The sequence below is a fragment of the Kitasatospora sp. NPDC028961 genome, assembly GCF_055564815.1.
Window position 1 is genome coordinate 1 of record NZ_JBVHVO010000036.1, and the last position, 57671, is coordinate 57671.

Genomic DNA, 57671 nt, shown 5'->3' on the forward strand with positions numbered 1-57671 from the left:
TGCAGGGGGGACCCTGTGGGAGAGTAGGACGCCGCCGAACAATCATTCCAAAGAACCCCCCGATCCTTACGGATCGGGGGGTTCTTTGCGTTTCCGGCGGCATTCGCGGTGGGTGGCTGCGGCTCGCCGGCGATCGCCAGGCCCGGCGGGAGGGAGTGCCGCTCCGGGGTGGTGCTAGGTCCACCCCGGAATCGGGGTGCGACAGCCAGTGCCCCGCCCCTTGCCACCCGGCGACACTGGGTGGACGACGACCGGTACCGGCCCCAGGAGCATCCGTGACAGCAGCGAACCGATCGAGCGGCGCGGGCGTACGCGCTCAGACGGAGGCGGCCTTCCTGGCGGGCGGCCGCGGTCTGGTGCGGCTGGCTCTGGTGGCGCTGGGGGCGGTACCCACCGTCGCCCTGCCGATCGTGGCGGCGTCCTTCGCCGGTGGTGCGGTGAACTCGATGCTGGACCTCTATGACCTGGGCACCGTGTTCACCCTGCTCGCGGCGGCCCTCGCGGGCGCGGCCACCGCCGGCCTCCTGGTGCGCCGGGTCGCGAACCGGACGCGCGGTCAACTCGCCCGCTGGTACGGGATGCGGCTGCCGGTCGAGTACGACCCCCGGCCGGCGCTGGAGCGGGACGAGCGCGGCCACTGGTGGACGGGGTACTCGTACCACCGCTCCCACGGCGTCGCGAAGCTCGCCCACCTGCTGCACTGGGCCGCCCGGGACCGGGCCACCCGGTCGGAGATCGCCTGGTTGGTGATCAGCCCGGCAGCTGCGGCCGTACTCGCCCTGCCGGTGGCCGGTCTGCTGGTGGGCGGGGCGGGCTACGCGGTGACCGCTCCGGTGGAATACCGGGAGTACGGGCCGATCGATCCGGCCGGCGCCTCCCCGCTGGTCTCGGTCGTCCTGGGGCTGCTGCTGATGGCACTCGGCGTGGTGTTGGCGCCGTACGCGGTGCGGGGCTACGTAGAACTGGCCCGGCGCGTGCTGGACCAGGACGGCCGCGCCTCGCACGCCCAGCTGACCAAGCGGGTCGCCCAGCTGACGGAGACCCGGGCGGACGCGGTCGGCAACCAGGCGGCCGAACTGCGCCGGATCGAGCGGGACCTGCACGACGGCGCCCAGGCACGGCTGGTCGCGATCGGGATGACCCTCGGCACGATCGAACACCTGCTGGAGACCGACCCGGTGGCCGCCCGCGAACTCCTCTCCGAGGCCCGGCAGTCCTCGGCCCGGGCGCTCCAGGAGCTGCGCGACCTCGTGCGCGGCATCCACCCGCCGGTCCTCGCCGAGCGCGGACTGGGCGACGCGGTGCAGTTGCTGGCGCTGGACAGCGCCCTGCCGACCGAGGTGTGCGTGAGCCTCCCGGACCGGCTGCCGGCGCCGGTCGAGGCCGCCGTCTACTTCAGCATCTGCGAGCTGTTGGCCAACGCGGCCAAGCACTCGGGCGCGGAGCAGGTCTGGGTGGACATCCTCTACCGGGCCGGCAACCTGCGGGTCACGGTGACGGACGACGGCGTCGGTGTGGCGGATCCCAGCCGGGGCACCGGCCTGCGCGGGATCGAGCGGCGATTGGGTACCTTCGACGGTGTCCTGGCCATCGACAGCACGTCGGGCGGTCCGACCACCATCACCTTGGAGCTGCCGTGCGAGTTGTCCTCGCCGAGGACCTCTACCTCCTTCGCGAAGGCCTGATCCGGCTGCTGGAAGCGCACGGCTTCACCATCGCGGCGGCGGTCGAGACCGGCCCCGAACTGCTGGACGCGCTGCTGACGCACCGGCCGGACGTCGCCGTGGTCGACGTCCGGCTGCCGCCGACGCTGACCGACGAGGGCCTGCAGGCCGCGCTCCAGGCGCGCCGGGAGATCCCGGGCCTGCCGGTGCTGGTGGTCTCGCAGCACGTGCAGCAGCTGTACGCGCGGGAGCTGCTGGCGGACGGCACCGGTGGTGTCGGCTACCTGCTGAAGGACCGGGTCTTCAACGCGGACCAGTTCATCGACGCGGTCCGCCGGGTGGCGGCCGGCGGCACCGCGATGGACCCCGACGTGATCGCCAAGCTGGTGCAGCGCACCTCCCGCCGGCCGGGCGCGCTCCACCACCTCTCACCGCGCGAGCGGGAGGTGCTGGAACTGATGGCGGAGGGCTGCTCCAACTCGGCGATCGCGGCCCGGCTGGTGGTGAGCGACGGCGCGGTGGCGAAGCACATCGCCAACATCTTCACCAAGCTCGGTCTGGCCCCCGCCGACGACGCCAACCGCCGGGTCCAGGCCGTCCTCGCCTATCTCAACGGGACGGCGGGGCGACCGGCCTGACGCCCCGCCCGGCCGGTCGGCACCCGATCGGCACGCGGCCGACACCCGGTCGACACGGGGCCCGCGCCCGGTGTCCGCCGGGGCCGGTTCCACCCCGGGCTGCGAGGAAGCTGAAACAGCTGTACGAGTAAACTCCGGTGGGCCGAGCCCGGCGGCTGCTCGGTCGTCCGGCGCCCCGACCACCGGGAACCGGCGCCGAGGCAGCGCACGGCCGCAGCCGACACCCAGGGGTTGATAGACGTTATGGCACGCCCTCCGCTCACCAAGGCTCACCGCAGCCTGCTCGGGCTGGTCGCCGCCGGGGCCTGCCTGATCTCGGGCATCGGCTTCGCGGGTTCGTACAACGCGGTGCGGGAGCTGGCGTCCGAGAAGGGCTTCGGCGCCTTCTCCTACGCCTTCCCGATCGGTGTCGACGCCGGTATCGTCGTGCTGCTCGCGCTGGACCTCGTCCTGACCTGGCTCCGCATACCCTTCCCGCTGCTGCGGCAGACCGCCTGGCTGCTGACCGTCGCCACCATCGCGTTCAACGCGGCCGCCTCCTGGGGCGACCCGCTCGGGATGGGCATGCACGCCGTCATCCCGGTGCTGTTCGTGGTCGTCGTCGAGGCCTCCCGGCACGCGGTCGGCCGGATCGCCGCCATCACGGCCGACCGGCACATGGAGTCCGTCCGGCTGATGCGCTGGCTGCTCTCCCCGGTGCCGACCTTCCGGCTCTGGCGGCGGATGAAGCTCTGGGAGCTGCGCTCCTACGACGAGGTCGTCCGGCTGGAGCAGAACCGGCTGGTCTACCGGGCGCAGCTGCGCTTCCGGTACGGGCGCGGCTGGCGCCGCTCGGCGCCGATCCAGGCGCTGTTGCCGTTGAAGCTGGCCAAGTACGGGGTGCCACTGGACCCGGCGCTGCTGGACCGGCTGGACGAGGAGTCCCGCACGGCCACCGAGCTCCGGGAGAGTCGGACGCCGGCCGCCGCCATCCCGGTGGCCGCTGCCGCCGGCACCCAGCCGCAGGCGCAGCCGCGCGCGCAGGCACAGCCCGCGGACGCCCGGCCGGAGAACGCCCGGCCCGAGGGCCTCCAGGTGGAGCAGGTCCGGTCCGAGGCGGCGGTGCCCGCCGTGGCGCCGGTGCCCGCGGAGGTGGCCGCGCCGATGCTGGCCAAGCTGGCCGCGGTGCGGCTGCGGGCCTCGCAGGAGCCGGCCGCCGAGGAGGAGCAGGCGCCGCCGCAGCCCCGGGAGGAGCTGAACGTCTGGACCGAGCGGCCGGTGCGGACCACCGGGCCGCAGGGCGACGGCTCCCCGGGCGGCCGGGTGCCGGGCCAGGCCTCGCCGTGGTTCAAGCCGCCGCGGCCGTCCGCCGCCCAGCCCGAGCCGCAGCCGGCGGCGCGCCCGGCCGCCCGTCCCGGCGGAGCGGCGACCGCCCAGGCCGTCGCGCAGTCCGAGGTCCACACCGGTCCGGACGGCGCCGGCTACGCGGACCTCCCGGTGGAGGCCGGTTACGCGCAGGACGCCGAGTACGTCCGCGAGGCCGACTACCCGCAGGAGGAGGGCTTCGCCCCGGAGCCGGACGCGGCCGAGGGCTCCGGCCGCCCGTACGACTCCGCCTCCCGCCCGGCGCCGTCGCGGCTCGACCCCGAGCTCTGCTACACGGCGCTGGTCAGCTACATCGACACCTTCGAGAAGGAGCCCAGCCCGCAGCGCCTCGCGGACTGGCTGACCAAGGAGTACGGCGTGACCGGCACCCGGCCGGACGGCTCGGTGCACCACAAGGACGTCGCCGAGCTCTTCCCCGAGCTGCGCGACCGCTACGCCGCCGCCGGGAGGGACTGAGCGGCGGACCCGCCCAGGAGCCGGAGCCGCCTGCCGCCTGCCCGTCCGCCGCTCGGTCGGCCATTGACGCCCGACCCCGGCGGGGCTACCTTCGCCTCAACAAACTGTTGAAGCGCTGGTTCGGCACGGAGGAGTACGGATGTCGCAGGTCGAGGTGGACGGTACCGGTCCGGCGGGCGGAGCCTCGTTCTCCGGAGCGGCGCGTGCCGCGGTGGAGGCGCTGCTCTCCCCGGTCGACGCCGACCTGGCCCGCCGCTACCCGGGCGACTCCGGCAGCCGGCAGCCGGTCCACACCGTCTACGTCCCGGCCGACGCCTTCGGTGCCGACACCGTCCGCGACTGGGGCCGACAGGCGCTGGAGGCGTTCGACACGCACGCCGGTACCCCGGCGGCCCTGGCCGGCGCGCTCGGCGTGGCCGACGACGCGCTGCTCGCCGACGTGCACGCCCGGGTCCGCGCCAAGCTGGAGCGGGAGCCGGTCGAGGACCTGCGGATCGACTTCGAGGACGGCTACGGCCCCCGGCCCGACGCCGAGGAGGACGCGGCCGCCGTCCGGACCGCCGAGTTGATCGCGGCCGCCGTGGCGGACGGCAGCGCCCCGCCGTACATCGGCATCCGGATCAAGTGCATGGAGGCGGCCGTCCGCGACCGCGGCATCCGCACCCTGGAGCTGTTCCTGACCGCCCTGCTGGCCTCCGGCGGCCTGCCCGAGGGACTGGTGCTCACGCTGCCCAAGGTGACCTACGCCGAGCAGGTCACCGCGCTGGTCCGGCTGCTGGCGGACTTCGAGCGCTCGGCGGGGCTGCCGGCCGGCCGGATCGGCTTCGAGATCCAGATCGAGACCACCCAGGCGATCCTCGGCCCCGACGGCCGGGCCACCGTCGCCCGGATGATCGAGGCCGCCGAGGGGCGGGCCACCGGTCTGCACTACGGGACCTTCGACTACAGCGCCGCCTGCGGGGTCGGCGCCGCCTACCAGAGCATGGACCACCCGGCCGCCGACCACGCCAAGGCGGTGATGCAGGTGGCCGCCGCCGGTACCGGCGTCCGGCTCTCCGACGGGTCGACCAACGTCATCCCGACCGGGTCCACCGAGCAGGTGCACGCCGCCTGGAAGCTCCACCACGACCTGGTCCGCCGCTCGTTGGCCCGTGCCTACTACCAGGGCTGGGACATGCACCCGGCGCACCTGCCGACCCGTTACGTCGCGGTGTACTCCTTCTACCGCGAGGGCCTGGCGGCCGCCGCCGCCCGGCTGGCGGCGTACGTCGCCAAGACCGGCGGCGACGTGATGGACGAGCCGGCGACCGCCCGGGCGCTCAGCGGCTACCTGCTGCGCGGGCTGGACTGCGGGGCGGTCGACCTCGCCGAGGTCCTCTCGCTCACCGGTCTGGACCGCGCCCGGCTGGACGCGCTGGCCGGCCGCTGAGCCCTCCCGGCCCCGCCCCGAGTCGTCCCTGCTCCGACTCGTCCCTGCTCCGACCCGGCGCTCTCCGGCTCGGACCGGTGACCGAACGGGCAGGGCCTAGGCTGGCGGTGGCGCCCCGGAACCACGTGGGGCCGCCGCCAGCCTTCGCCGTCTTCCGGGAGAACCGCCGCACCATGTCCGCCACGCCGGAGCCGACCCCGAGGCAGTACCTGACCATCCGGCACGCGGGCAGCCACGAGATCGAGATCAAGAAGTCCCGCTTCATCTGCCACCTCGCCCGGGTCACCGACGAGGACGAGGCGCAGGCGTTCATCGCGGGCATCCGCAAGCAGTACTGGGACGCGCGGCACAACTGCACCGCCTTCGTGGTCGGCGACGAGCAGCGGCGCGAGCGCTCCAGCGACGACGGGGAGCCCGGCGGTACAGCCGGGGTGCCGATGCTGGAGGTGCTGCGCCGGCGCGGGCTGACCGACACCGCGGCCGTGGTGACCAGGTACTTCGGCGGGATCAAGCTCGGGGCGGGCGGCCTGGTCCGGGCCTACGGGAGCGCGGTGTCGGAGGCGGTGGACGCGGTCGGGCTGCTGGAGCGGCGGCCGGTGGCGCTGCTCGCGGTCGCGGCGGACCACACCCGGGCCGGGCGGGTCGAGAACGACCTGCGGGCGGCCGGCTACACGGTGAGCGACCTCGCGTACGAGGCGGCCGGGGTGCGGATCGAGGTCGGGGTGCCGGAGCCGGAGGTGGCCGAATTCCGCACCTGGCTGGCCGAGGCGACCGGCGGTACCGCGGTGGCGGTGGCGGCGGGTCGGACGTATGTCGAGGTGCCGGTCTGAGCGGGTTCCCCGCGGCGCGGGGGTGACGCTCGGGCGGGGGTTCGCGGAGCGACCGGGCCGGGGGCCGGACCGACTTTCGGCCAGATCGGGTCCGGCCGGGTTCCCGTCCTCCCGCACCCTGCCTAGCCTGGGCGGATCGCCGACCAGGAGGCCGAGCCGAGATGTCCCTCGTCCAGACCATCACCCTGCCCCCGGGCGCCAGTACCGGCTGGCACTACCACCCGGGCCGGGTCGACGTGGTGGTGCTGTCGGGGACGCTGACGCGGACCCTGCACGACGGCCGGGTCGAGGTCAGCCGGGCGGGCGAGTCGCTGGTCGAGGAGGCGGGGCCGGTCCACGTCCACGTCGGCCGCAACCACGGGACCGTCCCCGTGGTGCTGATCGCCGATTACGACGCCCCGGAGGGCTGCCCGCTGGCGGTGCCGGTCGCCGAACCGGAGTGGAGCCGCAGCGGCGCGGGCCGCGCGGAGGGCTGAGACCGGCCGCAGCAGAAGCCGGCCCGGTCCGGCGGTCGGCTTGAGCAGATTCACTCGAACGTATTGACGTGGCCCGGAGTTGGAACTTCCGCTCCGGGCTGTGGCGTTTCCTGGGCAAGGATCCGGCAAGAACCGGACGAACACACCCCCATCGATGGAGGACGACAGACCCCACCACCGCACCACGGAGGTATGCGCATGACCTCAGACCGTTCCTCGTCGCCCGCCCGCGCCGGTCTGCCCGGCCCCAGGGGCCTCGCGACGCCCTATCGGATGACCGTCACCACCGCGCTCCCGCACGCCGACGCCGTGGCCCTGGCGGACCAGCGCCTCGCCGCCTGGCTGAAACACGAAGGCTGTGAGGAGCCCCCGCCGGCCGCCCACCGGTCCGTCGCCGCCGAGGCCGCCGAAGTCCCCGCCGAACGCCTGCGCCTGGGCGACCGGGTCCTGCTCGACCGCGACGGCGGCCCCCTGCGGGGCGGCCCGGGGGCCGGGCGCTACGACCGCCGCCGGCTGCGCACCCCGGCCCCGCACGGCACCCACCAACTCACGCTGACCACGGCGACCGGCGCCGACGGCCGCACCTGGGTCCGGCTGGAGGCCGAGACGCACACCACCGGCACCGGGGTACGGACGCCGTGCCGGGTGCCGGTGCCCGAACTCACCTGCAGCCTGCTGCCGCTGCTGGACGCCACCGACGGCCCGGCCGCCGTCCAGTCGGCGCCGAGGGTGCTGACCGCCGCCGAGGTCGACGGCCTGATCGACGCACTCTGCGATCCGGAGCGCCGGCTGCCCGTCGTGGTGGCGAGCGTCCCGGTCAACCACGACCTCGACAGCTGGGTGGAGGACGTCGTCCGCCCGCTCTGCCGCCAACTCCCCGGCCTCGCCACCGCCTACGTCCTGGATCCGGGCGCCCGTACCGAGTTCAACGTCGCACTGGAGTACCACACCGTTTACGGCGGGGCGGTGCGCACCTATCAGCCCGAGGTCGATCCGGCCTCCCGGTCGGACGCCGCGCGGCACCCGGTGCTGGCCCGCCACCGGATCGAGGAGGACCTCCGCCGGGCGGCCGGGCTGCTGGCCCGCGAACCGCGCCGGCTCGCCGCCGAGCTGCCGCTGCCGGCACCGCTGGCCGCCGTCCCGGTGCTGCGGGTGCCCGCGACCGCGGCCCGCCCGGGCACCGGCCCGGAGGACGCCACCGCCCGGGCCGAGCGGGCGGCGCTCGCCCACGAGGAGCAGCAGGACCACGCCGAGCAGCAGGCGAGGGCCGACGAGCTGGAGCGGGTGCGGCACAGCCTGCGCCGGGAGCGCCGCCGGGGCCGCCGGGTGCCGTCGGCGGCCGACGAGCCGCCGGGCGGGTCGGTCACCGGGCCGCGCCGGGGCGTCCAGTCCCGGGGGCCGGCCGGTCGGCTCTGCGTCGGCCCGGGTTCGGCGGGGCGCCGCCCGGCCGCGCCCGGGGCGGGCAGCAGACCGGGCTCACCGGGCGCTCCCGGGTTCCGGGCGGTGCCGGACAGCTTCACCGAACTGATGGCCCGGTTGGACGAGTTCCCGCTGCTCACCTTCACCGGGGACCAGAAGAGCGCGCTCGCCCTGGACGACCTGCGGTGCGCCGGGGCCGGCTGGGCCCGGCTCACCTGGGGCGGTCTGACGTCCCTGCAGGAGTACGCCGAGGCGGCGGTGCGCGGCGAGGCGGGCGGCGACTTCAAGCAGTGGTGCGAGCACACCCCGGCCGGCCGCCACCGCTTCCCGCCCCGCAAGGCGGTGCGCGGGGAGTCGCGGACGGTCTTCAGCCACACCAAGTGGAAGCGCGAGCGGATACTTCCGGTACCGGAGTGCGTGGACGCCTCCCGGCGGGCGTTCATGGGCGCGCACCTGCGGATCGGCGGTGGGCGGACGGCCCCGCGGCTGCACTACCTCGACGACTGTTCGGGCAGTGGCCGGATCTATGTCGGCTACATCGGCCTGCACCTGACCAACACCCGGACCAACTGAGAGGCTTGGCTGACCGGTGCGCCCGTTCGGTGGACAATGTCCGGCAGGGGCGGCCCGTAGGCTCGCCGGCCGCCCCGGGCAGGCGCCGGACGAGCATGGGGGAACCGCGACCGATGCAGCACTCAGCAGACGGCCAGCCCGACGGCGCCGTGATGGCCCCCCAACCCGGCTTTCTGGCCTCGGTCTTCCGTGACCTCGGCGTCAGCGGCCCGGACGGTCCGGACCGATCCGACGGATCGTCCGGGCCTGACGGGCCTGATGGTCCGTACGGGCCCGATGGGCCACCCGGCTCGCCGGGCCCGGCCGACCGGGCGGCCGACGGTCATGGCGGCCCGGACGGTCTGAGCGGCGCGGCCGGCCTGACCGGCCCGGAGGGCGCGGACGAGGCGGTCGCCGCGCACACCCGGGCCGCCGCGCTGACCCACCACCGGTCCGACACCGTCCGGGCCGAGCACGAGCGGCTCGCGGACCTCCTGCGGCGGGCCGCGCTGCCCGTCTCGGCGATGGACTTCGAGAGCCAGCTCCGCCACTACGAGCCGAGGCCCTACCCGGCCACCGGCCCGGGCAGCGGCGAGGCCGACGCCGAACCGCGCTGGGAGGACTACGCGCCCGAGCGGCCGGCCGGGGCCGACCCCGACGAGCCGCCGACCCGGCGACTGCTGGACTCCGGCTTCCAGCGCGAGCTGGCCCAGGCCCGGCTCACCCACCAGCGTGCCCTCCGGGAGTGGCGCACCCGGCGGGCCGGGGCCGACCGCCCGGCCGAGGACGAGTCGCGGCGGGTCCACGAGCAGGCCGAGCAGGCGAGGGCCCGCGCGGTCCGCGAGTACAACGAGACCCTGGAGGAGTGCCGGCGGGCGTACCGGCTGGCCGAGCCGGCCGCGGTCGAGTCCCTGCTGGAGCGGGCGCTGGCGGCCGCCGAGACGGCCACCCAGGACGTACCCGCGCCCTGCCGGGCGGTCTTCCGCCCGCTCACCCGCACCGCCGTGCTCGACCTCGACCTGCCGTCCCTCGACCTGGTGCCGTCGCTGACCGGGTACCGGCTCGCCCCGGACGGCGAGATACTCCCGGTGCCGCGCCCGCCGGCCGACCGGGCCACCGACTACCTGCGGCTGGTCGCCCGGCTGGCCCTGCGCGCGCTGCAGGCCGCCGATGCCGTCGACACCGACGAGATACTGGCCGGGGTGGTGCTGAACGGCTGGCTGCGCGAGTCCGCCGGAGCGGAGCCGCTCTGCCTGGTGAGCGTGGACGCCGACCGCGACGCCCTCGCCCGGACCAGGCTGCTGCCGGCGGCCGCCCCCTTCGAGGAGCACGACGGCGAGGGCGTCTACGCGGACGCCGAACAGGACGAGGCACTGGTCCGGCTGCGCCAGCTCGGCGCCGCCGTGACCCCGGACCCCTATGCCAGGGCGGGCGTCGAACCGGCCGCCCTGGCGGGCGCCACCGTGCCGTCCGCGCCGGACCTCTCGGCGAACGAGTTCGCCCACCTGGTCCGCGAGCTGCTCACCCGCGGCGGGCTGGAGCAGTGGAGCGTACGACTGCGCGGCCCGGCGGGCCTGGTCGCCACCGGGGAGGGGGCGGCGGGCAGCGCGCTGCCCGGGCGCTGGGTGGTCTGGGCGTCCCGCGGGTCCGGGGCGGTGGGCGAGGAGGAGATCAGGACCTTGGCGGAGGCCGTCCGCGAGGAGTCCGCCGAGCGCGGTCTGCGGCTGACCACCGGCCGGTTCACCGACGAGGCGCTCGACCTCACCGGCGAGGACGGGCACCAGCACATCCATCTGGTCGACGGCGACGGCGTGCGGGAGCTCGCCCGCACCCACCTCGGGCTGCCGCTCGCCTCCGGTCACTGAACGGGCCGGCCGGGCCGCGAGCCCGACGGGTGCCCGGGTGCTCTCGCGGCTCACCCTCACGGACCGCCCGGCGGGCGGCGCCCCGGGCACCGGGCGAGGCTGGGGGCACCGGCGCCGGGGCGTGCCCGGCCCGGGTCGTCCGGCACCGTTCGGCGATCGGCCCCGGCGAGCCACCGGGGCACGGGACGCCGGGACGCCCGGGGGTTGCTCGGGACGCTCAGGACACGGGGGAGGCGAGGGGATGCGTAGGGTCTCCGGTACGGGGGAGGTGGGATGACCGCGATCCTGGTCGCCGCCGGCGCTTTCCTGATGACGCTCATCGGTGGCTACGTCGCCCAGCGCACCGGTGACCGGCGCCATCTGGTGCTCGGGTTCGCCGCCGGGCTGATGCTCGGGGTGGTGGCCTTCGACCTGCTGCCGGAGGCGCTGCACCAGGCACCCGGGGAGATCCACGGCGTCCCGCAGGCGCTGCTGATGTTCGCGGCCGGGTTCCTGGCGATCCACGTCGTCGAGCGGGCGGTCGCCATCCACCGCGGCCACGAGGGCGAGTACGCCGCGCACACCCACGGCCACCAGCACGTCCACACCCATGCGCACGCCCAACCGGCGGTCGCCGAGGGAACGTCCGCGCCGGGGATCGGGCTGACCGCGGCGCTCGCCCTGGTCGGCCACAGCGTGATGGACGGCTTCGCGATCGGCGCGGCCTTCCAGGCCGGGACCACCGTCGGGACGGTGGTCGCCGTCGCCGTGGTGGCCCACGACTTCGCCGACGGCTTCAACACCTACACGATCACCCGGCTGTACGGGAACGACCGCCGGCGGGCGCTGACCCTGCTCGCGGCCGACGCGCTGGCACCGGTGACCGGCGCCGCGATCACCCTGCTGTTCACCATCCCCGAGCAACTGCTCGGCCTCTACCTCGGGTTCTTCGCGGGTTTCCTGCTCTACCTGGCGACCTCCGACATCCTCCCCGAGGCGCACAGCCCGCACCCCTCGCGCGCCACCCTGCTCTGCACCATCCTCGGGGTGGGCTTCATGTGGCTGGTGATCGGGTTCGCCGGCTGAACAGCCGGACCCGGGCAGCCCGGGCGGCCGCACACCCGGCCCGGGTGGCCGCACATCCGGGCCGGGCCCGCGCTCACGTCGCCAGGGCGGCCCACCGGTCCCGCATCGCGGCCAGTGCCTCGGTGATCGCCGGCCGCCGGGAGGCCTGGGCGCGCCAGAGCGCGACCACCCGCCGGGCCGGCTCCGGCAGGACCGGCCGGGCGACCACCCCCGGCGGCAGGGTGCCCCGGCCGAGCCGCGGCACCAGCCCCATCCCCAGACCCGCCGCGATCAGCGCGATCTGGGTCTCGAACTCGCCGACCTGGTAGCGCACGTCGGGCTCCTCGCCGACCTCGCGCAGCGTGCGGACCAGCCAGTCGTGGCAGATGTTGCCCGGTGGCACGCTGATCCAGCACTGCCCGCGGAGCCGCTCCACCGGGACCACGGCCTCCCCGGCCAGCGGGTGCGCGGCCGGCAGCAGCAGGTCCACCGGATCCGGGCCGAAGTCCAGCCGGACCAGGCCCTCCTGCACCGGCAGCGGCACGGTCGGCCAGTCCTGGACCAGCGCCAGGTCCACCTCGCCCCGGGCCACCAGCTCGGCCGCCGGGTACGGGTCGCTCTCCAGCAGCCGGACGTCCAGGTCGGGGCAGCGCTCGCGCAGGTCGGCGAGCGCGCCCGGCATCAGTCCGCGCGCGCCGGTGGCGAAGGCGGCCACCAGGAGCCGCCCGACCGCCCGGCCGCGCTGCTCCTCCAGCCGCACCTGGGCCTGTTCCACCAGGCCCAGCACCGCCTGCGCGGTGACGGCCAGCTCGCGCGCGGCGTCGGTCAGCACCACGCCCCGGCCCTGACGCTCCAGCAGCACCGTCCGGGTCTCGCGCTCCAGTTTGGCGATTTGCTGCGAGACCGCCGACGGCGTGAAGCCGAGCGAGGCCGCCGCCCCGCCCACCGAACCGTGTACGGCCACCGCGTGCAGCGCCCGCAGGCGTCCCAGATCCATCATGCAGCAATGCTAAAGCCCGCCCTTCAGAATTCATCGCTGGTGCTACACGGTCGGTGGGGGCCATCCTCGACCCATGACCGCAACACCGGCCGCCCCCGGCGGCAGCATGAGGCCGCGTCACATCGCGCTGGCCGTCCTGGTCGCCGCCGTCTGGGGCCTCAACTTCGTCCTGATCCACGTCGGCCTGGAGAACTTCCCGCCGCTGCTCTTCTGCGCCCTGCGCTTCGCGGTGGTCGCCGTCCCGGCGGTCTTCTTCGTCGGCCCGCCGCGCGTGGCGTGGCGGTGGGTCCTCGGGGTGGGCCTGGTGCTCGGGGTGGTCAAGTTCGGACTGCTCTTCCTCGGCATGCACGCCGGGATGCCGGCCGGGCTCTCCTCGCTGGTCCTGCAGGGCCAGGCGGTCTTCACCGCACTGTTCGCCGCCGTCCTGCTGGGCGAGCGGCCCGGCCCGCAGCGCCTGGCCGGCCTCGGGATCGCGCTCGCCGGCATCGGACTGAGCGCCGTCGACCACGGCGTCGGCGGCCCGGTCGGTGCCTTCGTCCTGGTCGTCCTCGCCGCCGTCGCCTGGGGGCTGTCCAACGTGCTGACCCGCAAGGCCGCCCCGCGCGACGCGCTGCGCTGGATGGTCTGGGTCAGCGCCGTCCCGCCGCTGCCGCTGCTCGGGCTCTCGCTGCTGGTCGAGGGCCCGGCCGCCGACCTGCGGGCACTGCGCGACCTCACCCCGGCCGGACTGGGCGCGATCGGGTACGTCGGACTGGTCTCCACCCTGTTCGGCTTCGTCGCCTGGAGCTTCCTGCTGCGCAGCTACGACGCCACCACGGTCGCGCCCTACTCGCTGCTGGTCCCGGTGTTCGGGATGTCCTCCGCCTGGCTGCTGCTCGGCGAGCGGATCGGCCCGGTGGCCGGCTGCGCGGCGCTGCTGGTGATCGCCGGGATCGGGATCACCGCGCTGCGCCCGGGGGCGCTGTCCGGCGCGGCGGCATGGTGGCCGCGTACGCGCTCTCGGCGGAGCGCAGCGCTCGCAGCAGGGCGTCCTGGTCGGCCGGGTTGATCGGGCCGAAGTACTCCTGCGCCACCTCGTGCCGGACCTGCCCGATCCGCTCCACCGCCGACCGGCCGGCCGTCGTCAGCACGATCCGGACGGCGCGCCGGTCGGCCGGGTCCGGGGTGCGCTCCACCAGCCCCGCCTCCTCCAGCGCGTCCACCACGGTGGTGGCCGAACGGGGGGCGATGTGCAGCCGCTCCGCCAGGTCGCCCAGGCGCATGGCGCGGTCCGGCAGCTCGCAACCGGGGGCGTGCGCGAGGGTGCGCAGGGCGCGGCCCTGACCGGGGGTGATGCCGAAGGGCTCCAGGCGCTCGCTGGTGAGGCGGCGGATCCGCTTGATCGCCCTGGTCATCGCGTCGGCGAGCTCGGCGGTGGTGTCCTGCGCCGCGGTGTCCTGGGCCGCGGTGTCCTGCACTGCGGTGCCGTCCGGCGCGACGGTGAGGTCCGGGGCCGCGGCGCCGTCCCGGGCGGTGCCGGGGCCGGTGGAGGAGCTCCCCGCGTCGTCGGTCGGCGTGGTGGTCATGGGGGCTCTCCTCGGCAGGTGTCGACCAAGGGTATCGGCCGGTCCGGGGGTGGGAGCAGGGCAGGACGCGCCACGGACGAGGGCTCCGTAAAGTTGTTGAGTCTGGCTCACTATCTGGGTTAGCTTGGTTCCGAGTGAGGGCAACCTAAGTTCCCTCCCGTGATTCTGGAGGGCCCGTGCCCCGTTCCGAAGCCCGCGTCGCCACCGACCGGTCCGCCCGCTACGCCAAGCAGCTCGCCGCCCACATGGGGCGCAAGATCGAAGCCGACTGGTCGGAGGAGACCGGTCGCGGCACCCTGACCTTCGGCCGCGGCACCGCCACGCTGGAGGCCGCCCCCGACGCCCTGCTGCTCACCGTCGAGGGCGAGACCGAGAACCTGCCGGGCCTGGAGGACGTGGTCGGCCGTCACCTGGTCCGCTTCGGCGCCCGCGACGAGCTGGTCGTCAGCTGGCAGCGCGACAACGGCGAGCCCGGCCTCGTCCAGCGCAACGACGAGCCCGCCGAGCCCAACGAGCCCGCCGAGGGCTAGGGGTGGTGCCGGGAGCCGCGGCCGTTCCGGGTCGGTGGCAGCCCGGCGAGCGCCCGGAGCACCAGCCCGCCGAGGCACCAGCCGGCCACCACGTCCAGCAGCCAGTGGTAGTCGCTCCACACCAGCCCGAGGCCGACGCCGGCCGCGAGCAGGGCGGCGGCCGCGTACAGGCGGCGGCGGGCGCGGGCGCCGGCTGTGCGGGCCAGCAGGAAGGCGGCCACCCCGTAGGAGAGGGTCGCGGTCGCCGTGTGGCCGGACGGGTACCAGCCCCACTGGTCCGGCGCCAGGGGCATCCCGAACGGCCCCGGCCGGGCGAACGCCGCCTTCGCCGGGACGACCAGCAGTGGGATCAGCCCGGCCGTCAGCACCGCGATCAGCGCCGGCAGCCACGGGCGCGCCGCCCCGGCCCGGCGGGACCGCCAGGCCGCCGATGCCCCGGCGGCCAGCAGGACCGGGATCGCCGGGACGGAGCTGCCGAGGTCCGACAGGGCCTCGCCGAGATGGTTGAGCAGCGTGCTGTGGAGGTCGTGCCGGGTCTCCCGGACGCCGTGCCGGACCCAGCGGTCCAGTCCGAGCAGCGGTCCGTCGACGGCCACCTGCCAGGAGATCAGCACCAGCACGGTGGCCAGCGCCACCGGCAGGGCCGCCGGTCCGGCCGGGCCCACTAGGCGCTCCGGAACGCGAAGTGGCCGCCCCGGAGCAGGGGGGAGAGCTCCGGGGCGGCTCTGATGATCGCCGTTCCGCGCGCCCCGGGGGGTATGGGTCGGACGGTCGGTCGATCGGCCTTCGGTGTGCGCCGGCCCTTGCGGGTCGGCCTGGTTGTCCTCGCGGGCGACCTGCGGATCCGCCGGTGGGGGCGGTGCCGCGGACGGGTCCGCCAATGGCTGGGGCTCGCTGTCCATCTGTCATGACACTACGTCAACGGCCGCGGCGCACTGAGGAGCTTCAGCGATTCAGCACAGCATCTTCACCCCGGGTGTGCGGTGCGGCGGCCCGCCCCGCACACCCGGACGAAACCGCCCGTAGCGACCGAACGGCCCGTGCGGACGAGGTGTCCGCACGGGCCGTTCGATGCTGTCCGGAATCCCTCCGGCGGGTCGGTGTCACCCGGTCACGGGCGGCCCGGTGGGGGCGCCGCCGGCTCAGACGGTGGCGAAGGCGTTCTCCAGGATGTCCAGGCCCTCGTTCAGCAGGTGCTCCGGCATGACCAGCGGCGGCAGGAAGCGCAGCACGTTGCCGTAGGTGCCGGCGGTCAGGACCACCAGGCCCTCGGTGTGGCACGCCTTGGCGATGGCCGCGGTGGCCTCCGCGTTCGGCTCCTTGCCACCCGGCTTCACCAGCTCCACGGCGATCATCGCGCCGCGGCCGCGGACCTCGCCGATCCGCACCGAGTCGTGGTGGGCGAACTTCTCCTGCAGGGCCCGCAGACGGCCGAGCATGATCTCGCCGATCCGCTGGGCCTTGCCGTTGAGGTCCTGCTCCTTCATGGTCTCGATGGCGCCCAGCGCGGCCGCGCAGGCCACCGGGTTGCCACCGTAGGTACCGCCCAGGCCGCCGGCGTGCGCGGCGTCCATGATCTCGGCGCGACCGGTCACCGCGGCCAGCGGCAGACCGCCGGCGATGCCCTTCGCGGTGGTGATCAGGTCCGGGACGATGCCCTCGTCGTCACAGGCGAACCACTGGCCGGTGCGGCAGAAGCCGGTCTGGATCTCGTCGGCCACGAAGACGATGCCGTTGGCCTTGGCGTACTCCACGATCGCCGGCATGAAGCCCTTGGCGGGCTCGATGAAGCCGCCCTCGCCCTGGATGGGCTCGATGATGATCGCGGCGACGTTCTCGGCGCCGATCTGCTTGTTGATGATGTCGATCGCCTGGGCGGCGGCCTCGGCGGCGCAGTTCTCCGCGCCGGTCAGCCAGCGGTACGGGTAGGCCACCGGAACCCGGTAGATCTCCGGCGCGAACGGACCGAAGCCCTGCTTGTACGGCATGTTCTTCGCCGTCAGGCCCATGGTGAGGTTGGTGCGGCCGTGGTACCCGTGGTCGAACACCACGACGGCGGTGCGCTTGGTGTAGGCGCGGGCGATCTTCACCGCGTTCTCGACCGCCTCGGCGCCCGAGTTGAACAGCGCGGTGCGCTTGTCGTGGTCGCCCGGGGTCAGCTCGTTCAGCTGCTCGGCCACGGCCACGTAGCCCTCGTACGGGGTCACCATGAAGCAGGTGTGGGTGAAGGCGGCCAGCTGCTCGGTCGCCTTGGCCACCACGGCCTCGGCGCTGTTGCCGACGTTGGTCACGGCGATGCCGGAACCGAAGTCGATCAGCGAGTTGCCGTCCACGTCCTCCAGCACGCCGCCGTTGGCACGGGACACGTACACCGGCAGGGTGGTGCCGACGCCGGCCGCCACCGCACCCAGCTTGCGGGCCTGCAGCTCCTGCGACTTCGGACCGGGGATCGCGGTGACCAGGCGGCGCTCCTGCGGGAGCGGCGTTGCGGCGCTCATGGGTTTCTCCAGACTTCTCGGCTCGGTGCTTCGCAGGCTACGGCGGCCCTCCCCGGCCGGGCATGCGCCACTCGGTAGCACTGGGCCGTCCGACTTGTCCGGGGCGGCCAGCGCAGGGAGTGCGACTACCGGCAGCCCACGCTCCACTACATTGAGCGCGGGCGTGTCGCCGGTGCGGCGGCATGGGTATGGCGGGACCGACGGTGGTCGGGCCGGGCGGGCGAGGGAGCGGGGCCGTACATGGGACTGGACGGGGCACGGGGCTACGGCGAGCGGACCGCCGCCGCACCTGCGACACCCATGCCGCACCAACGTCCCGGCCGCCCCGCGGCACCCCCGCCCTTCGACCTCGCAGCCTGGGTCGCCGCCCCCCGCCCCGACGCCGCCCCGGGCGTCTACCGGCAGGGCTACGACCAGGTCGACCCCGACCGGGCGGAGGACGCCAAGGTCCCGACCTGGCCCCTGCTGCTGAGAGCGGGGCTGAACGCGGTGGTGGGATGGTTCGCCTATCTCTACGGCACGCAGTTGACGACGTACGTGCTGGTCTGGTTCGGCGGCCAGACCGGCATCGGTCCGCTGGCCGAACCGTCGCAGTCCGAAGCGGTGTTCACCCTGCTGATCGTCAACGTGCTCGTGCTCGCTGTCGTGATCAAGGTGTTCGGCCGGATGGGCCGCTGGCCGGAGGTGTGGCGGCGGTACGTGGCGCCGTTGATGGCGCGCACGGTGACCACGGAGGAGCCCGCCGAGGAGGGCGTGGCGGCGCAGGCCGAGTGGGCGCGTGACCCGTGGGCGGCGCTGCGGCTCGGCGGGGCGGCCACGGCGGCGGGCCGGCTGGACGGCGAGACCGTCGGGGACGTCGACTACGTGCGGATCCAGCGGGCCTGGGAGTCGGCCCAGGCCGACCCGGTGTTCGTGCCGGCCTTCGTCGAGCAGGTGGCCGCCCGGGGCGCGGCGGCGTTCGCCCACCCCTCCGAGGCGCGCGAGCTGGCCGGGCGGGAGGAGCAGCACGATCTGCTGCTGGGCCAGGTGCGGCTGGGCACCGCGCAGGACGTGCCGAAGAACCCGTTGACGCACCGGGCGGCCGGTTTCGCGCTGGACCCGTCGCTGCTGGGCACCTCGTTGCTGGCGGTCGGCCCGGCGGGCACCGGGAAGACCGCGCGGCTGGCCCGGCCGGTCGCCGAGGCGCTCTGCCTCCAGGCGCTGGCCGGTACGGCGTGCGCGGTGGTGATCGGCGCGGCCGACGCGGAGCTGGGGCCGGACGCCTGGTACGACGTGGTGATCGCGCCGGGGGACCGGGGCTCGGCGTACGGGCTGGACCTCTACGGGGCGGTGCAGGATCCGGACGAGGCGGCCGCCCGGCTGGCCGAGGCTCTGCTGCCGGACGAGCTGACGGCCCGGGCGGAGACCGCCCGGACGGCGCTGCAGCAGGTGGTCGGCCCGTTCCGCGCCGGGTTCGGCCGCTACCCGGCGGTGCGTGAGCTGCGGGCGCTGCTCGGCGGTGAGCCGGAGGCCCTGGAGGCGCTGGTGAAGGCGCTGCGCGCGGCGGGCCGGCTGGCGGCGTACGAGCGGGACCTGGAGTACCGGGAGCGCCAGCGCGGCCGGGCGGACGACCCGGGGGCGCTGCTGGCGGACCGGCTGGCCCTGCTGGACCGGCCGGCCTTCGAGGGGGCGTTCGCGACCGACGGTACCGGCCGGCCGCCGTTCGCGATGCGGGTGCTGGACCACCCGCTGCGGGTGCGGGTGAAGCTGCCCGAGCGCAGCCACCCTGAGGCGGCGCGGATGCTGTCGCGGCTGCTGGTGGGCCAGTTCGTGCAGGCCGCGGCGGCCCGGGAGGACCGTTCGCTCTTCGCCGGCCTGGTGGTCGACGACGCGTCGACGGCGTTGGACGCGCACATCGTCCGGGGGCTGCAGCGGCTGCGCGCGGCCAACGCCGGCGCCGTGCTGTTGCTGCGGACCCTGGTCGATCTGCCCGAGGCGCTGCGGGCGCCGCTGTTCGGGGCGGTCGGCTGCCGGATGGTGTTCCCGGGGATCGCGCCGTGGGACGGCCGGATGTTCTCCGAGGCCTGGGGCACGCACCTGGTCCGGGAGACGGCGGTGACGCACGCGCCGGACACCTCGGGCGGGCTGGTCCGCCGGGCCGGGCGGCTGGGGCGCAAGGCGCTGTCGGGGACGACGGCGCAGACCGAGTCGGTGACCACCCGGGACGTGGAGCGGTTGCGCTGGTCGCCGTCGGACCTGGCGCACGCGTTGCCGGCGGGCCATGCGGTGATCTCGCTGACCGCGGTCTCGGGCGAGCAGGTGCCGCCGCTGCTGGTGGACCTGCGGGGCTGAAGCTCGCCGCCGAGGTGGATTCGGCAGTGCCGGTTGTCCGGAGCGTCCATAATGAGGGGAGAGACCCCCGCCAGACTCCCCAGCCCTCTCCTCGCCCGGCCGCAACGGCGCGGTCAGGTCGTCCCCCGAAGGTGCCATGCCTCCCACACTCGCCTCCGTCGTCCGCAACACCTCGCTCCATCTGACGGTCCTCGCCGGTGCGGACCACCTGGAGCGGCCGGTCCGCTGGGTGCACACCAGTGAGCTGGACGACCCGACGCCCTTCCTCGAAGGCGGTGAGCTGCTGCTCACCACCGGGATCAAGCTGGGCCGCACCGCGGCCAGGTTGCAGGCGTACGTGCACCGGCTGGCCGACGCGGGCGTGGTGGGGCTCGGCCTCGGTGTCGGCCTGTCGCACACCGAGGTGCCGCAGCCCCTGGTGGACGCGGCCGCCCAGCGCGGGCTGCCGCTGCTGCGGGTGCCGGAGCCGACGCCGTTCATCGCGATCAGCAAGGTCGTGTCGGCGGCCCTGGCCGCCGAGCAGTACGAGGCGGTCACCACCAGCTTCGAGGCGCAGGAGGAGCTGACCCGGGCGGCGCTCGGCAAGGACGGCACCACGGCCGTGGTGCGCCGGCTGGCGGCGCGGCTGGGAGGCTGGGCGGCGCTGTACGACGGTTCGGGCGCGCTCTCGGTGGTGGCCCCGGACTGGGCGGCCCGCCGGGCCGGCCGGCTGGCGGCCGAGGTGGACCGGCTGCGCCGGCGCCCGGCGCCGTCGAGCGCCGCGCTGCAGGGGCGTTCGCCGGGGATAGACACCGCGGACGAGGACTACGTGGTGGTCCAGTCGCTGGGGGCGGACCGCCGGGCCCGGGGCTTCCTCGCGGTCGGCACCGAGGACCGGATCACCCCGACCGAGCGGTACGTGCTGAACGCGGCGGTGGCGCTGCTGACCCTCACCCTGGAGCGCTCGCGCGAGCTGCGCCAGGCGGAGGAGCGGATGGGCGCGGCGCTGCTGCGGATGGTGCTGGCGGGCGAGGTGGCGACCGCCCGGCAGGTGGCGGCCGGGCTCTTCGGCGGTCTGCCGGAGGGGACGGTCCGGGTCATGGTGGCCGGTGCCGGCCAGGGCGTGGACGCCACGGAGGCGCTCGGCGAGCTGGGCGACCGGGCCGAGCAGGCCGGCGCCCGGGTGGGGGAGAAGCTGCTGGTGGCGCGCGAGGAGGGCGGCACGCACGGGCCCCGGCTGATGGTGCTGGCACTGGACAACGGTGCCGTGCACCGGGCCTGCCTGGGGGCGGTGGAGGAGCACGAGGGCCTGTCTCTGGGGGTCTCGGCGCCGGCCGCGCTGGAGGAGGCGGGCACCGCGAACGCGCAGGCCGAGCGGGCGCTCGCGGTGGCGCTGCGCGGCGGGCGCCGTGCGGTGGACCACGAGGAGGTGGGCGCCGGCTCGCTGCTGCCGCTGCTGGGCGAGGACGCGGTGACGGCGTTCGCGGAGGGGCTGCTGCGCCCGCTGCGGGACCACGACCGGACCGCCCGCGGCGACCTGGTGGCGTCGCTGCGCGCCTGGCTCTCCAGACACGGCCAGTGGGACGCGGCCGCCGCCGACCTGGGCGTGCACCGGCACACGCTGCGCTACCGGATGCGGCGGGTCGAGGAGTTGCTGGGCCGCTCGCTGGACGACACCGACGTCCGGATGGAGCTCTGGCTGGCCCTTCGCTCCGGCGAAGAGTAGGCGAGGAGCAGCGGAGCAGTGGCGGAGCAGCCGACCGGCGGGTGACGTCCGCCCGCCCCCCCGGGCGGTGGAGCACCGGAACCCGGCCCGTCCGCTGGACGGGATGGAGTGAGCGCGGGGGCGAACGCTACTTCGTGGCCAACCCGGTCGGCGCGCCGCCGCCCCTACCCTCGGTTCTGGTTCCACGTCCGTGGGGCCGTGAGGACGACGAGGAGAGGGCCGGTACCACGGTGACCACCACGTACGATTTCTGGCTGGCCGGCCGCCGGGCGAGCGGCGACGCCGACTTCGAGGTGCACAACAGCTGGGACGGCCGCCTGGTCGGCAAGGTCAGCGTCCCCACCGAGGCCCAGGTCGAGGAGGCGCTGGACGCCGCCGTGGCCGCGCTGCCGGTGTTCGCCGCGACCCCCGCGCACGTCCGTGCCGCCGCGCTGGACCACGTGGCCAAGCGCCTGGCCGAGCGCACCGAGGAGATCGCCCAGCTGATCACCGCCGAGAACGGCAAGCCGATCAAGTGGGCGCGCGGCGAGGTCGGCCGTGCCGTCTCCGTCTTCCGCTGGGCCGCCGAGGAGTCCCGCCGGACCAACGGCGAGACCATGCGGCTGGACACCGACCCGGGCGGCGTGGGCCGTTTCGCGGTGGTGCGCCGGTTCCCGCGCGGCGTGGTGCTGGGCATCGCCCCGTTCAACTTCCCGCTGAACCTGGTCGCCCACAAGGTCGCCCCGGCGATCGCGGTCGGCGCCCCGATCATCCTCAAGCCGGCTCCGGCCACCCCGCTCTCCGCGATGGTGCTGGGCGAGATCCTGGCCGAGACGGACCTGCCGGCCGGCTCCTGGAGCGTCCTGCCGGTGCCGAACGACCGGATGCCCGCGCTGGTGCAGGACCCGCGTCTGCCGGTGATCTCCTTCACCGGTTCGGACAAGGTCGGCTACCAGATCATGGACTCGGTGCCGCGCAAGCACACCACCCTGGAGCTCGGCGGCAACGCCGCGGCCGTGGTGCTCGCCGACTGGTCCTCCGAGGCCGACCTCGACTGGGCCGCCACCCGGATCGCGATGTTCGCCAACTACCAGGGCGGCCAGTCCTGCATCTCGGTGCAGCGGGTGATCGCCGACGCGTCGGTGTACGACGCGCTGGTGGAGAAGGTGGTGGCCAAGGTCGAGGCGCAGGTCACCGGCGACCCCAACGACGACGCCACCGACGTCGGCCCGCTGGTCGACGAGAACGCCGCGAAGCGGGTGGAGTCCTGGGTGGACGATGCCGTGGCCAAGGGCGCCAAGGTGCTCACCGGCGGTACCCGTGAGGGCGCGACCTTCGCCCCGACCGTGCTCGCCGAGCTGCCCGCCGACGCGATCCTGGCCAAGGCCGAGGTGTTCGGCCCGGTGCTGTCGCTGCACCGGGTGGACGGCACCGACGAGGCCTTCGCCGCCGTCAACGACTCCGCCTTCGGCCTGCAGGTCGGTGTCTTCACCCGTGACCTGCAGACCGCCTTCCGCGCCCATCGGGAGCTGGAGGTCGGCGGTGTGATCATCGGCGACGCGCCGTCCTACCGCGCCGACCAGATGCCGTACGGCGGGGTCAAGGACTCCGGCGTCGGCCGCGAGGGCGTCAAGTACGCGATGGACGACTACACCGTGGAGAAGGTCCTGGTCCTCACCGGCCTCGACCTCTGATCCCGAACGATCTCGAACGATCCCGAAGGGCTCCCGGCACGCCGAGGGGCCCGAACGGCCCGAGGGGCCCGGTACCGCCGCGCTGCGGTGGTGCCGGGCCCCTCGGTGTGTCCGGGGGAGGTTCAGACCCGGCCGGCCGCGGCCGCGACGGCCTCCGCCACGGAGGCGTTGCCGGCGACCAGCTCCAGCGTCTGCCCGGCGGTGCCCGCCTCGTGCAGCAGCTCGGCCAGCACCGCCGCCACGTCGGCGCGGTCCACCGCGCCGCGTTCGACCGAGGGGGCGAGCCGGACCAGGCCGGTGCCCGCGCCGTCGGTGAGCCGGCCGGGGCGCAGCACCGTCCAGTCGAGCGCGGTGCGGGCGCGCACGGCGTCGTCGGCGGCGCCCTTGGCCCGCAGGTAGGTCTCGAAGACCGGGTCGGCCGGGTAGTGCGCCTGGGCGTCGGCGCCCATCGAGGAGATGATCAGGTAGCGCCGGACCCCGGCGAGTTCGGCGGCGTCGGCGAGCAGGACGGCGCCGTCGCGGTCGACGGTGTTCTTGCGGTCGGCGCCGCTGCCGGGGCCGGCGCCGGCGGCGAAGACCACGGCGTCGGCGCCCGCCAGCAGCCGGGCGAGTTCGGGGGCGGTGGCGCTCTCCAGGTCGAGCAGCAGCGGCTCGGCTCCGGCGGCGGCCAGGTCCCCGGCCTGTTCGGGGCGGCGGATGAGGCCGGCGGGGCGGTCGCCGCGCTCGGCGAGCAGCCGTTCGAGCTTGAGCGCGATCTGTCCGTGGCCTCCGGCGATGACGGTACGCATGGCTCCGACGGTAGCCGGGACGCGTCCCGGCGTCCTGTGGAGTCCGGCCGGCAGGACACAATGGGCGCATGACTTCGCTCGCCCACCCGCAGCTGCGCTTCACCCCCGTGGTGAAGGACCCCTCCGCTCCTCGGGAGCTGGTGATCCTCGGCTCGACCGGTTCGATCGGCACCCAGGCCATCGACGTGGTGCGCCGCAATCCGGACCGGTTCCGCGTGGTCGCCCTGTCGGCGGCCGGCGGGCGGGTGGAGCTGCTGGCCGAGCAGGCCCTGGAGCTGGGCGTGCACACCGTGGCGGTCGCCGACCCGGCGGCCGAGCCCGCGCTGCGCGAGGCGCTGGCCGCGAAGGCGGCGGGGCGTCCGCTGCCCGCCGTGCTGGCGGGCCTGGACGCGGCCACCGAGCTGGCCGCGATGGAGTGCCACTCGGTGCTGAACGGCATCACCGGGTCGATCGGCCTGCGCCCGACGCTGGCGGCGCTGCGGGCGGGCCGGGTGCTGGTGCTGGCGAACAAGGAGTCGCTGATCGTCGGCGGTCCGCTGGTGAAGGCGGTGGCGAAGCCCGGGCAGATCGTGCCGGTGGACTCCGAGCACGCCGCGCTGTTCCAGGCACTGGCCGGCGGCACCCGCGCCGAGGTGCGCAAGCTGGTGGTCACGGCGAGCGGCGGCCCGTTCCGCAGCCGGACCCGCGAGCAGCTGGCGGGGGTGACGCCGCAGGAGGCGCTGGCGCACCCGACCTGGGCGATGGGGCCGGTGGTGACGATCAACTCGGCCACCCTGGTCAACAAGGGCCTGGAGGTGATCGAGGCGCACCTGCTGTACGACGTGCCCTTCGACCGGATCGAGGTGGTGGTCCATCCGCAGTCGGTGGTCCACTCGATGGTGGAGTTCACGGACGGCTCCACGCTGGCGCAGGCCAGCCCGCCGGACATGCGGATGCCGATCGCGCTGGGGATGGGCTGGCCGGACCGGATCCCGGACGCGGCGCCCGCCTGCGACTGGACGAAGGCCGCCACCTGGGAGTTCTTCCCGCTCGACGACGAGGCCTTCCCGGCGGTCCGGCTGGCGCGCGAGGTGGGATCGCTCGGCGGGACGGCGCCGGCGGTGTTCAACGCGGCGAACGAGGAGTGCGTGGAGGCCTTCCTGAAGGGCCGGCTCGCCTTCACGGGAATCGTGGACACTGTTGCCAAGGTCGTGGCCGAGCACGGACAGTACGACAGCGGGCGGGCCGCGGCGGGAACTTCTCTGACCGTCGAGGACGTCCTGCACGCGGAGGACTGGGCCCGCGCCCGGGCCCGCGAGCTGGCGTCGGGCTGACGGCTCCGGCGGACGACCGGACGACGAGCGGAGAGCAATGACGGAGGGCCTGCGGTGGCAACGGTTTTGACGGTGGTCGGCATCCTGGTCTTCGCGATCGGGTTGCTGATCTCGATCGCCTGGCACGAGCTCGGCCACCTCTCCACGGCCAAGCTGTTCGGCATCAGGGTGCCGCAGTACATGGTCGGGTTCGGTCCGACGGTCTGGTCCCGGAAGAAGGGCGAGACCGAGTACGGCGTCAAGGCGATCCCGCTGGGCGGGTACATCCGGATGATCGGGATGTTTCCGCCCGGTGCGGACGGGCGGATCACCAAGCGCAGCAGTTCGCCCTGGCGGACCATGATCGAGGACGCCCGGGAGGCCTCCTACGAGGAGCTCCAGGACGGTGACGACAGCCGGCTCTTCTACACCCGCAAGCCGTGGAAGCGCGTCATCGTCATGTTCGCCGGGCCGTTCATGAACCTGATCCTGGCCTTCGGGCTCTTCCTGACCGTGATGATGGGCTTCGGCGTCTCGATGACGGTGCCGACCATCGGCACCGTCGCGCAGTGCGTGGTCAAGGCCGGCCAGCCGACCGACAGCTGCCCGGCCGACGCGCCGAAGACCCCCGCCGCCCAGGCCGGGCTGCGGCCGGGCGACAAGGTGGTCTCCTTCGACGGCGACCGGATCGGCGACTACGACCAGCTCCAGGCGGACATCCGCCGTTCGGCCGGGAAGACCGTGCCGGTGGTGGTCGAGCGCGAGGGGCAGCAGCTCACCCTCACCCCGACCATCGCCGTCAACGACGTCCAGAAGTACGACGGCAACGGCATGCCGGTCAAGGGCGAGACGGTGCAGGCGGGCTTCCTCGGCTTCACCCCGACCAGCGGTGTCGTCCGGCTCGGCGTCGGGCAATCCCTCGACCGGATGTACGACATGGCCGAGAGCGGTGTGAAGTCGCTGGTGGCCCTGCCGGGCAAGATCCCGGGGCTGTGGAACTCGGTGGTGGACGGCGCCCCGCGCGACGTCGACTCGCCGATCGGCATGGTCGGCGCCGCCCGGGTCAGCGGCGAGGTCTTCTCGCTCGACATCCCGGGCACCCAGCGGATCGCGTACTTCGTGAACCTGCTGGCCGGCATCAACCTGTCGCTCTTCCTGTTCAACATGCTGCCGCTGCTCCCGCTGGACGGCGGCCACATCGCCGGCGCCCTGTGGGAGTCGGTGCGCCGCCGATTCGCAAGCCTGTTCAAGCGGCCCGACCCCGGTCCGTTCGACGTCGCCCGGCTCATGCCGCTGGCCTACGTCGTGGCCAGCGTCTTCATCGGGTTCACCCTGCTCGTCCTGGTCGCCGACCTGGTCAACCCGGTCAAGATCAGCTAGTCGCCCGGTACGGCTGGTGTGCCCGGGGCCACCACCGTGCCGTACCGTTGGGGGCCGGGTGCGCGTTTCATCGGCGCGCCCGGCCCAGGCCGTCGAACGGCCGGACCGACCACACCTCAACCCCGGGGAACCCTGCGCACATGACCGCGATCTCGCTCGGTATTCCGTCCCTGCCGCTCAAGCCGCTCGCCAAGCGCCGAGTCTCCCGGCAGATCATGGTCGGCAACGTGCCGGTCGGCGGCGACGCCCCCGTCTCGGTGCAGTCGATGACCACCACGGTGACCTCCGACATCAACGCCACGCTGCAGCAGATCGCCGAGCTGACGGCCTCGGGCTGCCAGATCGTGCGGGTCGCCGTACCGTCCCAGGACGACGCCGACGCCCTGCCGATCATCGCGAAGAAGTCGGGCATCCCGGTCATCGCGGACATCCACTTCCAGCCGAAGTACGTGTTCGCCGCGATCGACGCCGGCTGCGCCGCGGTCCGCGTCAACCCGGGCAACATCAAGGCCTTCGACGACAAGGTCGGCGAGATCGCCAAGGCCGCCAAGGGCGCCGGCGTCCCGATCCGGATCGGCGTCAACGCCGGCTCGCTCGACAAGCGCCTGCTGGAGAAGTACGGCCGGGCCACCCCCGAGGCGCTGGTCGAGTCCGCGCTCTGGGAGTGCTCGCTCTTCGAGGAGCACGACTTCCGCGACATCAAGATCTCGGTCAAGCACAACGACCCGGTCGTGATGATCAACGCCTACCGCCAGCTCGCCGCCGCCTGCGACTACCCGCTGCACCTCGGGGTCACCGAGGCCGGTCCCGCCTTCCAGGGCACCATCAAGTCCGCGGTCGCCTTCGGCGCGCTGCTCGCCGAGGGCATCGGCGACACCATCCGGGTCTCGCTGTCGGCCCCGCCGGCCGAGGAGATCAAGGTCGGCAACCAGATCCTGGAGTCGCTCGGCCTGCGCCAGCGCGGTCTGGAGATCGTCTCCTGCCCGTCCTGCGGCCGCGCCCAGGTCGACGTCTACAAGCTCGCCGAGGAGGTCACCGCCGGCCTGGAGGGCATGGAGGTGCCGCTGCGCGTCGCGGTCATGGGCTGCGTCGTCAACGGTCCGGGCGAGGCCCGCGAGGCCGACCTCGGGGTCGCCTCCGGCAACGGCAAGGGCCAGATCTTCGTCAAGGGCGAGGTCATCAAGACCGTCCCCGAGTCCAAGATCGTGGAGACCCTGATCGAGGAGGCCCTCAAGCTGGCCGAGCAGATGCAGGCCGAGGGCGTCGAGTCCGGTGCGCCGACCGTGACCGCCGCGGAGTGACCGGCGGGCAGTAGTTTCCGGAAGCGGGGCCGTCCGTGCGCGGACGGCCCCGCGGCCGTAGCCGGGTGGGGCCACGGAGTAGGGTGCGGCCAGAGTCGTCTCAGTGAGGTGCTGTCTCGATGCTCGATCGAGGTGTGATGCTCCCCAGCTCGTTCCAGGCCGTCCGCGCCCTGGCGACCACGCGCGTCCTGGAGGCCTCCGACCTCGCGGACACCCTGGCGGTGCTCCGGCGCGATCCGGTCGCCAACGCCTTCGTCGCGACCAGGGTGGAGGCCGTCGGGCTGGACCCCTGGCGCCTCGGCGGCGAGATGTGGGGCTGGTACGACGAGCGCGGTGAGCTGGACGCGCTCTGCTACGCCGGCGCGAACCTGGTCCTCGTGGACGCCGGCCCGCAGGCCGTGCAGGCCTTCGCCGAACGGGCCCGCCGCCAGGGCCGCCGCTGCTCCTCGATCGTCGGCCCGGCCGAGGCCACCGCCGCCCTCTGGGCCCTGCTGGAACGCAGTTGGGGGCCGGCCCGCGAGGTCCGCGCCCACCAGCCGCTGCTCGCCACGGCCGTGCCGTCCGCCGAGATCGCGCCCGACCCGCTGGTACGGCGGGTGCGGCGGAGCGAGATCGAGACGCTGATGCCGGCCTGCGTGGCGATGTTCACCGAGGAGGTCGGGGTCTCCCCGCTGGCCGGTGACGGCGGGCTGCTCTACCAGGCCCGGGTCGCCGAACTGATCTCCACCGGGCGTTCGTTCGCGCGCTTCACGGAGGACGGCCAGGTCGTCTTCAAGGCCGAGGTGGGGGCCGTCACCGAGGGCGCCTGCCAGATCCAGGGCGTCTGGGTCGACCCGGCCCACCGCGGCCGCGGCCTCTCCGAGACCGGCATGGCCGCCGTCCTGGACATCGCCCTGCGCGAGGTCGCCCCGGTGGTCTCGCTCTACGTGAACGACTACAACCTGCGGGCCCGCGCCGCCTACCGCCGGGTCGGCTTCCGCGAGGTCGGGGCGTTCATGAGCGTGCTGTTCTGAGCTCCTTGCCGCCTCCGCCCGCGTGGGGGGCCGGACGGGTAGTAACGTCCGGGGCATGGATCAGCTGACCGGGGTGACGATCGAGGCCATCGACCTTGCGGCATGGGCTCCGCAGGCGCTCGACGTCCAGGCGGTGGCGTTCGGGCTGACCCCCGAGGAGGTCCTGGTCCGGCTGCACATCGTCGGGCGGCACGCCCAGCAGCCCGGGGTGCTCGCGCTGGGCGCGCTCAGCGGCGGCCGGCTGGTCGGCTTCGGCTACGGCATGCCGAACCGCCGGGAGCACTGGTGGAGCACCGTCATCCAGCCCTATCTGGAGGCCGGCGGCCACGGCGCGTGGCTGGACGATGTCTTCGCGATCACCGAACTGCACGTGCTGCCCGACTTCCAGGGGCAGGGCATCGGCTCCACCCTGATCAGGACCCTCTGCGCGCGCTCCGGGCTGTCGCGCACCATCCTCTCCGCGATCGACGCCGAGACGCCCGCCCGCCGGCTCTACCGCTCGCTCGGCTACCGGGACCTCGCGCGGGCGGTGCACTTCCCCAACACCGAGCGCCTGTACGCGGTGATGGGCGCGGAGCTGCCGCTGCGGGGGACCGGACCGGCTCAGAGCGCGCCGGCGAACTCCAGGTAGAGCTCGGCGTCCTCCCGGCGGCCCGCGGCCAGGGCGCGCAGGCCGAGGTCGGCCGCCCGGAACAGCGTCCAGCCGCGCAGCCGGTCCCGGTCCACGTCCAGGGCGTCCGCGAGCTGGTGCAGCCGGCGGCGGACGGCGGCGGGGACGCCCGGGGAGCCGACCAGGGTGTCCGCCCGGTCCAGGGCCAGCCGGGCCAGGTCGTAGGCGCGTTCGCCGACCAGCGGCCGGGGGTCGATCGCCAGCCAGGGCGCGCGGTCGGCGGCGAGCACGTTGCCGTGGTGGAAGTCGCCGTGCAGCAGCACCTCCTCGTCGGCCGAGGCGCAGAGCCCCTCGGCGGCCGCCAGCGCCTCGGTGACCAGCGGGGCGGCCTCGGCGGCGCCCGGCAGCGCGCCGCGCCGGCGCAGTCCGGCGGCGGTGGTGGCCGTCCGGTCGGCGAGGGTGGCGAAGCCGTGGTCACCGGGCGGCTCCACCCAGAGCCGGTGGAGCAGGCTGGTGGCCTCCAGCATCGCCTTCGGCTCGGCCAGCGAGCGCAGCGGGATGTCGCCGTGCAGCCGCTCCAGCAGCAGCGACCCCTCGGCGGGGTCGGCGGCCAGCAGCAGGACGGCGCCGCGGCCGGCCCACTGGGCGAGGGCGGCGTGCTCCCGGTCGGTCTCCGGGGTGACCAGCCCGGTCTTGAGGACGGCGGGGCTCAGGTCGTCGCGGTGCACGTAGGCGATCAGGCTCAGACTGCCGCCCGGGTCGGCCACCCGCTCCAGGGTGAGGTCCCAGCGTGCCAGCCCGGCGCCGACCCGGGCCGGCAGGCCCGTGAGCCAGTGCCGGCCCTCCTCGTCCGCGCCGACGCTGCGCGCCAGCCATGCGGGGACGGTGATCTGCCCTGGTGCTCCCGACATGCCGGCCTTCCGGTTGTGCTTCCCCCGTGGTGCTACCCGTCCATTGTCGGCCATGGCGGTGAAACCGCAGGTCAGCGATCCGGGATGGCAGCGGTGGCGGCGCGTCCGCAGGTCAGGGCGGTGCCGGGGGTCAGGCGGCCGGGCCGGCGGGGTCGGGGCCGGAGGTGGCGGGGCCCGTCGTGGCGGGCGTCCCGGCGGGGTCGGGCAGGCCGGGGAACGCGGTCGGGGCGGCGCCCCAGCGGCGGGCGCGCAGCGCGCAGTCGCGGAGCGCGTCCGCGGCGGTGCCGCGCTGCGGGGCGGCGACGGCGGCGACCAGGTCGGCGTAGACCGCGGTGAGCCGGCTTTCGAGGTGCGCGGCCAGCCGCCCGGCGCCGGCCGCGTCGGTGACGGCGAAGGGCAGCTGGTAGCCGGCCGCCGCCGCCGCGCCCGGGGTGGCCCCGGCACCGCCGAGCAGCCGTTGCCAGGCGTCCCGGCGGGCCTGGTGGGCGGCCAGGGCGGTCCGCGCGTCGGTGCGCTGCTGGTCCTCGGGGAGCCGGGCGCCGACCACGCCGTAGCCGTAGATCGTGGCGTGCTCGGCGGCCAGCGCGCCCTGGAGCGCGGTGAGCGCCTCCGGGGCGGTGCCCGCCGTGCCGCCGGAGGCGGCGGGGGAGGCGGGGGAGGCGTCCGGCGAGGCCGGGGCGGTGCCGGACGGCGTGGCGGGCCCGCCGGGCGGGTCGGTGGGCCCGGGCAGCGGGGCGGCGGCCGGAGCGGTGTCGCCCAGGGCGACGGCGTGCAGCACCCCGGCCGCGGAGACCGAGGCGAGCAGCCGGGCCAGCCCGGGCGAGGCGGCGCCGAGGTCGGCGAGCCGGGTCTGCGCGGTCTGCCGCTCCAGCGCGGCGAGCGCGGCGACGGTCGTCACCGTCGGGGCCGGGGCGGTGGCGGACGGCGACCCGGGGGATCCCGAGGGGGGCCCGGACCCGCCGGCGGAGGGCGACAGGGACGTGGACGGCGACAGGGAGGCGGACGGCGACGGGGACGGGGAGGCGGAGGGGCCCGGGAGCCCGGCGGCCAGGGCGGCCCGGTGCTGGAGCACCTCGGCCCGCAGCGGCTGGAGCTGCCCGGCCTGCCCGGCCCCGGCCCCGGCCAGCAGGGCGTCGTACCCGGCCAGCAGCGCGTCGGTGGCTTCGACGGCGCGCAGCCGGACCGGCTCGTCCGGGTCGGGCCGCCGGTGCTCGCCCCCGCCCGCGCCGCCCTCGTCGGGTGAGCCGGTGCAGGCGGCGAGGGCGCCGCCGGTGGCGAGGAACAGTCCGAGGGCCAGCAGGGTCCGTCGGCTGGGCGGCTGCATCGCGGTCACTCCGGGGCGTGTGCGGGAGGACGGCCTGCGTGCCCTCGTTGGCGTGAATGATTACAGAATCCTCACGGGTCCGGCCCCGGATTCCCAGGCCCCGGACCACGCCCCACCGGTGTGACCTTGCTCGCAGTGGGTGGCGCCCGGGCGCCCGCACGTGGTCCGGAATCGGTGGTTGGCGACTTCACCGGATAGGATTTGGGCCGAGCTGCCGCGACCCGGCCTGCGCCCGAGCGGCGCCGGACGGCGCGGTGCGCCCTCTGACAACAGCAGACGCGGCCGAGGAGTCCACCCGGATGAGCACCACCCACATCGACCGGCTGCGTGCGTTGCTGGAGCCGTTGGCCGCCCAGGCGGGCCTGGACCTGGAGGACGTCAAGGTCACCCAGGCCGGCAGCCGCCGCCAGGTGCAGATCGACGTGGACGCCGACGGCGGCGTGGATCTGGACGCCATCGCGGAGTTCAGCCGGGTGGTCGGCGAGGCCCTGGACACCTCCGACGTGATGGGCGCCGGCGCGTACGTGCTGGAGGTCGGCTCGCCGGGCGCGGAGCGCCCGCTGGTCGAGCCCCGCCACTGGCGCCGGGCCGAGGGCCGGCTGGCCGCGATCCACCTGGTCGACGGCGGGGAGATCGTCGCCCGGGTGCTGGAGGCGGACGAGGACGGCGCGCTGGTCGAGGTGCAGCCGGTGAAGGGCCGCGGCCGGCCCAAGGAGCGCCGCCTGGAGTACACCGAGGTGTCCCGGGCGCGCGTCCAGGTGGAGTTCAACCGCAAGGACGACGAGCTCCTCGACCAGGCCCAGGACTTCGTGGACGACGACTCGGCGGACGACGGCGCCGAGGAGGGGGACGACGGTGCGCAGTGACGACCTGCCCACCGACCGCACCATGACGAACGTGACGAAAGACGAGGAGGCGTAGCCGTGGACATCGACATGAGTGCCCTGCGCACGCTGGTCAACGAGAAGAACATCCCCTTCGACCTGCTGGTCGAGTCCATCGAGTCGGCCCTCCTCACCGCGTACCACCGCACCGAGGGCTCGCGCCGCCGCGCGCGGGTCGAGCTGGACCGCAAGTCCGGCCACGTGACGGTCTGGGCGACCGAGGACCCGGCCGAGCTGGACGAGGGCGTCGAGCCGAAGGAGTTCGACGACACCCCGAGCGGCTTCGGCCGGATCGCGTCCAGCATCGGCATCCAGGTGATGATGCAGCGCCTGCGCGACGCCGCCGACGACCAGACCTTCGGCGAGTACGCGGGCAAGGAGGGCGACATCGTCACCGGTGTCGTCCAGCAGGGCAACGACCCGAAGAACGTGCTGGTGGACATCGGCAAGCTGGAGGCCATCCTGCCGCCGCAGGAGCAGGTCCCGGGCGAGGACTACCGGCACGGCACCCGTCTCAAGTGCTACGTGGTGGCCGTGCGCCGCGGCGTGCGCGGCGCGTCGGTGACGCTCTCGCGCACCCACCCCAGCCTGGTGAAGAAGCTCTTCGCCCTGGAGGTGCCGGAGATCGCCGACGGCAGCGTCGAGATCGCCGCGATCGCCCGTGAGGCCGGTCACCGCACCAAGATCGCGGTGTGGTCGCGCCGGTCCGGGCTGAACGCCAAGGGCGCCTGCATCGGCCCGATGGGCAGTCGGGTGCGCGCGGTGATGGGCGAGCTGCACGGCGAGAAGATCGACATCGTCGACTGGTCCGAGGACCCGCGCGAGATGGTCGCCGCGGCGCTGTCCCCCGCACGGGTGACGAGCGTCGAGATCGTGGACCTCCAGCAGCGCTCCGCACGGGTGATCGTGCCGGACTACCAGCTGTCGCTGGCGATCGGCAAGGAGGGCCAGAACGCCCGCCTGGCCGCCCGCCTGACCGGCTGGCGGATCGACATCCGCCCGGACACCGAGGGGCAGTCCGACGACGGCGGCCGGGAGTCCTCGGCCGAGTAGTCGCGCCCCGGCGCCACCGTTCCACCGCCCCCCGCCGTTCCACCCCGGATCGGCGGGGCGGCGCCATGTCCCTTCGGAGGGGTAGACTTGCCTTCGTCTGGCCGGACGCACGTCCGAGCACGCCCGGAACGCACCTGCGTGGGCTGCCGCAAGCGCGCGGCCAAGCACCAGCTGTTGCGTGTCACGGCGGTCGAGGGCGTTTGCGTCCCCGATCCGCGTGGCGCGCTGCCGGGCCGGGGCGCACACCTGCACCCCGATCCGGCCTGCCTCGACCTCGCGGTCCGCCGTCGGGCGTTCCCCCGGGCCTTCCGGCTCCAGGGCACACTCGACACCGAGCGGCTCCGCGAGTACATCGGGGAGCGGGCAGGCGACACCCCGGCGCCCTGAGCTTCCTCAGGCCTCCGGCGGGCACCTCCCCGTTACGGCCGCCGCTCCACGCGGCGGAGAACCACCGCACCAAGCACAGTGCGCGGGCAGCCGCACGCCGTGCCACCAGTCAGGTACCTCGCGATGTGGAAGTAGGTCGAGATTGCGATGAGCACTCGATGAGTACGCGATGAGTACGCGATGGGTACGCCCATGAAGTAGCGACGGTCCGGCGGACGAGACACCCCGGACTCATAGATCAGGAGTGAAGTGGCTAAGGTCCGGGTTTACGAACTCGCCAAGGAACTTGGTTTGGAGAGCAAGGCCGTGATGGCCAAGCTGACCGAGCTGGGTGAGTTCGTCCGTTCGGCGTCCTCGACCATCGAGGCGCCGGTCGTACGCAAGTTGACTGACGCGCTGGGAGTCGCCCCCACCGGTGGCGCTGCCAAGCCTGGCCCGCGGAAGCCCGCGGCGCCCCAGCCCGCCGGCGGTTCCGCCGCCGGTGCGGCCGCACCCAGGCCGGGTGCCCCGACCCCGGGTCCGCGCCCTGCCGCGACCCCGGGACCCCGTCCCACCCCCGCTGCCGCGGCGCCCGCCGCCCCGGCCGCACCCGCCCAGGCCGCCCCGGCCGCTCCGCGCCCGGCCGGCGCGCCGACCCCGGGCCCGCGCCCGGCGGCTCGCCCCGCCGCCGCGCCCGCGGCCCCGGCTGCTCCGGCGGCCGAGTTCTCCTCCCCGGCCCCGGCCGAGGAGACCCAGGCCCAGCGCCCGGCCGCGCAGGCCCAGCGCCCGGCCGGCCCCGCCGCCGGCAGTGGTGCCCGTCCGGGCCCGCGTCCGGCCGGCCCGCGCCCGGGCAACAACCCGTTCACCTCGGGCAGCGCGACCGGAATGGCCCGCCCCGGCGACCGCCGTCCGGCCGCGCCCGGTGCCCGTCCGGCCGCCGGTGCCCCTGGTGCCGGTGACCGTCCGCGTCCCGGTGGCGACCGTCCGCGTCCCGCCGGTGCCCCTGGTGCCGGTGACCGTCCGCGTCCCGGTGGCGACCGTCCGCGTCCCGCCGGTGCCCCCGGTGCCGGTGACCGTCCGCGTCCCGGTGGCGACCGTCCGCGTCCCGCCGGTGCCCCCGGCGCCGGTGGCGCGCCGCGCCCCGGTGGCGCCCCGCGTCCCGACGGCATGCCCCGTCCGGCCGGTCCGCGTCCCGGTGGCCCGAGCCCGTCCGGCATGCCGCGTCCGAACCCCGGCATGATGCCGCAGCGTCCGGCTCCGGGCCCGCGTCCGGGCCCCGGCGGCCGTGGCCCCGGTGGCCCCGGCGGCCGTCCCGGTGGTCCGGGTGGCGCCGGTGGCGCCCGTCCGGGCTTCGCCGGTCGTCCGGCCGGTCCGGGCTCGCGCCCGACCGGTGGCTTCGGCGGCCCCCGTCCCGGTGGCGGTGCCCCCGGTGGTGGCGGCGGCTTCGGTCCGCGTCCCGGTGGCTTCGGCGGCCGTCCCGGCGGCCCGGGTGCCCGTGGTGGCACGCAGGGTGCCTTCGGCCGTGGCCCCGGTGGCCGTCCGGCCCGTGGTCGCAAGTCGAAGCGGGCGAAGCGCCAGGAGTACGAGGCCATGCAGGCCCCGTCCGTCGGCGGTGTGATGCTGCCCCGCGGCAACGGCCAGACCGTTCGCCTGTCCAGCGGCGCCTCGCTGATGGACTTCGCGGAGAAGATCAACGCCAACCCGGCCGCGCTCGTCTCCGTGATGTTCAACCTCGGTGAGATGGTCACCGCGACCCAGTCGGTCTCCGACGCGACCCTCGAGCTGCTGGCCGGCGAGATGGGTTTCATCCTGGAGATCGTCAGCCGCGACGACGAGGACCGCGAGCTGCTGGAGTCGTTCGACATCGACTTCGGTGCCAACGAGGGCGACGAGGACCAGCTGGCCCCGCGCCCGCCGGTCGTCACCGTCATGGGTCACGTCGACCACGGTAAGACCCGACTGCTGGACGCCATCCGCAAGTCGAACGTGGTGGCCGGCGAGGCGGGTGGCATCACCCAGCACATCGGCGCCTACCAGGTGGCCACGATCGTGAACGGCGAAGAGCGCCCGATCACCTTCCTGGACACCCCGGGTCACGAGGCGTTCTCCGCCATGCGTGCCCGTGGTGCCAAGTCCACCGACATCGCGATCCTGGTGGTCGCGGCCAACGACGGTGTCATGCCGCAGACGGTCGAGGCGTTGAACCACGCCAAGGCCGCGGGTGTGCCGATCGTGGTCGCGGTCAACAAGATCGACGTCGAGGGCGCCGACCCGACCAAGGTCCGCGGTCAGCTGACCGAGTTCGGTCTGGTGGCCGAGGAGTACGGCGGCGACACCATGTTCGTCGACATCTCCGCGCGCCAGGGCCTCAACATCGACCAGCTGCTGGAGGCCGTGGTCCTGACCGCGGACGCCTCGCTGGACCTGCGGGCCAACCCCGAGCAGGACGCGCAGGGTATCGCCATCGAGGCCCACCTCGACAAGGGCCGCGGCGCCATGGCGACCGTGCTCGTGCAGCGCGGTACCCTCCGCGTCGGCGACTCGATCGTGGTCGGCGACGCCTACGGCCGCGTCCGCGCGATGCTGGACGAGAACGGCAACAGCCTCGCCGAGGCCGGCCCGTCCCGCCCGGTGCTGCTCCTCGGTCTCACCTCGGTGCCCCGCGCCGGCGACAGCTTCATCGTCGTCGACGAGGACCGCACCGCGCGCCAGATCGCCGAGAAGCGCTCGGCCCGCGACCGCAACGCCGCCTTCGCGCAGCGCCGGGTCCGGGTGTCCCTGGAGGACCTCGACAAGGCCATCGCCGCGGGCGAGATCGAGCAGCTCAACCTCATCATCAAGGGTGACGTCTCCGGTTCGGTCGAGGCCCTCGAGGACGCCCTCGTCAAGCTGGACGTGGGCGAGGAGGTCGAGCTCCGCATCCTGCACCGCGGTGTGGGTGCGATCACCGAGTCCGACGTCAACCTGGCGATGGGTTCGGACGCCATCATCATCGGCTTCAACGTGCGCGCCGAAGGCCGTGCGCGCGCCGCGGCCGACAAGGAAGGCGTGGACGTCCGGTACTACTCGGTCATCTACCAGGCGATCGAGGAGATCGAGAACGCCCTCAAGGGCATGCTCAAGCCCGAGTACGAGGAGGTGCGCCTCGGCTCCGCGGAGATCCGCGAGGTGTTCCGTTCCTCCAAGTTCGGCAACATCGCGGGTGTCATCGTCCGCGAGGGCCTGCTGCGCCGCAACGCCAAGGCCCGCCTCATCCGCGACGGCAAGGTCGTGGCGGAGAGCCTCACCATCGAGGGTCTGCGTCGCTTCAAGGACGACGCGACCGAGGTCCGCGAGGGCTTCGAGGCCGGTGTGACCCTGGGGTCGTTCAACGACATCAAGGTCGAGGACATCGTCGAGACCTACGAGATGCGCGAGAAGCCGCGCGCGTAAGCGGGTGGTTGTCCGGGGCCGGTCGACGGGTGGTATTTCCGTCGACCGGCCCCGGTCTCGCTGTGTAGGGTCCTGGGGTAGTCAGCGATGACGAGCAGCAGCCCGGTCCAGGGCTGCCCCCGAGGCCTCCAGGTCGGCGAGACCTGTCACACATGTTCGTGGGAACACTCACCTTCGACCTGCTGCTGGGCGACGTACATTCGCTCAAGGAGAAGCGTTCGATCGTGCGGCCCATCGTGGCCGAACTGCAGCGCAAGTACAGCGTGTGCGCTGCCGAGACCGGGAACCAGGATCTGCACCGCAGGGCCGAGATCGGCCTGGCGGTGGTGTCCGGCGAAGCCGGGTACGTCACCGAGATCCTGGACAGCTGTGAGCGGTTGGTCGCCGGCCGCCCCGAGGTAGAACTGCTCTCCGCCAGGAGGCGCTACCACAACGACGACGACGAATGAGGTCTGCGGAACGGACCGGCGCGAGTCGCCGTTCTCACACAGATCAGGACCGAGAGCGCCCACAAGGCTGGGCGCGGGCCGGTACTTTGGGGCGTGGGCCCCGACGGGCAGGCAGTACGCCCGAGTTACCCGGCCCATTGCACGAGGAGGCAACGTGACCGACACCGCTAGGGCGCGCAAGCTCGCAGACCGCATCCAGGTGGTCGTGGCCGAGACCCTGCAACGCCGGATCAAGGACCCGCGACTGGGCTATGTGACCATCACCGACACCCGGGTCACCGGCGATCTGCGCGAGGCCACCGTCTTCTACACCGTCTTCGGTGACGAAGCCGAGCGCGAGGCCTCGGCCGCCGCGCTGGAGAGCGCCAAGGGAGTGATCCGCTCCGAGGTCGGCAAGATCGGGGTGCGTTTCACCCCGACGCTGACCTTCGTCGCGGACGCGCTGCCGGAGAACGCCCGGAACATCGACGACCTGCTCGACCGGGCCCGGGCCATCGACGCCGCGGTGCGCACCACCGCGGCGGGCGCGAAGTACGCCGGTGACGCGGACCCCTACAAGGTCCCGGCGTCCGAGCGTGACGACGAGGACGAGTAGTCATGGCAGGTGAGCCGGCGTCGACCGGTTCGACGGCCGGAGCAGTCGCGGGGGCGTCCTCCACCACCACGGTGGAGGGTGCCCTCGCGGTGCTTCCGGGGCCGCGCGCCGAGGCGCCCGGCTTCGAGCTGGTCTGGCAGCAGGTGGTCGCGGAGATCGGGCGCGCCCGGTCGATCGACCTCATCTGCCACATCTGCCCGGACGGCGACGCGCTCGGCTCGGCCCTGGCGGCCGCGCTGGCCCTGCGCGGGCTGGGCCACGAGGTCCGGGTCTCCTTCGGGGACGACCCGCAGATCGTGCCCGAGTCGTTGGCCTTCCTGCCCGGCCAGGAGCTGATCGTGCCGGCCTCCGAGGTGCCCGCCGTCCCGGAGCTGGTGCTCTGCTTCGACGTGGCCGCCGAGAGCCGGCTGGGCCTGCTGCACGAGAAGGCCTTCGCCGCGCCGGTGCTGGTGGTCATCGACCACCACGCCTCCAACCCCGGCTTCGGCACCCACCAGCTGATCGACCCGAGCGCGCCGGCCACCGCCGTCCTGGTGGACGAGCTGCTGCGCCGGCTCGGCGTCGAGCTGGACCAGGCCCTGGCCACCTGCCTCTACACCGGTGTCGCCACCGACACCGGCTCGTTCAAGTACCGGGCCACCACGCCCGCCACCCACGAACTCGCCGGGCGGCTGCTGGCCACCGGCATCCGGCACGACCTGATCTCCCGGCAGCTGTGGGACACCTCGTCCTTCGGCTACCTCAAGGTGCTCGCGGCCGCGCTCGACCGGGCCGTCTACGAGCCGGACGCGGCCGGCGGCCTGGGCCTGGTGTGGACCTGGGTCCCCTACCAGGACCTGGCGCTGTTCAGCGTCACCGTCGAGGAGATCGAGGGCCTGATCGACATCCTGCGCCGCCCGGCCGAGGCCGAGGTCGCGCTGGTGCTCAAGCAGGACCCGGACGGCACGCTGCGGGGCTCCTCGCGCTCCAAGGGCGCGGTGGACGTCGCGGCTGCCTGCGCCGGGCTCGGCGGCGGCGGGCACACCTTCGCGGCCGGATTCTCCACCCGCGAGCCCGTGGCCGACGCGGTGGAGCGGTTCCGGGGCGCGCTGCGGCCCGTCAGCTGACCACTTCCAGAGAAGCCTCCAGAGAAAAGAACAGATGAAGCGCAAGGGAACCGGCCCGGACGGCCTGGTCATCGTCGACAAGCCGGAGGGCATCACCTCGCACGGGGTGGTCGCCAAACTGCGGTGGCTGGCCGGGACGCGGAAGGTCGGCCACGCCGGCACGCTGGACCCGATGGCCACCGGCGTGCTGGTCATCGGCATCGAGCGGGCCACCCGGCTGCTCGGCCACCTGATGCTGACCGCCAAGACCTACGAGGCGACCGTCCGGCTCGGCCAGACCACCGTCACCGACGACCGGGAGGGCGAGGTCACCGCGTCCGTGCCGGCCGACGGCGTGCGCCGGGAGGACATCGACGCCGGGATCGCCGCCCTCACCGGCGAGATCATGCAGGTGCCGTCCAAGGTCAGCGCGATCAAGATCGACGGCAAGCGCTCCTACGCGCGGGTGCGCGAGGGCGAGGACTTCGAGCTCGCGGCCCGGCCGACCACCATCCACTCCTTCACCGTCCACGAGCAGCGGGCCGCCGTCGCCGAGGACGGCACCCCGGTGATCGACCTCGACGTGACGGTGGAGTGCGCCTCCGGTACCTACATCCGGGCGCTGGCCCGCGACCTCGGCGCCGGCCTCGGCGTCGGCGGCCACCTCACCGCGCTGCGGCGCACCCGGGTGGGCCCCTACGGCGTGGAGTCGGCCCGGACCCTGGAGCAACTGGAGGAGGCGGTGACCGGTGACGCCGGCGCTCCGCTGGAGGTGCTGCCGATCGGCGACGCCGCCGCGGCCGCCTTCCCGCGCTGGGACCTCGACGCCGAGCAGGCCAAGGTGCTGTCGCACGGCGCCCGGCTGAAGGCGCCCGGGATGGGCGTGGCCGGTCCGATCGCGGTCTACGGGCCGGACGGGCGGTTCCTCGCGCTGGTGGAGGAGCACGGCGGTCAGGCGAAGCCGGTGGCCGTCTTCGTCGGCTGACGCCGGGAGCTCCGGGCCGCGTGCCGGTCGAGCCCCCCGCCGCCCCCGCCCGGGGCGGCGGGGGGCTCTCGGCGTTCCGCGCGGGCACCTGGCGGAGCGGGGCCGGTGAGGTTCACCCGCACGGGGGAGCGCGCGAGGTGAACCCCGGTGGTGAGCGGCGCGGGTGCGGTCGGGCCCGCCCGGCACCGGGCAGGCTCCCAGGCGGCGAGCAGGTCGCCGCGACGCGTCCGCCTCCCGGGCCGCTCGGCCCTGCCGGGAGGGCTGCACGCATGCCGGGAGCACTGGACGGCGACGGGGTGGCGGACGATCCGGGGCGCTACCTGCTGCGGATCCGCGACCTCGACGGACGACTGCGCGGGCTGGGGTTCGTCGCGGACCCGCAGGGGACCGTCCTCACCGCGCACGAGAGCGTCGCGGACCTCGACCGGATCGTCCTGCACACCCCGGGCGGCCAGACCAGGGTGCTGGGCCCGGACAGCGTCCTGCCGCTGCCCGGGCACGGCCTGGCCCTGCTGCGGACCGACGGCGTCGGCGGGCTGCCGGTGCCCCCGCTGCCGATCGCGGCGCCGGGCGCGGTGGCCGCCGGGCGGGAGGTGCTGCTGCCCGCGTTCACCGGCGAGGGGGAGCGGACGGTCGCCCTGCGCTGCGGCGTGCTGGGCGTCACCGGCGCGGTCTACGCCCGGCCCGACCGCTTCCACCTGCTGGGCGGGGTGCTGCTGCTGGACCTGCCGGTCGTCACGGGTACCGGGCCGGTGCCCGCCGGGGCACCGGTGCTGGACGCCCGCAGCGGCGCCGTGATCGGCGTCGCCGCTCCGGCGCTGCGGGCCCCGGAGCAGGGCGGCGCGCTGACCGCCGCCCCGGCGAACGGCAGCGGGTCGGGCGAGGGCGCGCCGGCGCTGGCCGAGGCGCTGGCGCGCAACGCCGCCGGTGTCCCCGCGTACGGATCGGCGCTCAACCTGGCGGGGGTGCTGCGGCTGGCGGCCGCCCAGGTGGCGGCCGCCGGGGCCGGTCCCGGCCGGGTGGCCGCCCTGGCCGCCGACCGGGTGGACCGCCCGGACGGCCTGGCCGGGGACGATCCGCGGGCGACGGTCACCGCGCTGGTCGGCGCCCCCGGCTCCGGCCGGACCACCGAGCTCGCGGCCCTCGCCGTCCGGCGCGGCGGCGAGGACCGGGCGCTTCCCACGCTCTGGCTGCGCGGCGCCGACCTGCGCGCCGAGGACGCCTCGCTCGCCGCGGCGGTGCGGCGGGCGCTGGCCTCGGCGGCGGCCGGCCTCGGCACCCGGCCGCCGCCCGGGCCGGACGCCGTGGCCGCCCTCTGCGCGGCCGCGCGGCGGCCGCTGCTGATCGTGCTGGACGGCCCCGAGGAGGCGCCCGTCCCGCTCGACCGGGCCTGGCTGCGGGCGGCCGGGGAGTGGCTGACGGCGGTCGGGGCCCGGCTGCTCACCGCCTGCGGGGACGAGGCCTGGGAGCTGCTGGCGGGCCTCGACGACGACCGCGCGGCGGCCGGGCCCGGTACGGCGCCGGCGGGGTGTCCGCGGCACGGCGGGGACGGCCCGCCGTGGGACCGGGAGCCGTGGGCCGGTGACGAGTTACCGGCGGGCGGCACCACGGCCGGGCCGGCCGGGGCCGGTTGCCGCTGCGCGGGGGCGGCCGGGAGCGTCGCCGTCCACCGGCTCGGCCCGCTCCCGGCCGAGGCCGCCGACCGGGTGCGCCGCCGCTACGGGCTGCCGCCGGACTGGACGTCGGCCGCGGACGCCCGTCACCCGCTCGCCGTCCGGCTGGCCGGGGAGCTGTGGGCGCAGGGGCTGCGCGGGGAGCCGGTGGGCCGCGGCGAGCTGTTCGCGGCCCACCTGGACCTCTGCTGCCTGCGGGTGGCCCAGCGGATCGCCGCCGACGGGCGGCCCCGGCGCCCGGGCGCCCACCGGCGGGGTGCCGGGCGGCCGGCGGGTCCGTCGCCCGGCCGGGTGCGCAGGCTGGCCGCCGCGGTGGCCGGGCGGGTGCACGAGGCGGCCCGGCGGATGCTCGGCGCCGAGCAGGGCGGGCTCGGCCGGGCCGCCTTCGAAGAGCTCTTCCCACCCGGCAACTGGGCGGCCGCGGTGCTGGCGGAGGGCCTGTTCGTGCCTGCGGGCCCGGGCTTCCGGCTCGCCCACGGCGAGTTCTCCGACTGGCTCCAGGGCCTGCACCTGGACCTGGACGCGGCGCTGCGGCTGCTCCTCGGCGAGGCCGAGGACACCCCGCCGCCGGGGGAGGCCCGTACGGTGCCCCGGCACCGCGTCGCCCCGGTGGCGTCCGCGCTCGGGCGGCTGGCCGAGACCTGGGGCGCCACCGCCCTGGACCCGTGGCTGCACCGGCTCTGGCGGGCGCTGGACCTGCGCCCGCCGGGCAGCGAACCCGGCTGGTGGGCCGGCCGGTTGCTCGCCGCCGGGCTGGCCGCCAGCCCCGATCTGGACGAACACCGGGCGCTGCTGGCCCAGTTGGCCGGCCGGATCGCCGAGGTGGCGCCGGCGGCCGGCGGGTTCGAGCGGCTCCCGGCGGCCGGTCTGGGCCGCTTCGGTCCGCGCTTCTGGACCGGTCTGGGCCTGCCGGTCGAGAGCGAACTGGCACTCCTGCGCCGACTGGTCACCGCCGACGGACCGGCGCGGCCGTTCCTCGCCGCCACGGCCGAGCGGCTGCGCGCCGACCCGGCCCGGGTGATGCCGCTGCTCTGCGCCTGGTTCGACGACCCGCGCGGGCTGCCCGGCCGCCCCGGCACCACCGTCGCCGACCTCGCCCACGACCTGCTGTACCACCACCGCGCGCTGGCCCTGGACGACCTGACGGAGGCGCTGGCCGACGCGGCGCACCCCCGGGCGGACACGCTGCTCACCGTGCTCGCCGGGGAGGAGCCGTCGGCACTCTGCCGCGCCGTGGACCGCTGGAGCCACGACCGGCGGCCCGAGCGGCACGTCGCCGCCGCCGTGCACGCGCTGCGCGCCGCGCCGTACGCGCGCGGGGCCGGAACGGAGTTGCTGCGGTTCGCCGCACTGGCCCTGCTCGCCCGCGAGGAGGAGCCGTGCCTGCACGGCGCCGCGCTGGCCCTGCTGGTGCGCGACCCGCGGGCCCGGGCCCGGCACCTCCCGGCCGCGCTGGCGGCGTACCGGCACGGCGAGGACCGCTTCCTGACCGCCCGGGCGCTGGCCCCGGCGCTGGAGAGCGATCCCGAGCCCGTCCTGGCCGCGTTCGCGCAGCGGCTGGCGGCCCCCGGCGCGGCCGTCGCCGAGACGCTGCGGGTGCTGGCCGACGCCCGGACGCCGCAGGCCACCCGGCGCGGCGCCGAACTGGCGGCCCGGCTGCTGCGGGAGCGCCCGGCGCTGGCGGGCGCGGTCGCCGTCGACTACCTGGGCCGCCGGCTGACGCGTGGCGCCGCCGGGGGACCGGCCGCCCGGCTGGAGCTGCGGGTGCTGCTCGGCAGCGCCCTGGCGGCCGGTCCGGTGGCGGTGCGGCGGCCGTTCGCCCAGGTGCTGGCGGTCCCGGTGGCCGACGCCGAGGCCGACGCCCTGCGCTGCGAACTCCTGGACACCCTGCTGGCCACCGAGGGCGACCAGGAGGTGCTCGCCGCCGTCGTGGAGCGGCTGGCCGAGCACTGCGCGGCCGAGCGCCCGGCGCGGGCCCGGACGGTGCTGGCCCGCGCCGCGGCCGGGCTCACGGACGCGGACGAGCTGCTGGCCCGCTGCGCGGGCCGTTCGGCGGCGTTCGCGCTGCTGCTGGCCCGGTGGCCGGAGGGCGAGACGCCGGCCCGGCTGCGGGAGTCGGCGGCGGCCGGGCGCGACCCGCGGGAGGCCGCCGCCGAGGCCGGGCGGGAGGCGGACCGGCCGACCCCGCGGGAGCCGGTTCCCACCCCGGTGTCCGGGACCGGACAGCCGGCGGTGCGCCCAACCCGCCTTCCGGTGCCGAAGCAGGGGCGGGCGCATGGCACGCTATAGGGGTTCGGGTTTGAGCGTTTGAGCGTACAGAAGGTACGCGCCGTAGGGAACAAGGAGCGGTCAGGGTGCAGCGCTGGCGTGGCCTGGAGGAGATCCCCGGGGACTGGGGACGCAGCGTCGTCACCATCGGGTCGTTCGACGGTGTGCACCGCGGGCACCAGCTGATCATCAACCGGGCGGTCGAGCGCGCCCGTGAGCTCGGCGTCCGCTCGGTCGTGGTCACCTTCGACCCGCACCCGAGCGAGGTGGTCCGCCCGGGCAGCCACCCGCCGCTGCTCGCCCCGCAGCCGCGCCGCGCGGAGCTGATCGAGGCGCTCGGGGTGGACGCCGTCCTGGTGCTGCCGTTCACCTCCGAGTTCTCCCAGGAGTCCCCGGAGACCTTCGTCCGGCAGGTGCTGGTGGACGCGCTGGGCGCGCGGCTGGTCATCGAGGGGCCGAACTTCCGCTTCGGGCACCGCGCGGCGGGCGACGTCGCGCTGCTGGCCGAGCTGGGCCGGGCCGCCGACTTCGACGTCGAGGTGGTCGACCTCCAGGTGCGCGGGGCGGCCGGGGACGGCGAGCCGTTCTCCTCCACCCTCATCCGGCGGCTGGTCGCGGCCGGTGACATGGCCGGCGCGGGCGAGGTGCTGGGCCGCCCGCACCGGGTCGAGGGCGTGGTGGTGCGCGGCGCCCAGCGCGGCCGCGAGCTGGGCTTCCCGACGGCCAACGTGGACACGGTGCCGCACAGCGCGATCCCGGCCGACGGCGTCTACGCGGGCTGGCTGACGGCGGACGGCGAGCTGATGCCGGCCGCGATCTCGGTCGGCACCAACCCGACCTTCGACGGCACGGCCCGCACCGTGGAGGCGTACGCCATCGACCGGGTCGGCCTGGACCTGTACGGGCTGCACGTCGCGGTCGACTTCCTCGCCTACCTGCGCGGGATGGAGAAGTTCGACTCGATCGACGCGCTGCTGGACCGGATGGCCGACGACGTGAAGCAGGCCCGCGAGCTCACCGACGGGGGCTGACCGGACCGGTCGCGGATGCCGAAGGGCCCGCCGGCCGTCCACGGATCCCCTGGATCCACGGACGGCCCGGCGGGCCCTTTCGGTTCGCTACGGCTGCGGCTGCTGCGGGTAGCCGTACCCGGCGGGGGGCGGCGGCTGCGCGCCCGGCTGGGGCTGCGGGTAGCCGTACCCGCCGGCCGGCGGCTGGGGCTGCTGCTGCCAGTCCTGCGGGGGCTGCTGGGCCCCCGGCTGGGCCTGCGGGTACCCGTAGCCGGGCGGGGGCGGCGGGGCCTGCCCCGGCTGCGGGGCCCACGGCGCGCCGGGCGCGGGTCCGCCGGCCGGATAGCCGCCCTGGCCGGGCTGCGGGTACGGCTGCTGCTGGGCCTGCTGCGGGTAGGGCTGCTGCGGGTCGGCGTACGGCTGCGGCTGGCCCGGGTAGGGGGCGGTGGGCTGCGGGGGCTGGTGGGCCTGCTGCTGCCAGCCGGACTGCTGGGCGGCGGCCTGCTGGGCGCGGACGATGTCCTCGCCGACCAGGGTGGCGAGTTCGAAGTACGCCTCGCGGACCTTGGGCCGCATCATGTCGAGGTTGACCTCGGCGCCCGCCGCCAGGCTCTCGTCGAACGGCACCACGATGACGCCGCGGCAGCGGGTCTGGAAGTGCGCGACGATGTCCTCGACCTTGATCATCTTGCTGGTCTCGCGGACCCCGGAGACCACCGTGATGCTGCGCTGCACCAGGTCGGCGTAGCCGTGGGCGGAGAGCCAGTCCAGCGTGGTCGACGCGGAGGAGGCGCCGTCCACGCTCGGCGTGGAGACGATGATCAGCTGGTCGGCGAGGTCCAGCACCCCGCGCATCGCGCTGTACAGCAGGCCGGTGCCGGAGTCGGTCAGGATGATCGGGTACTGGCGGCCCAGCACGTCGATGACCTGGCGGTAGTCCGAGTCGTTGAAGGTGGTCGAGACGGCCGGGTCGACGTCGTTCGCCAGGATCTCCAGGCCCGAGTGCAGGTCCTGGGAGGTGAACTGACGGATGTCCATGTAGCTGCGCAGGTGCGGGATCGCCGTCACCAGGTCGCGGATGGTCGCGCCGGTCTGGCGCTTGACCCGGCGGCCGAGGGTCCCGGCGTCCGGGTTGGCGTCGATCGCGATCACCTTGTCCTGGCGCTCGCTGGCCAGGGTCGCGCCGAGCGCGGTGGTGGTCGTGGTCTTGCCGACGCCGCCCTTGAGGCTGATCACCGCGATCCGGTAGCAGCTCATCACCGGCGTCCGGATGACCTCCAGCTTGCGGCCGCGCTCGGCCGCGGCGGCCTTGCCGCCGAACTGGAAGCGCGGCTGCTGGCGCTGCTGCTTCGGCTGGTTGCGCAGCAGCCGGTCCGAGGAGAGCTCGACGGCGGCCGTGTAGCCGAGCGGTGCGCCGTGCGAGACCTGCTGCGGGGCGGCGGACTGCTGGAACGCGGCGGGTGCCTGCGGGACGCCGGACTGCTGCTGCCACGGCTGGGCGGGGCCCGGCTGCTGGGGCTGGGGCTGGGGCTGCTGGGGCTGGGCCTGCTGCTGCGGCGGCTGCTGGTACGGGGCCGGCTGCGGCCAGCCGCCCTGGCGGGGGTCGACCGGCGGTGCCTGCGGGCCCGGTGCCTGCGGGCCGGGTGCCTGCTGGGCGGCGGCCTGCTGGGCGGCCGCCCAGGCGGCGGCCTGCTGCTCCTGGGGGTCGGCCGGCTGCTGCGGCGGCGCCGGCTGCGGCCACGGCTGGGCCTGCTGCGGCGGCTCCGGGTAGGGCTGCGGCCGGGCGTACGGCTGCGGGTCCGCGTAGGGCTGGGGCTGGGCCTGCTGCGGCGCCTGCTGCTGGGGCTCGGCGTAGGCCGGCGGCTGGGCCTGCTGCGGCGGCCCGGGGTAGGGCTGCGGCTCCGCGTACGGCTGCTGCGGCGGGGGCACGGCCGGGCCGGGCTGCTGGTGCGCGGCCACGTCGGTCGGCGGCCACGGCTGGGCCGCCGCGGCCTGCGGCTGCTCGGGGGCGGGGCCCGGCGCCGGGGCGGGCGCGGGCCCGCCGGCGGTGGGCGCGGCGAACGGGACGTGCTGCGCCTCGACATGGGTGGCCGGCGCGGGGACCGGCGGGGCCGCCTCCGGGGCGGCCGCGACGGCCGGGGCCGGCTCGACGGCCGGGACGGGCGCGGGCGCGGGGGCAGGCGTGGGCACCGGAGCCGGTGCGGCGACCGGCGCCGCCGCCGGACCGTCCGCGGCCGGGGGAACGGCCGGGGGAACGGCCGGTGCGACGAACGATTCGGCCGCGGGCACGGGCGCGGGCGCGGGGACCGGTGCCACGGCGGGCGCCGGTGCCGGCGCGGCCGGGCCGCCGCCCGCCGCCGGAGCGCCCGCCCCGTCCGGTGCTCCGCCCGCCTGGACGGGTGCCGGACCGGCGCCCGGACCAGGGCCCGGACCGGCGGCCGGAGCCGCCGCGGAGTCCGTCTGCACGTACCAGGACGGGGGAGTGTAGTCGGGCGCGTCGGACCAGTCGTCGTCGTCCTCCGCCGCGTTGTCGCCGACGTAGACGCCGTCCCGATCGCTGCTCACCTAGGGCTCCCTCGTGTTCGCCGCCGCTCGTCGCGGTGCCGTTGCCGCATCAAAGACTAGGCCGTGCACCACCCCCCGTTGAAGGCGGAGTCTCATCTCGCCCGGGGCGCGATCGGGTCCCGGCAGGTCAGTCCATGCGTCGTGCCCCGCCCAGGACCTGCTGCTCGGCCTGCCCGGCGACGGTCCGTACGTACTGGCGGCGCATCCGGGTCGTCCAGAGCGTCATGTCGTCCCCGAGGGTGGGCAGCGCGGCGATGTCCTGCGGGCCGAGCGAGAGCACCCGACCGATCAGCTCGGCCTCCTGCGGCGAGACCCGCTGCACGCCGACCAGGTCGGCGGCGTTCAGCACCCGGGCCGCGTTCGGGCCCAGGTAGGGCAGCAGGGTCAGGGTGGTCTGCCAGGGCGCGGCGGAGAGCCGGCTGCGCGGCGGGCGGGCGCCGAGGTCGCGCACCACGAGCACCGGCGAGGTCACCGAGGCACCCTGCGGGCCGAGCCGGCCGACCTGGTGGACGGTCACGCACGGCTGGCCGCCGCCCGCGGCCTGCGCCATCGGTCCCCACAGCTGCCCGCGCGCGGTCTCGACGGCGATCCGGGCGCCCGTGGCGGCCGCCCGCAACGCGATGACCTGGGCCGTCCAGACGCCGCCGACCAGGACCAGGTCGTAGGCGCTGGGCCGGAAGAGGCCGAGCACGGCGGGCTGCTTCTGGACGTCCTCGCCGATCAGCACGCCGTCGTCGCCGACCGGGAAGGAGAGCGCGCCGAGGTCCTCGGTGGTCAGCACGTGCTTCTCGCGGCGCGGGCCGCGCAGTCCGAAACCGGGCAGGATCCGCGGCCGGACCCGGGGCTGCTCGGTGGAACCGGGCTGCGGGCCGGGCGTCGGGTAGGTCTGGTACGCCATCAGGAAGCACCTCCCAGGGGCAGGGTGGCGAGCATGCCGGGGGCCTGCTCCAGGTCGAGTCGGGCGAGGCCGAGGCCGGTGCTCTGCGCCCGGGCCTCCACCAGTCGTCCGACCTGGACGACCTCGCTCTCGCTGCGCCCGGTCACCCGGACGTGGCCGCTGATCGCCACCGAACCGCCGGTGCCGTGACCGGCGGTCAGGCTGAAGGTGCTGGCCAGGGCGGGCGAGCCGGTGATCAGGTTGACGAGGTCCGGCGCGGCGATCCGGCCGGGGGCGCCGCCGGGGCGGCTGAGCTGGGGCCACCGGGAGATCCAGTAGGTGCTGTGCCAGCGGTCGTCGATCCGCCAGAAGCGGTTGCTCTCCTGGGTGCGGCGGCCGCTGCCGCCGCCGCTGCCGGTCCCCTGGCGGCCGGCCACGGCGAGCGGGTTGGCGCAGGTGGAGATGGCCAGGGCGGCGATCAGCTCGCGCTCGTCCAGCACGGTGGCGTTGAAGCCGGCGCTGTTGAGCCGCCCGGCGAGCTGGTCGGTGACCCGCTGCAGGGCCTTGCGGGCGCCCTCCTCGCCGCCGCCGCGGGCGCGGACGGCGGTGGCCGCGCGCTCCGGGTCGAGCTTGAGCGCCACCCAGGTCAGCCGCAGGCCGGGGGTGGCGGTGCCGTCGGGCAGCTCCTGGTAGGCGCGGGCGGCCAGCGACTGCTCGGGCAGGTGCGGGGCCGGCGCCGGCTGGGTGTGCTGGACGATCTGGACCGACTCCAGCGTGATGTCGTCCACCCGCAGCGCCGAGCAGATCACGTCCAGGGGCAGCGGCAGCGCGGTGCGCACCGGCCGCAGCGGCTGGTCCTTGGCCTGGACGAGCAGCACCGAGCTGAGGAAGGTGCCGTCGCCGACCATGCCGGTCTCCCGGCGCATCGGCCGGCCGCCGAAGTCGGTCTCGGTGGCGTGGGTGCAGGTGCGCAGGGCGGGTTCCAGCTCCAGCGCGGGGGCGATGGCCGGGTCGGTGCCGACCGGCGGGACGTTCGTCCGGGCCTGCTTGCGACGGGCCTTCAGGGCGGCGCGCACCCGCAGCGCCTCGGGGATGGTGCGTCCGCGCAGCGGGATGACCGCGAGGACGACCAGCGCCAGGGCGACGGCGCCGAAGCCGCCGGCCACCGGCTTGCTGATCGTCCAGCCGACCGCCACGAGTGCCACCGCGACCTCGACCAGCACGAGTTGCTGGAGCCTCAGCCGGCCGCCGAGCAGCCCGGGCCTGGGGTGGACGCGGACCGGTACGGGGGCCGTCGGCCCGACGGCGGCCGCGGGTTCGGCGACCTGGCCCCGTTCGGGCCGGGCCCGTCGGCCGGAGCGGCGCGATCCCCTGCCCTCGTCGGTGCTGCGGCGCCCTGGAGCGGTCTGGCTTGGCATCCCCCGAGTGACCCTCTCTGAATCAGTTGTCGCGGCCCGGTTGGCCGGTTCGCGAACCGTACCCGTACCGTACTCACCGTCTGCTGCCGCATCGTAGAGGGTTCGAAGCCGCTCTCGCCCGGCGGGTGCGGACCACGGGGTATGTCGGTCAGACAGGGGAGACGACGAGCATGGCATCACGCCGGGACGAGCTGAACGCCTACACCTTCGCGCGGAAGCGAACGGTCGGCGCGTTCCTGCTGCCCAACGGGGGCGGCAGCGACGAGGACGCGCCGCGGCCGGTGAAGGCGATCCTGCCGAGCGTCATCGTGGGCGCTCTGGTGGTCGGCGCGTTCGGGGTCTGGGGGGTGTTCAAGCCGAGCGCCCCGGTGGGCTGGGACAGCGGCAAGAACATCGTGCAGGGCAAGAAGAGCACCACCCGGTACGTGGTGCTGACCGATCCGGACGGCAAGACCAAGCGGCTGCACCAGGTGCTGAACATGTCCTCGGCGCGGCTGGTGCTGCCGGTGGACGCGAAGGTGGTGGTGGTCGCCGACGAGGTGCTCGACAAGTACCCGAGCCACGGCCCGACCATCGGCATCCCGAACGCGCCGGACCGGCTGCCGACCAAGGAGAACGCGAGCAAGCCGATGAAGTGGTCGGTCTGCGACAGTCCCGGTCCGGACGACAAGCAGGAGACGGCCAATCAGGCGCTGTTCCTCGCGGGCGGTGCCGACGCCAAGACGCTGGCCGCCAAGGACCGGGTGCTGGACACCGACCAGGCGCTGCTGGTGAAGGAGATCGACGACCAGCAGGTCGCCGCGCAGCCCGGCCCGGGCCAGCCGCCGATCGACCAGAGCAAGTTGAACCTCTACCTGATCGACTCGCAGGGCCGCAAGCACGCCATCGGGGGGACGCAGACCTCCGAGAGCGACAAGAAGCAGCTGATGGCGGCGATCTTCGGGGCGAGCGCGAAGCCGCAGCCGGTGAAGAGGGAGTGGATGGACACCCTGGTCACCGGCTCGGTGATCCAGTTCCCCAAGATCGACGGGCTGGTCCCGGACGTCAAGGGCCCCAACTCCTCGGTGGCGCTGCAGAAGCCGGAGGACCGCAAGATCGGCCGGCTGGTCCGGTACGGCGACCGGAACTTCGTGGTGGGCAAGGACCAGCTGTTCGTGGTCACCCAGCTCCAGGCCGAGCTGATCCGGCAGAACCCCGCGTGGCAGGGGCTCTACAACCAGGACGCCGACCGGACGCCGCGGATCGACGAGCTGATGCCCGCCGACTACGCCGCCTTCAACTCCAGCACCCCGCTGAAGGACGCCGACGACTGGCCGACCAGGACGGGGGCGCCGGCCAACAACTGGCAGGCGGCGAAGGACGCGAAGCCGGTGATCTGCAGCACGTTCGACGGGATGGCCGAGGACGGCAAGACGCCGCGGCGCAGCGTCTGGGCCGGCCCGGACTTCCCGGCGAAGCACAGCAGCGGCGTCGGTTCGGCCTATGTGACCCCCGGTCAGGGCCTCTTCTACCGCGCGCTGGACGGCGGTGCGGGCGGCTCCGGCAGCGACTACCTGATCACCGAGACCGGGCTGCGCTACGCCGTCCCCGCCAACACCACCGGCGGGAAGGGGGCGCAGGCCGCGCCGTCCGCCCAGCCGGGCAAGCCGGTCCCGACCGTCACCGCGACCCCGACCGTCCAGCCCGGTGACCCGGCCGCCGGGCAGCCGGGTCAGCAGCAGGACGAGGCCGGCGGCAACCAGGCCCGGCTCGGCTACCAGGGCCTGCAGCCGGTGCCGGTGCCGCTGGCCTGGTCGGCCCTGGTGCCGTCCGGTCCGGCGCTGAACGCGAAGACCGCGGCCCAACAGCAGAACGCCTGACCGGCCCGTTCCGGCAACGGAATTGGCCCCAGTGTCATGGTCTGGTAACTAGCGGTTCCCCGGTGTTGGGCGAGTTGCGTGTGCCGACTACAGTGCTGCTGGACATCACACCGGTGATGCGGCGGACCGGCCGGGAACGGCGGTCCGGACACAATGTCTGTCTCATGGGGGACGGTAGAGCATGGGTCAGTTCAAGACGACCGCTCAGGAGATGCTGGCTTTCGCCAAGCACATGGACGAGGTCATCGGCCAGATCGAGGGCGAGATTCGCAAGCTCGACAGCCTGGTGGGTTCGATCGCCGGCGGTTGGCAGGGTCAGGCGGCCACGGCCTACAAGACCCTTCAGGGCCAGTTCAACGAGGACGCGGTCGAGCTCAACAAGTCGCTGAAGGCGATCAAGAGCGCGATCGAGATCACGACCAAGCAGTACTCGGCGACCGACGCGGACCAGCAGGCGGCGTTCGGCGCCGGCAAGATCTGATCCCCTCTCTGCCAGGTCATTCACCGGCGGCCCCTGGTGAGGGAGCGCGTCGGTTCCTCGACAAGGAGACATCGTGTCCGACCACATTCTCGTCAACTTCGAAACTGTCCGGAACGCCGGCAGCGAGGTTCGCGCCACCGCCAACCGCATCAACTCCCAGCTTGAGGAGCTGAAGGCGGGCGTGACCAAGATCGCCTCCAGCTGGGAGGGTGCCGCTCAGCAGGGCTACCAGGCCCACCAGGCGAAGTGGGACTCCCGCGCCAGCCACCTGCAGCAGGTGCTGTCCCAGATCGCCGGCTCGCTGGACAAGGCGGCCGAGAGCTACAACAGCACCGAGAACAACAACGCCAAGCTCTGGGGCTGACGGATCCCGCCCCCGGTCGTGGGGGCGATCGATTCCGCCGAAGGGGCGGGTGCCCGGTCCGGGCACCCGCCCCTGGCGCGCAACACGGGTGGACGACAAGAGGGGTGGCAGGGTGTCCGTAGTCAGGTACCGGAAGGCGGCCGCGACGGTGGCCGCGCTCGCGGTGCTCGGCGGTCCGCTGGCCGCCCCGGCCCACGCGGACGGGCCCGGCATCGCCGCCGCCGGTGACTGCGCCAAGGACGCCCAGAACGTGCAGGCCGTGCCGTGGTCGTTGCAGCGCATGGTGCTCGACGAGCTCTGGCAGGGCGGTACCGTCACCGGTGCGGGGGTGACCGTCGCGGTCATCGACACCGGGGTCAACGACCAGAACCCCCAGCTGGCCAACCGGGTGGTCGACGGCGGCTCGCTGTTGAAGGACAAGGACAAGAAGAAGGTCGAGGGCACCGGCAAGGACGACCTCGTCGGCCACGGCACCAAGGTCGCGGGCATCATCGCGGCCGGCCACTACGACCAGACCGGCTTCGTCGGCATCGCCCCGGACGCCGGCATCCTGTCGATCCGGCAGAACGACGCCGAGGGCAACGGTGACGTCTACACCCTGGTCGAGGCGATCTACATCGCGATCCAGCGGGGCGTCAAGGTCATCAACATCTCGCAGGACGTGCGCGGCGCCGGCAACGCCGACTTCGGCGGCTACGCGGAGCTGAAGGCCGCCGTCGAGGCCGCCGAGGCCAAGGACATCGTGGTGGTCGCCTCCTCCGGCAACGACGGCAAGGAGGGCGACACCTACCCCGCCGCGTTCCCGACCGTGCTCGCCGTCGGAGCCTCCGACCGCAACAACGAGCGCGCCCCGTTCTCCCAGTACGGCGACTTCGTGGACGTCGTCGCGCCCGGCGTCGACATGCTCTCCACCGTCCCCCGGGGCGGCCAGTGCGTGGACAACGGCACCAGCTTCGCCGCGCCCTACGTCGCCGGCCTGGCCGCGCTGCTGCTCGGCGCCCACCCCAAGTGGAAGCCGGCGCAGGTGCGCGCCCGGATCGAGCAGACCGCGCAGCGCACCGGGCACGAGGCGAACGCGTACATCGGCTGGGGCGTGGTGGACCCGGTGAAGGCCGTCACCAAGGCACCCGAGGACCCGCCGTACAAGGCGACGCCGGACGAGCCCGTCCAGCTGGCCGCCGCCCCGATCGTGCCGCAGCCGCTCGGCCTCGGCGAGACCCAGGCCGACCGCGACGGCCGCACCGCGACCTACGTCCTGGGCGTCGGCGCCCTGCTCGTCGCGCTGCTCATCGGCGGCGGCGTGGTGCTCCGCGACCACCGCCGGCGCCCCACGGACTGATCCGGAGCCTTCTCCCCGGCCGCGAGGCTGCGCCGACCGGTCGGCCCACGTCCGACCGGCCGACCCCGGGGTGGCCGGCGCGTGCGCAACGGCGGTGCCCGGACCAGAGGGGGAGTGGTCCGGGCACCGCCGTGTGGGGGAGGGGTGGGGGTCGGGGGCGGCCCCCGCCGGGGTCAGGCCTGCTGGTCCTCGGGCAGGCTGATCACCCAGCGGGTCTCCTGCCGGGGGCGCAGGTAGAAGAGCCAGTAGAGGGTGGCGGCGGCGGTGATGCCGCCGGTCCACAGCAGGGGCACGGTGTCCAGCTGGGTGATGATGTAGACCAGCACGACGATCAGGATCACCGGGACGGCCGGCCAGAGCGGCATCCGCCAGGCGGTGGCGTGCTTGTGCTGATCGCGGCGCGACAGCAGCGCGGCGATCGCGACCAGCAGGTACATCCCGGTGACGGCGACGCCGGTGATCTCGCTGAGCAGCTCGCCCTTGACGAAGCAGAGCGCGGCGCCCGGCAGGCCGACGGCCAGCGTGGCCACCCACGGCGAGCCGAACCGGCCCAGGGTGGAGAAGGCCTTGTTGACCGGCTCGGGCCAGGCCTTGTCACGGGCCGAGGCGAACAGCACCCGGGAGTTCTGGATGACCATGACGATGCCGGCGTTGATGATCGCCAGCGCCACACAGAGGCTGATGAAGGTGCCGACGGCGGAGTTGCTCCACGCGGTGACCATGCCGGAGATGTCGCCGGAGGTCAGGGTGGCCAGGTCGGGGGCGCCCATGGTGATCGCGGTGACCGGGATCAGGATGACCGCGGCGGAGATGCCGAGGGTCCACAGCACGGTGCGCGAGACGTTGCGGCGCGGGTCCTCCAGCTCCTCGGAGAGGTAGACCGCGGTGGAGAAGCCCTGGGTGATGAAGAGGGCGATGCCGAGCGCGCCGACGATGGCGCCGATGCTCACCGTGGTGGTGGCGCCGCCTTCGCCGGCGACCACCCCGTGCAGCAGGCTGGGCGCGTCGCCGTTGGCGTGGGCGAAGCCGAGCACCGACACCACACCGGCGGCGACGACCTCCAGGACCAGGAAGACGCCGGTGATCCAGGCGTTGGCGCGCAGGTCCAGCAGACCGGCCAGGGTGGCGGCGAGCATCACCGCGGCGCCGGCGATCGGCTTGTCGACGTGCAGCACCGGGGCGAGGTAGTCGGCGGTGCCGAGGGCGATCACCGAGGGGACGATCAGCACCACGATCAGCGAGAGCACGAAGACCAGCCAGCCGGCCAGTCGCCCGGCCAGGGTGCCGACCATCGCGTACTCGCCGCCGGCGCTGGGGATCAGGGTGCCGAGTTCGGAGTAGCAGAAGGCGACCGCGATGCAGAGCACCGAGCCGATCGCGATGGCCAGCGCGGTGGCGCTGCCGATGCTGGAGAACAGCTCCGGGACGATCACGAAGAGCGTGGAGGCCGGGGTGACGCAGGACAGCGTGAGCAGGGTCCCGCCCACGACGCCGATCGAGCGCTTGAGCGTCTGGGGGGAGGCGGCGCCCTCGGCCGCCGTAGCGGGGGCTACGGCGTGTGGCGGGCGAAGCGTGTCGGTCATGTGGCTTCCGATCGGCTCTGTGCGGTCCTGGAGAGGGAGCGGTATCGCCTCCGCTGGCTTGCTGCTGTGGGGTTCTGGTCCTTCGCTCCCGGGCCGTCATGGAACCTTGGCCGTAATGACTGCGTCAATGCCGGAAATGCTTCGGAATCCGTTGCGAAGGTGGGCATAAACATGCGATCCGATGATCACCGACGGTGATTGTCACGCATGTCCGACTTGTTACCTCTGCCACATCGCGCTTGAATCCAAGGTGAACGGAGCATTGCGCGCGCTCATTCCAAGGCTGACGACCGGCTCGGAGAAGGTCGCCCAGGCGGCTTCCCGGCGCCGGTCACCGCCCGCCGGGGGTGCGGGAACCGCAGCCCAGGGCCGGAAAGATCTCCATAACGTTTCAGCACGTGGACGCGGAAGGGGCCGGGCTCCTCGGAACCCGACCCCTTCCCTCACTTTCCGTCACCGCCACCGGGGGCGGCCGCTCCCGCTACGCCGACGGCAACCAGCCCGTCTGCACCATCTGCCCGCTGGTGATCCGGCGCGAGACGAACACGCCCCGGCCCGGCGGCAGCGGCTGCGGCTTGACCGTGCCCAGCAGCGCGCCCTCGTCCTTGTTGCCGGAGAGGATCACGCCCTGGCCGCCCAGCTCCCGCATCCGCTGCATCACCGGCTCGTAGAGCGAACGGCCGGCGCCGCCCGCGCTCCGCGCGATGATCATGCGCAGGCCGATGTCCCGGGCGAACGGCAGGAACTCGGCCAGCGGCGCCAGCGGGTTCCCCGAACCGGTCGCCACCAGCTCGTAGTCGTCCACGATCACGAACATGTCCTTGCCGCTGTACCAGCTGCGGTTGCGCAGCTGGTCGGCGGTCACGTCCGGACCGGGGAGCCGGCGCGAGCAGGCCCCGCGCAGCATCTCCACGATGCTGGTCATGGCCGGCTGCGCGGCCGCGTACTCGACCAGGTACTCCTGCGGCACCGCGCCGAGCAGCGCGCGCCGGTAGTCGCCGACCACGATGCCGGCCTGGTCCGGGGTGTACCGCTCGGTGATCTGCTTGATCAGCATCCGCAGCGTCGCCGACTTACCGGACTCGGTGTCGCCGAAGACGATGAACAGCGGGTCCGTCTCGAAGTTGACGAACGCCGGCGCCAGCTCGACCTCGTCCACACCGAAGGCGACCCCGCGCTCCGGGTACTCGAAGCCCTTCGGCAGCGAGTGGCCGTCCAGCACCGCCGGCAGCATCCGGACCTGCGGTGCGCGCGGGCCCGTCCAGGCCGCGTCCACGGCGGCGACCAGCGCGGTCACCCCGTCCTGGAGGTCGTCCACCGAGGACGAGCCGTCCAGTCGCGGCAGGCCGGAGAGGAAGTGCAGCTTGCCGGAGGTGACGCCGCGCCCCGGCAGGGCCGGGATGTTCTGCGCCACCCGGCGGTCCACCTCGGACTCCATCGCGTCACCGAGCTTGAGCTCGGTCCGGTTCTGCAGCAGGTCCTTCAGCGCCGGGCGGACCTCCGCGTAGCGGGCCGCCGTGATGATCAGGTGGACGCCGTACCCGAGACCGCGCTGGGCGATGTCCCCGATCACCGGCTCCAGCATCTCGAACTCCTGCTTGAAGGTGTTCCAGCCGTCGATCATCAGGAAGACGTCGCCGAACTGCTCGTCCGGCAGCTGACCGCTGGCCCGCCGGGCCCGGTAGGTCGCGATCGAGTCGATCCCGGTCGCCCGGAACAGCTCCTC

45 protein-coding genes (1 of these 45 running past the window's edge) are annotated in these 57671 nt (G+C 74.7%); 33 read left to right on the forward strand and 12 right to left on the reverse strand.

Going from position 1 to position 57671, the window contains the following annotated elements:
• Positions 1-275: 275 nt before the first annotated feature.
• From ACZ4UX_RS34025 to ACZ4UX_RS34065, 9 genes are all read left to right on the forward strand, one after another.
• Positions 276-1685 carry a sensor histidine kinase gene (locus ACZ4UX_RS34025; protein WP_465709472.1) on the forward strand — a complete coding sequence of 470 codons (1410 nt, stop codon included), beginning with the start codon at positions 276-278 and terminating at the stop codon, positions 1683-1685.
• Positions 1637-2302, forward strand: coding sequence for a response regulator transcription factor (locus ACZ4UX_RS34030; RefSeq protein WP_329487739.1), 666 nt, complete (start codon positions 1637-1639; stop codon positions 2300-2302). The genes ACZ4UX_RS34025 and ACZ4UX_RS34030 overlap by 49 nt, the downstream gene beginning before the upstream one ends.
• Positions 2303-2545: 243 nt before the next feature.
• A complete protein-coding gene (locus tag ACZ4UX_RS34035) occupies positions 2546-4123 on the forward strand; it encodes a DUF2637 domain-containing protein (RefSeq protein ID WP_465709473.1) in 1578 nt (525 codons plus the stop codon).
• Positions 4124-4262: 139 nt separating this feature from the next.
• Complete coding sequence (locus ACZ4UX_RS34040; protein WP_465709474.1) at positions 4263-5552, forward strand: DUF6986 family protein; 1290 nt, start codon at positions 4263-4265, stop codon at positions 5550-5552.
• Between the two features lie 173 nt (positions 5553-5725).
• On the forward strand, positions 5726-6382 hold the full coding sequence (locus ACZ4UX_RS34045; RefSeq protein ID WP_329487736.1) for a YigZ family protein: 657 nt from the start codon (positions 5726-5728) through the stop codon (positions 6380-6382).
• A gap of 161 nt (positions 6383-6543) precedes the next feature.
• Positions 6544-6858, forward strand: a complete 315-nt coding sequence (locus tag ACZ4UX_RS34050) for a cupin domain-containing protein (protein WP_329487735.1) — start codon at positions 6544-6546, stop codon at positions 6856-6858.
• Positions 6859-7056: 198 nt separating this feature from the next.
• Entirely contained in the window at positions 7057-8850 is a 1794-nt protein-coding gene (locus ACZ4UX_RS34055; protein WP_465709475.1) for a hypothetical protein, read from the forward strand.
• Positions 8851-8963: 113 nt separating this feature from the next.
• Positions 8964-10694, forward strand: coding sequence for a restriction endonuclease (locus ACZ4UX_RS34060; RefSeq protein ID WP_465709476.1), 1731 nt, complete (start codon positions 8964-8966; stop codon positions 10692-10694).
• A gap of 273 nt (positions 10695-10967) precedes the next feature.
• Positions 10968-11759 (forward strand): ZIP family metal transporter, encoded by a 792-nt coding sequence (locus tag ACZ4UX_RS34065; RefSeq protein WP_352288042.1) that lies wholly within the window; start codon positions 10968-10970, stop codon positions 11757-11759.
• A gap of 73 nt (positions 11760-11832) precedes the next feature.
• Here ACZ4UX_RS34065 and ACZ4UX_RS34070 read toward each other — a convergent pair whose 3' ends face one another.
• On the reverse strand, positions 11833-12738 hold the full coding sequence (locus tag ACZ4UX_RS34070) for a LysR family transcriptional regulator (RefSeq protein WP_465709477.1): 906 nt from the start codon (positions 12736-12738) through the stop codon (positions 11833-11835).
• Between the two features lie 106 nt (positions 12739-12844).
• On the opposite strand from ACZ4UX_RS34070, the gene ACZ4UX_RS34075 reads away from it, so the two are divergent.
• Positions 12845-13786 carry an EamA family transporter gene (locus ACZ4UX_RS34075; RefSeq protein ID WP_359808495.1) on the forward strand — a complete coding sequence of 314 codons (942 nt, stop codon included), beginning with the start codon at positions 12845-12847 and terminating at the stop codon, positions 13784-13786.
• Here ACZ4UX_RS34075 and ACZ4UX_RS34080 read toward each other — a convergent pair.
• Positions 13677-14303, reverse strand: a complete 627-nt coding sequence (locus ACZ4UX_RS34080) for a MarR family winged helix-turn-helix transcriptional regulator (protein ID WP_359838418.1) — start codon at positions 14301-14303, stop codon at positions 13677-13679. The genes ACZ4UX_RS34075 and ACZ4UX_RS34080 overlap by 110 nt on opposite strands.
• A gap of 176 nt (positions 14304-14479) precedes the next feature.
• Here ACZ4UX_RS34080 and ACZ4UX_RS34085 point away from each other — a divergent pair, with 176 nt between their 5' ends.
• Complete coding sequence (locus ACZ4UX_RS34085) at positions 14480-14833, forward strand: DUF2218 domain-containing protein (RefSeq protein ID WP_465709478.1); 354 nt, start codon at positions 14480-14482, stop codon at positions 14831-14833.
• On the opposite strand, the gene ACZ4UX_RS34090 is transcribed toward ACZ4UX_RS34085, so the two are convergent.
• Together ACZ4UX_RS34090 and gabT are read right to left on the reverse strand one after the other, a co-directional pair.
• Positions 14830-15498 carry a phosphatase PAP2 family protein gene (locus tag ACZ4UX_RS34090; RefSeq protein WP_465709479.1) on the reverse strand — a complete coding sequence of 223 codons (669 nt, stop codon included), beginning with the start codon at positions 15496-15498 and terminating at the stop codon, positions 14830-14832. The genes ACZ4UX_RS34085 and ACZ4UX_RS34090 overlap by 4 nt on opposite strands.
• 477 nt (positions 15499-15975) lie before the next feature.
• Positions 15976-17331, reverse strand: a complete 1356-nt coding sequence (gabT, locus tag ACZ4UX_RS34095) for a 4-aminobutyrate--2-oxoglutarate transaminase (RefSeq protein WP_465709480.1) — start codon at positions 17329-17331, stop codon at positions 15976-15978.
• Between the two features lie 300 nt (positions 17332-17631).
• On the opposite strand from gabT, the gene ACZ4UX_RS34100 reads away from it, so the two are divergent.
• From ACZ4UX_RS34100 to ACZ4UX_RS34110, 3 genes are all read left to right on the forward strand, one after another.
• Positions 17632-19662, forward strand: coding sequence for an ATP-binding protein (locus ACZ4UX_RS34100; RefSeq protein WP_465709481.1), 2031 nt, complete (start codon positions 17632-17634; stop codon positions 19660-19662).
• A gap of 136 nt (positions 19663-19798) precedes the next feature.
• On the forward strand, positions 19799-21367 hold the full coding sequence (locus ACZ4UX_RS34105) for a PucR family transcriptional regulator (protein WP_465709482.1): 1569 nt from the start codon (positions 19799-19801) through the stop codon (positions 21365-21367).
• Positions 21368-21597: 230 nt separating this feature from the next.
• Positions 21598-23040 carry an aldehyde dehydrogenase family protein gene (locus ACZ4UX_RS34110; RefSeq protein WP_352288023.1) on the forward strand — a complete coding sequence of 481 codons (1443 nt, stop codon included), beginning with the start codon at positions 21598-21600 and terminating at the stop codon, positions 23038-23040.
• Between the two features lie 122 nt (positions 23041-23162).
• Here the strand turns inward: ACZ4UX_RS34110 and ACZ4UX_RS34115 are convergent, their stop codons facing one another.
• Complete coding sequence (locus tag ACZ4UX_RS34115) at positions 23163-23828, reverse strand: SDR family oxidoreductase (protein WP_352288021.1); 666 nt, start codon at positions 23826-23828, stop codon at positions 23163-23165.
• Positions 23829-23896: 68 nt separating this feature from the next.
• On the opposite strand from ACZ4UX_RS34115, the gene dxr reads away from it, so the two are divergent.
• The 5 genes from dxr to ACZ4UX_RS34140 all read left to right on the forward strand — a co-directional run bounded on the left by dxr (position 23897) and on the right by ACZ4UX_RS34140 (position 29445).
• The gene (dxr, locus tag ACZ4UX_RS34120; RefSeq protein ID WP_465709483.1) at positions 23897-25141 is read left to right on the forward strand and encodes a 1-deoxy-D-xylulose-5-phosphate reductoisomerase; all 1245 of its coding nucleotides are present in this window, start codon (positions 23897-23899) and stop codon (positions 25139-25141) included.
• A 54-nt stretch (positions 25142-25195) separates the two neighbouring features.
• Entirely contained in the window at positions 25196-26500 is a 1305-nt protein-coding gene (locus ACZ4UX_RS34125) for a M50 family metallopeptidase (protein ID WP_465709484.1), read from the forward strand.
• Between the two features lie 140 nt (positions 26501-26640).
• Entirely contained in the window at positions 26641-27801 is a 1161-nt protein-coding gene (ispG, locus tag ACZ4UX_RS34130) for a flavodoxin-dependent (E)-4-hydroxy-3-methylbut-2-enyl-diphosphate synthase (protein WP_329487719.1), read from the forward strand.
• A gap of 137 nt (positions 27802-27938) precedes the next feature.
• Positions 27939-28814 carry a GNAT family N-acetyltransferase gene (locus ACZ4UX_RS34135; protein ID WP_329492101.1) on the forward strand — a complete coding sequence of 292 codons (876 nt, stop codon included), beginning with the start codon at positions 27939-27941 and terminating at the stop codon, positions 28812-28814.
• A 55-nt stretch (positions 28815-28869) separates the two neighbouring features.
• Positions 28870-29445, forward strand: a complete 576-nt coding sequence (locus ACZ4UX_RS34140; RefSeq protein WP_465709485.1) for a GNAT family N-acetyltransferase — start codon at positions 28870-28872, stop codon at positions 29443-29445.
• Here ACZ4UX_RS34140 and ACZ4UX_RS34145 read toward each other — a convergent pair.
• Together ACZ4UX_RS34145 and ACZ4UX_RS34150 are read right to left on the reverse strand one after the other, a co-directional pair.
• A complete protein-coding gene (locus ACZ4UX_RS34145) occupies positions 29418-30335 on the reverse strand; it encodes an aminoglycoside phosphotransferase family protein (protein WP_352288013.1) in 918 nt (305 codons plus the stop codon). The genes ACZ4UX_RS34140 and ACZ4UX_RS34145 overlap by 28 nt on opposite strands.
• A 130-nt stretch (positions 30336-30465) precedes the next feature.
• Positions 30466-31065, reverse strand: a complete 600-nt coding sequence (locus ACZ4UX_RS34150; protein ID WP_465709493.1) for a ferritin-like domain-containing protein — start codon at positions 31063-31065, stop codon at positions 30466-30468.
• 893 nt (positions 31066-31958) lie between these two features.
• Between ACZ4UX_RS34150 and rimP the strand changes: the two genes are divergently transcribed.
• The 10 genes from rimP (at position 31959) to ACZ4UX_RS34200 (ending at position 45480) form a co-directional block, all read left to right on the forward strand.
• A complete protein-coding gene (gene rimP, locus ACZ4UX_RS34155; RefSeq protein WP_465709486.1) occupies positions 31959-32525 on the forward strand; it encodes a ribosome maturation factor RimP in 567 nt (188 codons plus the stop codon).
• A gap of 57 nt (positions 32526-32582) precedes the next feature.
• Positions 32583-33596 carry a transcription termination factor NusA gene (gene nusA / locus ACZ4UX_RS34160; protein WP_329487715.1) on the forward strand — a complete coding sequence of 338 codons (1014 nt, stop codon included), beginning with the start codon at positions 32583-32585 and terminating at the stop codon, positions 33594-33596.
• A gap of 138 nt (positions 33597-33734) precedes the next feature.
• The gene (locus ACZ4UX_RS34165; protein ID WP_329487714.1) at positions 33735-33983 is read left to right on the forward strand and encodes a YlxR family protein; all 249 of its coding nucleotides are present in this window, start codon (positions 33735-33737) and stop codon (positions 33981-33983) included.
• A 249-nt stretch (positions 33984-34232) separates the two neighbouring features.
• The gene (gene infB / locus ACZ4UX_RS34170) at positions 34233-37394 is read left to right on the forward strand and encodes a translation initiation factor IF-2 (protein ID WP_329487713.1); all 3162 of its coding nucleotides are present in this window, start codon (positions 34233-34235) and stop codon (positions 37392-37394) included.
• 152 nt (positions 37395-37546) lie between these two features.
• A complete protein-coding gene (locus tag ACZ4UX_RS34175) occupies positions 37547-37843 on the forward strand; it encodes a DUF503 domain-containing protein (RefSeq protein ID WP_329487712.1) in 297 nt (98 codons plus the stop codon).
• Between the two features lie 154 nt (positions 37844-37997).
• The gene (gene rbfA, locus ACZ4UX_RS34180; RefSeq protein ID WP_329487711.1) at positions 37998-38438 is read left to right on the forward strand and encodes a 30S ribosome-binding factor RbfA; all 441 of its coding nucleotides are present in this window, start codon (positions 37998-38000) and stop codon (positions 38436-38438) included.
• Between the two features lie 2 nt (positions 38439-38440).
• Positions 38441-39544 carry a DHH family phosphoesterase gene (locus ACZ4UX_RS34185; RefSeq protein WP_352288008.1) on the forward strand — a complete coding sequence of 368 codons (1104 nt, stop codon included), beginning with the start codon at positions 38441-38443 and terminating at the stop codon, positions 39542-39544.
• Between the two features lie 34 nt (positions 39545-39578).
• Positions 39579-40508 (forward strand): tRNA pseudouridine(55) synthase TruB, encoded by a 930-nt coding sequence (gene truB, locus ACZ4UX_RS34190; RefSeq protein ID WP_329487709.1) that lies wholly within the window; start codon positions 39579-39581, stop codon positions 40506-40508.
• Between the two features lie 269 nt (positions 40509-40777).
• Entirely contained in the window at positions 40778-44470 is a 3693-nt protein-coding gene (locus ACZ4UX_RS34195; RefSeq protein ID WP_465709487.1) for a trypsin-like peptidase domain-containing protein, read from the forward strand.
• Between the two features lie 65 nt (positions 44471-44535).
• Positions 44536-45480: a bifunctional riboflavin kinase/FAD synthetase gene (locus ACZ4UX_RS34200; RefSeq protein WP_329487707.1), complete on the forward strand. Its 945-nt coding sequence runs from the start codon at positions 44536-44538 to the stop codon at positions 45478-45480.
• Positions 45481-45567: 87 nt separating this feature from the next.
• Here ACZ4UX_RS34200 and ACZ4UX_RS34205 read toward each other — a convergent pair whose 3' ends face one another.
• The 3 genes from ACZ4UX_RS34205 to eccE form a co-directional block, all read right to left on the reverse strand.
• A complete protein-coding gene (locus ACZ4UX_RS34205; protein WP_465709494.1) occupies positions 45568-47775 on the reverse strand; it encodes a MinD/ParA family ATP-binding protein in 2208 nt (735 codons plus the stop codon).
• 376 nt (positions 47776-48151) lie between these two features.
• Positions 48152-48922 (reverse strand): hypothetical protein, encoded by a 771-nt coding sequence (locus tag ACZ4UX_RS34210; protein WP_329487705.1) that lies wholly within the window; start codon positions 48920-48922, stop codon positions 48152-48154.
• On the reverse strand, positions 48922-50319 hold the full coding sequence (eccE, locus tag ACZ4UX_RS34215) for a type VII secretion protein EccE (protein WP_329487704.1): 1398 nt from the start codon (positions 50317-50319) through the stop codon (positions 48922-48924). The genes ACZ4UX_RS34210 and eccE overlap by 1 nt, the downstream gene beginning before the upstream one ends.
• Positions 50320-50489: 170 nt before the next feature.
• Between eccE and eccB the strand changes: the two genes are divergently transcribed.
• The 4 genes from eccB (at position 50490) to mycP (ending at position 54362) form a co-directional block, all read left to right on the forward strand.
• Positions 50490-52178 carry a type VII secretion protein EccB gene (eccB, locus tag ACZ4UX_RS34220; RefSeq protein ID WP_352287997.1) on the forward strand — a complete coding sequence of 563 codons (1689 nt, stop codon included), beginning with the start codon at positions 50490-50492 and terminating at the stop codon, positions 52176-52178.
• 181 nt (positions 52179-52359) lie between these two features.
• Entirely contained in the window at positions 52360-52659 is a 300-nt protein-coding gene (locus ACZ4UX_RS34225; RefSeq protein WP_329487702.1) for a WXG100 family type VII secretion target, read from the forward strand.
• 73 nt (positions 52660-52732) lie between these two features.
• Positions 52733-53023 carry a WXG100 family type VII secretion target gene (locus ACZ4UX_RS34230; protein ID WP_329487701.1) on the forward strand — a complete coding sequence of 97 codons (291 nt, stop codon included), beginning with the start codon at positions 52733-52735 and terminating at the stop codon, positions 53021-53023.
• A gap of 112 nt (positions 53024-53135) precedes the next feature.
• The gene (mycP, locus tag ACZ4UX_RS34235) at positions 53136-54362 is read left to right on the forward strand and encodes a type VII secretion-associated serine protease mycosin (protein ID WP_465709488.1); all 1227 of its coding nucleotides are present in this window, start codon (positions 53136-53138) and stop codon (positions 54360-54362) included.
• Between the two features lie 173 nt (positions 54363-54535).
• Here mycP and ACZ4UX_RS34240 read toward each other — a convergent pair whose 3' ends face one another.
• Positions 54536-55945: an APC family permease gene (locus ACZ4UX_RS34240; RefSeq protein WP_465709489.1), complete on the reverse strand. Its 1410-nt coding sequence runs from the start codon at positions 55943-55945 to the stop codon at positions 54536-54538.
• Positions 55946-56426: 481 nt separating this feature from the next.
• Positions 56427-57671 carry the final stretch of a type VII secretion protein EccCa gene (gene eccCa / locus ACZ4UX_RS34245; RefSeq protein ID WP_352297652.1) on the reverse strand. It continues 2703 nt past the right edge of the window, so only the last 1245 of its 3948 coding nucleotides appear in the window; the start codon falls outside the window, past its right edge — the gene reads right to left on this strand; the stop codon is at positions 56427-56429.

What these genes read in the sequence shown, in the direction of transcription:
- ACZ4UX_RS34055 (WP_465709475.1), top strand. Translation starts at nt 7,057, where the DNA reads ATGACCTCAGACCGTTCCTCGTCGCCCGCCCGCGCCGGTCTGCCCGGC.
- ACZ4UX_RS34145 (WP_352288013.1), bottom strand. Translation starts at nt 30,335, where the DNA reads ATGTCGGGAGCACCAGGGCAGATCACCGTCCCCGCATGGCTGGCGCGC.
- ACZ4UX_RS34045 (WP_329487736.1), top strand. Translation starts at nt 5,726, where the DNA reads ATGTCCGCCACGCCGGAGCCGACCCCGAGGCAGTACCTGACCATCCGG.
- ACZ4UX_RS34225 (WP_329487702.1), top strand. Translation starts at nt 52,360, where the DNA reads ATGGGTCAGTTCAAGACGACCGCTCAGGAGATGCTGGCTTTCGCCAAG.
- ACZ4UX_RS34115 (WP_352288021.1), bottom strand. Translation starts at nt 23,828, where the DNA reads ATGCGTACCGTCATCGCCGGAGGCCACGGACAGATCGCGCTCAAGCTC.
- ACZ4UX_RS34050 (WP_329487735.1), top strand. Translation starts at nt 6,544, where the DNA reads ATGTCCCTCGTCCAGACCATCACCCTGCCCCCGGGCGCCAGTACCGGC.
- ACZ4UX_RS34075 (WP_359808495.1), top strand. Translation starts at nt 12,845, where the DNA reads ATGAGGCCGCGTCACATCGCGCTGGCCGTCCTGGTCGCCGCCGTCTGG.
- ACZ4UX_RS34140 (WP_465709485.1), top strand. Translation starts at nt 28,870, where the DNA reads ATGGATCAGCTGACCGGGGTGACGATCGAGGCCATCGACCTTGCGGCA.
- ACZ4UX_RS34065 (WP_352288042.1), top strand. Translation starts at nt 10,968, where the DNA reads ATGACCGCGATCCTGGTCGCCGCCGGCGCTTTCCTGATGACGCTCATC.
- ACZ4UX_RS34175 (WP_329487712.1), top strand. Translation starts at nt 37,547, where the DNA reads ATGTTCGTGGGAACACTCACCTTCGACCTGCTGCTGGGCGACGTACAT.
- ACZ4UX_RS34105 (WP_465709482.1), top strand. Translation starts at nt 19,799, where the DNA reads ATGCCTCCCACACTCGCCTCCGTCGTCCGCAACACCTCGCTCCATCTG.
- eccE (WP_329487704.1), bottom strand. Translation starts at nt 50,319, where the DNA reads ATGCCAAGCCAGACCGCTCCAGGGCGCCGCAGCACCGACGAGGGCAGG.
- ACZ4UX_RS34135 (WP_329492101.1), top strand. Translation starts at nt 27,939, where the DNA reads ATGCTCCCCAGCTCGTTCCAGGCCGTCCGCGCCCTGGCGACCACGCGC.
- ACZ4UX_RS34195 (WP_465709487.1), top strand. Translation starts at nt 40,778, where the DNA reads ATGCCGGGAGCACTGGACGGCGACGGGGTGGCGGACGATCCGGGGCGC.
- ispG (WP_329487719.1), top strand. Translation starts at nt 26,641, where the DNA reads ATGACCGCGATCTCGCTCGGTATTCCGTCCCTGCCGCTCAAGCCGCTC.
- ACZ4UX_RS34080 (WP_359838418.1), bottom strand. Translation starts at nt 14,303, where the DNA reads ATGACCACCACGCCGACCGACGACGCGGGGAGCTCCTCCACCGGCCCC.
- ACZ4UX_RS34185 (WP_352288008.1), top strand. Translation starts at nt 38,441, where the DNA reads ATGGCAGGTGAGCCGGCGTCGACCGGTTCGACGGCCGGAGCAGTCGCG.
- ACZ4UX_RS34070 (WP_465709477.1), bottom strand. Translation starts at nt 12,738, where the DNA reads ATGATGGATCTGGGACGCCTGCGGGCGCTGCACGCGGTGGCCGTACAC.
- rimP (WP_465709486.1), top strand. Translation starts at nt 31,959, where the DNA reads ATGAGCACCACCCACATCGACCGGCTGCGTGCGTTGCTGGAGCCGTTG.
- ACZ4UX_RS34100 (WP_465709481.1), top strand. Translation starts at nt 17,632, where the DNA reads ATGCCGCACCAACGTCCCGGCCGCCCCGCGGCACCCCCGCCCTTCGAC.
- ACZ4UX_RS34060 (WP_465709476.1), top strand. Translation starts at nt 8,964, where the DNA reads ATGCAGCACTCAGCAGACGGCCAGCCCGACGGCGCCGTGATGGCCCCC.
- ACZ4UX_RS34210 (WP_329487705.1), bottom strand. Translation starts at nt 48,922, where the DNA reads ATGGCGTACCAGACCTACCCGACGCCCGGCCCGCAGCCCGGTTCCACC.
- ACZ4UX_RS34040 (WP_465709474.1), top strand. Translation starts at nt 4,263, where the DNA reads ATGTCGCAGGTCGAGGTGGACGGTACCGGTCCGGCGGGCGGAGCCTCG.
- eccB (WP_352287997.1), top strand. Translation starts at nt 50,490, where the DNA reads ATGGCATCACGCCGGGACGAGCTGAACGCCTACACCTTCGCGCGGAAG.
- ACZ4UX_RS34035 (WP_465709473.1), top strand. Translation starts at nt 2,546, where the DNA reads ATGGCACGCCCTCCGCTCACCAAGGCTCACCGCAGCCTGCTCGGGCTG.
- gabT (WP_465709480.1), bottom strand. Translation starts at nt 17,331, where the DNA reads ATGAGCGCCGCAACGCCGCTCCCGCAGGAGCGCCGCCTGGTCACCGCG.
- truB (WP_329487709.1), top strand. Translation starts at nt 39,579, where the DNA reads ATGAAGCGCAAGGGAACCGGCCCGGACGGCCTGGTCATCGTCGACAAG.
- dxr (WP_465709483.1), top strand. Translation starts at nt 23,897, where the DNA reads ATGACTTCGCTCGCCCACCCGCAGCTGCGCTTCACCCCCGTGGTGAAG.
- ACZ4UX_RS34240 (WP_465709489.1), bottom strand. Translation starts at nt 55,945, where the DNA reads ATGACCGACACGCTTCGCCCGCCACACGCCGTAGCCCCCGCTACGGCG.